At 57.9% G+C, this 57,319-nt stretch carries 53 protein-coding genes (2 of these 53 running past the window's edge); 33 read left to right on the top strand and 20 right to left on the bottom strand.

Annotation, left to right across the window (positions count from 1 at the left end; translation table 11 throughout):
* On the bottom strand, positions 1-473 hold the start of the coding sequence (locus ABWV79_RS03110; RefSeq protein ID WP_353390372.1) for a tyrosine-type recombinase/integrase. Its footprint begins 829 nt before the window's first position; only the first 473 of its 1,302 coding nucleotides appear in the window; the start codon lies at positions 471-473; its stop codon lies beyond the left edge, outside the window.
* A 438-nt stretch (positions 474-911) separates the two neighbouring features.
* Between ABWV79_RS03110 and ABWV79_RS03105 the strand changes: the two genes are divergently transcribed.
* The 4 genes from ABWV79_RS03105 (at position 912) to ABWV79_RS03090 (ending at position 4,074) form a co-directional block, all read left to right on the top strand.
* Positions 912-1,661 carry an alpha/beta fold hydrolase gene (locus ABWV79_RS03105; RefSeq protein WP_353390371.1) on the top strand — a complete coding sequence of 250 codons (750 nt, stop codon included), beginning with the start codon at positions 912-914 and terminating at the stop codon, positions 1,659-1,661.
* Positions 1,658-2,641 carry an alpha/beta hydrolase gene (locus ABWV79_RS03100; protein ID WP_353390369.1) on the top strand — a complete coding sequence of 328 codons (984 nt, stop codon included), beginning with the start codon at positions 1,658-1,660 and terminating at the stop codon, positions 2,639-2,641. The genes ABWV79_RS03105 and ABWV79_RS03100 overlap by 4 nt, the downstream gene beginning before the upstream one ends.
* Positions 2,642-2,661: 20 nt before the next feature.
* Positions 2,662-3,276 carry a hypothetical protein gene (locus tag ABWV79_RS03095; RefSeq protein WP_353390794.1) on the top strand — a complete coding sequence of 205 codons (615 nt, stop codon included), beginning with the start codon at positions 2,662-2,664 and terminating at the stop codon, positions 3,274-3,276.
* Between the two features lie 81 nt (positions 3,277-3,357).
* The gene (locus ABWV79_RS03090; RefSeq protein ID WP_353390368.1) at positions 3,358-4,074 is read left to right on the top strand and encodes an alpha/beta fold hydrolase; all 717 of its coding nucleotides are present in this window, start codon (positions 3,358-3,360) and stop codon (positions 4,072-4,074) included.
* Here ABWV79_RS03090 and ABWV79_RS03085 read toward each other — a convergent pair.
* Both ABWV79_RS03085 and phaZ read right to left on the bottom strand, forming a co-directional pair.
* Positions 4,065-4,649, bottom strand: a complete 585-nt coding sequence (locus ABWV79_RS03085; protein ID WP_353390367.1) for a DUF6151 family protein — start codon at positions 4,647-4,649, stop codon at positions 4,065-4,067. The genes ABWV79_RS03090 and ABWV79_RS03085 overlap by 10 nt on opposite strands.
* A gap of 5 nt (positions 4,650-4,654) precedes the next feature.
* The gene (phaZ, locus tag ABWV79_RS03080; protein ID WP_353390366.1) at positions 4,655-5,926 is read right to left on the bottom strand and encodes a polyhydroxyalkanoate depolymerase; all 1,272 of its coding nucleotides are present in this window, start codon (positions 5,924-5,926) and stop codon (positions 4,655-4,657) included.
* 114 nt (positions 5,927-6,040) lie between these two features.
* On the opposite strand from phaZ, the gene ABWV79_RS03075 reads away from it, so the two are divergent.
* From ABWV79_RS03075 to ABWV79_RS03060, 4 genes are all read left to right on the top strand, one after another.
* Positions 6,041-7,843, top strand: a complete 1,803-nt coding sequence (locus ABWV79_RS03075) for a PHA/PHB synthase family protein (protein ID WP_170354600.1) — start codon at positions 6,041-6,043, stop codon at positions 7,841-7,843.
* A gap of 132 nt (positions 7,844-7,975) precedes the next feature.
* On the top strand, positions 7,976-8,422 hold the full coding sequence (locus ABWV79_RS03070; RefSeq protein WP_353390365.1) for a phasin family protein: 447 nt from the start codon (positions 7,976-7,978) through the stop codon (positions 8,420-8,422).
* A 133-nt stretch (positions 8,423-8,555) separates the two neighbouring features.
* A complete protein-coding gene (phaR, locus tag ABWV79_RS03065; protein ID WP_353390364.1) occupies positions 8,556-9,110 on the top strand; it encodes a polyhydroxyalkanoate synthesis repressor PhaR in 555 nt (184 codons plus the stop codon).
* 11 nt (positions 9,111-9,121) lie between these two features.
* Positions 9,122-9,880 (top strand): trypsin-like serine peptidase, encoded by a 759-nt coding sequence (locus ABWV79_RS03060; protein ID WP_353390363.1) that lies wholly within the window; start codon positions 9,122-9,124, stop codon positions 9,878-9,880.
* A gap of 3 nt (positions 9,881-9,883) precedes the next feature.
* On the opposite strand, the gene ABWV79_RS03055 is transcribed toward ABWV79_RS03060, so the two are convergent.
* Positions 9,884-11,098 carry a DegT/DnrJ/EryC1/StrS family aminotransferase gene (locus ABWV79_RS03055; RefSeq protein ID WP_353390362.1) on the bottom strand — a complete coding sequence of 405 codons (1,215 nt, stop codon included), beginning with the start codon at positions 11,096-11,098 and terminating at the stop codon, positions 9,884-9,886.
* 215 nt (positions 11,099-11,313) lie between these two features.
* On the opposite strand from ABWV79_RS03055, the gene ABWV79_RS03050 reads away from it, so the two are divergent.
* Positions 11,314-12,282, top strand: a complete 969-nt coding sequence (locus ABWV79_RS03050) for a formylglycine-generating enzyme family protein (protein WP_353390361.1) — start codon at positions 11,314-11,316, stop codon at positions 12,280-12,282.
* An 11-nt stretch (positions 12,283-12,293) separates the two neighbouring features.
* Here ABWV79_RS03050 and ABWV79_RS03045 read toward each other — a convergent pair whose 3' ends face one another.
* The 6 genes from ABWV79_RS03045 to ABWV79_RS03020 form a co-directional block, all read right to left on the bottom strand.
* Complete coding sequence (locus tag ABWV79_RS03045) at positions 12,294-13,598, bottom strand: NAD(P)/FAD-dependent oxidoreductase (RefSeq protein WP_353390360.1); 1,305 nt, start codon at positions 13,596-13,598, stop codon at positions 12,294-12,296.
* A 6-nt stretch (positions 13,599-13,604) separates the two neighbouring features.
* The gene (locus ABWV79_RS03040; RefSeq protein ID WP_353390359.1) at positions 13,605-14,963 is read right to left on the bottom strand and encodes a glutamine synthetase family protein; all 1,359 of its coding nucleotides are present in this window, start codon (positions 14,961-14,963) and stop codon (positions 13,605-13,607) included.
* Positions 14,963-15,643 (bottom strand): type 1 glutamine amidotransferase, encoded by a 681-nt coding sequence (locus tag ABWV79_RS03035; protein ID WP_353390358.1) that lies wholly within the window; start codon positions 15,641-15,643, stop codon positions 14,963-14,965. Before ABWV79_RS03035 ends, ABWV79_RS03040 begins: the two co-directional genes overlap by 1 nt.
* 59 nt (positions 15,644-15,702) lie before the next feature.
* Positions 15,703-17,022, bottom strand: coding sequence for a glutamine synthetase family protein (locus tag ABWV79_RS03030; RefSeq protein ID WP_353390792.1), 1,320 nt, complete (start codon positions 17,020-17,022; stop codon positions 15,703-15,705).
* 111 nt (positions 17,023-17,133) lie between these two features.
* Positions 17,134-19,320: a xanthine dehydrogenase family protein molybdopterin-binding subunit gene (locus ABWV79_RS03025; protein ID WP_353390357.1), complete on the bottom strand. Its 2,187-nt coding sequence runs from the start codon at positions 19,318-19,320 to the stop codon at positions 17,134-17,136.
* Between the two features lie 3 nt (positions 19,321-19,323).
* Positions 19,324-19,788, bottom strand: a complete 465-nt coding sequence (locus ABWV79_RS03020; RefSeq protein WP_170752479.1) for a (2Fe-2S)-binding protein — start codon at positions 19,786-19,788, stop codon at positions 19,324-19,326.
* A 142-nt stretch (positions 19,789-19,930) separates the two neighbouring features.
* Between ABWV79_RS03020 and ABWV79_RS03015 the strand changes: the two genes are divergently transcribed.
* From ABWV79_RS03015 to ABWV79_RS02995, 5 genes are all read left to right on the top strand, one after another.
* Entirely contained in the window at positions 19,931-20,533 is a 603-nt protein-coding gene (locus ABWV79_RS03015) for a TetR/AcrR family transcriptional regulator (RefSeq protein WP_170752481.1), read from the top strand.
* Between the two features lie 105 nt (positions 20,534-20,638).
* On the top strand, positions 20,639-21,670 hold the full coding sequence (gene dusA, locus ABWV79_RS03010) for a tRNA dihydrouridine(20/20a) synthase DusA (RefSeq protein ID WP_353390355.1): 1,032 nt from the start codon (positions 20,639-20,641) through the stop codon (positions 21,668-21,670).
* Between the two features lie 31 nt (positions 21,671-21,701).
* Positions 21,702-22,526: a sulfite exporter TauE/SafE family protein gene (locus ABWV79_RS03005; protein ID WP_353390354.1), complete on the top strand. Its 825-nt coding sequence runs from the start codon at positions 21,702-21,704 to the stop codon at positions 22,524-22,526.
* Positions 22,523-23,305 (top strand): hypothetical protein, encoded by a 783-nt coding sequence (locus ABWV79_RS03000; protein ID WP_353390353.1) that lies wholly within the window; start codon positions 22,523-22,525, stop codon positions 23,303-23,305. The genes ABWV79_RS03005 and ABWV79_RS03000 overlap by 4 nt, the downstream gene beginning before the upstream one ends.
* Before the next feature lie 35 nt (positions 23,306-23,340).
* The gene (locus tag ABWV79_RS02995) at positions 23,341-24,069 is read left to right on the top strand and encodes a SpoIIAA family protein (RefSeq protein WP_170752487.1); all 729 of its coding nucleotides are present in this window, start codon (positions 23,341-23,343) and stop codon (positions 24,067-24,069) included.
* A 243-nt stretch (positions 24,070-24,312) separates the two neighbouring features.
* Here the strand turns inward: ABWV79_RS02995 and ABWV79_RS02990 are convergent, their stop codons facing one another.
* The 3 genes from ABWV79_RS02990 to ccmI are packed head-to-tail and all read right to left on the bottom strand — an operon-like array spanning position 24,313 to position 26,244.
* Positions 24,313-24,546 (bottom strand): DUF1289 domain-containing protein, encoded by a 234-nt coding sequence (locus ABWV79_RS02990; RefSeq protein ID WP_170354584.1) that lies wholly within the window; start codon positions 24,544-24,546, stop codon positions 24,313-24,315.
* A 16-nt stretch (positions 24,547-24,562) separates the two neighbouring features.
* Complete coding sequence (ruvX, locus tag ABWV79_RS02985; RefSeq protein WP_353390352.1) at positions 24,563-25,027, bottom strand: Holliday junction resolvase RuvX; 465 nt, start codon at positions 25,025-25,027, stop codon at positions 24,563-24,565.
* Positions 25,024-26,244 carry a c-type cytochrome biogenesis protein CcmI gene (ccmI, locus tag ABWV79_RS02980; protein ID WP_353390351.1) on the bottom strand — a complete coding sequence of 407 codons (1,221 nt, stop codon included), beginning with the start codon at positions 26,242-26,244 and terminating at the stop codon, positions 25,024-25,026. The genes ruvX and ccmI overlap by 4 nt, the downstream gene beginning before the upstream one ends.
* 196 nt (positions 26,245-26,440) lie before the next feature.
* On the opposite strand from ccmI, the gene ABWV79_RS02975 reads away from it, so the two are divergent.
* From ABWV79_RS02975 to ABWV79_RS02950, 6 genes are all read left to right on the top strand, one after another.
* Positions 26,441-27,685, top strand: coding sequence for a sarcosine oxidase subunit beta family protein (locus tag ABWV79_RS02975; protein ID WP_353390350.1), 1,245 nt, complete (start codon positions 26,441-26,443; stop codon positions 27,683-27,685).
* A 76-nt stretch (positions 27,686-27,761) separates the two neighbouring features.
* Positions 27,762-28,091: a sarcosine oxidase subunit delta gene (locus ABWV79_RS02970; protein WP_353390790.1), complete on the top strand. Its 330-nt coding sequence runs from the start codon at positions 27,762-27,764 to the stop codon at positions 28,089-28,091.
* Between the two features lie 43 nt (positions 28,092-28,134).
* Positions 28,135-31,164 (top strand): sarcosine oxidase subunit alpha family protein, encoded by a 3,030-nt coding sequence (locus tag ABWV79_RS02965; RefSeq protein ID WP_353390349.1) that lies wholly within the window; start codon positions 28,135-28,137, stop codon positions 31,162-31,164.
* The gene (locus tag ABWV79_RS02960) at positions 31,157-31,723 is read left to right on the top strand and encodes a sarcosine oxidase subunit gamma (RefSeq protein WP_353390348.1); all 567 of its coding nucleotides are present in this window, start codon (positions 31,157-31,159) and stop codon (positions 31,721-31,723) included. Before ABWV79_RS02965 ends, ABWV79_RS02960 begins: the two co-directional genes overlap by 8 nt.
* A 219-nt stretch (positions 31,724-31,942) precedes the next feature.
* Positions 31,943-32,422, top strand: coding sequence for a hypothetical protein (locus ABWV79_RS02955; RefSeq protein ID WP_353390347.1), 480 nt, complete (start codon positions 31,943-31,945; stop codon positions 32,420-32,422).
* Between the two features lie 17 nt (positions 32,423-32,439).
* Positions 32,440-32,883, top strand: coding sequence for a hypothetical protein (locus ABWV79_RS02950; RefSeq protein ID WP_353390346.1), 444 nt, complete (start codon positions 32,440-32,442; stop codon positions 32,881-32,883).
* A gap of 24 nt (positions 32,884-32,907) precedes the next feature.
* Here ABWV79_RS02950 and ABWV79_RS02945 read toward each other — a convergent pair whose 3' ends face one another.
* On the bottom strand, positions 32,908-33,669 hold the full coding sequence (locus ABWV79_RS02945) for an FkbM family methyltransferase (RefSeq protein WP_353390345.1): 762 nt from the start codon (positions 33,667-33,669) through the stop codon (positions 32,908-32,910).
* A gap of 100 nt (positions 33,670-33,769) precedes the next feature.
* Between ABWV79_RS02945 and ABWV79_RS02940 the strand changes: the two genes are divergently transcribed.
* On the top strand, positions 33,770-34,369 hold the full coding sequence (locus ABWV79_RS02940; protein WP_170354575.1) for a superoxide dismutase: 600 nt from the start codon (positions 33,770-33,772) through the stop codon (positions 34,367-34,369).
* 199 nt (positions 34,370-34,568) lie between these two features.
* On the opposite strand, the gene ABWV79_RS02935 is transcribed toward ABWV79_RS02940, so the two are convergent.
* Positions 34,569-35,315 carry a calcium-binding protein gene (locus ABWV79_RS02935; protein ID WP_353390344.1) on the bottom strand — a complete coding sequence of 249 codons (747 nt, stop codon included), beginning with the start codon at positions 35,313-35,315 and terminating at the stop codon, positions 34,569-34,571.
* A gap of 571 nt (positions 35,316-35,886) precedes the next feature.
* On the opposite strand from ABWV79_RS02935, the gene ABWV79_RS02930 reads away from it, so the two are divergent.
* Positions 35,887-36,339: a host attachment family protein gene (locus ABWV79_RS02930; protein ID WP_170354573.1), complete on the top strand. Its 453-nt coding sequence runs from the start codon at positions 35,887-35,889 to the stop codon at positions 36,337-36,339.
* 35 nt (positions 36,340-36,374) lie between these two features.
* On the opposite strand, the gene ABWV79_RS02925 is transcribed toward ABWV79_RS02930, so the two are convergent.
* Entirely contained in the window at positions 36,375-36,938 is a 564-nt protein-coding gene (locus tag ABWV79_RS02925) for an LOG family protein (protein WP_170724415.1), read from the bottom strand.
* A 126-nt stretch (positions 36,939-37,064) separates the two neighbouring features.
* Between ABWV79_RS02925 and ABWV79_RS02920 the strand changes: the two genes are divergently transcribed.
* From ABWV79_RS02920 to ABWV79_RS02910, 3 genes are all read left to right on the top strand, one after another.
* A complete protein-coding gene (locus ABWV79_RS02920; RefSeq protein WP_353390343.1) occupies positions 37,065-38,477 on the top strand; it encodes a LysM peptidoglycan-binding domain-containing protein in 1,413 nt (470 codons plus the stop codon).
* Positions 38,478-38,555: 78 nt separating this feature from the next.
* On the top strand, positions 38,556-40,361 hold the full coding sequence (locus tag ABWV79_RS02915) for an ABCB family ABC transporter ATP-binding protein/permease (protein ID WP_353390342.1): 1,806 nt from the start codon (positions 38,556-38,558) through the stop codon (positions 40,359-40,361).
* Between the two features lie 40 nt (positions 40,362-40,401).
* Positions 40,402-40,800: a DUF2147 domain-containing protein gene (locus tag ABWV79_RS02910; protein WP_170354569.1), complete on the top strand. Its 399-nt coding sequence runs from the start codon at positions 40,402-40,404 to the stop codon at positions 40,798-40,800.
* Positions 40,801-40,833: 33 nt separating this feature from the next.
* On the opposite strand, the gene ABWV79_RS02905 is transcribed toward ABWV79_RS02910, so the two are convergent.
* Positions 40,834-44,595, bottom strand: coding sequence for an efflux RND transporter permease subunit (locus tag ABWV79_RS02905; protein WP_353390341.1), 3,762 nt, complete (start codon positions 44,593-44,595; stop codon positions 40,834-40,836).
* Positions 44,592-45,824, bottom strand: coding sequence for an efflux RND transporter periplasmic adaptor subunit (locus ABWV79_RS02900; protein WP_170752513.1), 1,233 nt, complete (start codon positions 45,822-45,824; stop codon positions 44,592-44,594). The genes ABWV79_RS02905 and ABWV79_RS02900 overlap by 4 nt, the downstream gene beginning before the upstream one ends.
* A 225-nt stretch (positions 45,825-46,049) precedes the next feature.
* Here ABWV79_RS02900 and ABWV79_RS02895 point away from each other — a divergent pair, with 225 nt between their 5' ends.
* The 5 genes from ABWV79_RS02895 (at position 46,050) to ABWV79_RS02875 (ending at position 51,402) form a co-directional block, all read left to right on the top strand.
* The gene (locus ABWV79_RS02895; protein WP_353390339.1) at positions 46,050-46,721 is read left to right on the top strand and encodes a tetratricopeptide repeat protein; all 672 of its coding nucleotides are present in this window, start codon (positions 46,050-46,052) and stop codon (positions 46,719-46,721) included.
* Between the two features lie 41 nt (positions 46,722-46,762).
* Positions 46,763-48,085, top strand: coding sequence for a PQQ-like beta-propeller repeat protein (locus ABWV79_RS02890; RefSeq protein ID WP_353390338.1), 1,323 nt, complete (start codon positions 46,763-46,765; stop codon positions 48,083-48,085).
* A gap of 48 nt (positions 48,086-48,133) precedes the next feature.
* Positions 48,134-49,597, top strand: coding sequence for a ribosome biogenesis GTPase Der (gene der, locus ABWV79_RS02885; RefSeq protein WP_170354564.1), 1,464 nt, complete (start codon positions 48,134-48,136; stop codon positions 49,595-49,597).
* Positions 49,598-49,762: 165 nt separating this feature from the next.
* Positions 49,763-50,749, top strand: a complete 987-nt coding sequence (locus tag ABWV79_RS02880; protein ID WP_353390337.1) for a fatty acid desaturase — start codon at positions 49,763-49,765, stop codon at positions 50,747-50,749.
* A gap of 77 nt (positions 50,750-50,826) precedes the next feature.
* Positions 50,827-51,402 (top strand): helix-hairpin-helix domain-containing protein, encoded by a 576-nt coding sequence (locus tag ABWV79_RS02875; protein ID WP_353390336.1) that lies wholly within the window; start codon positions 50,827-50,829, stop codon positions 51,400-51,402.
* A 55-nt stretch (positions 51,403-51,457) separates the two neighbouring features.
* On the opposite strand, the gene serS is transcribed toward ABWV79_RS02875, so the two are convergent.
* Positions 51,458-52,750 (bottom strand): serine--tRNA ligase, encoded by a 1,293-nt coding sequence (gene serS, locus ABWV79_RS02870; RefSeq protein WP_353390335.1) that lies wholly within the window; start codon positions 52,748-52,750, stop codon positions 51,458-51,460.
* A gap of 72 nt (positions 52,751-52,822) precedes the next feature.
* The gene (locus ABWV79_RS02865; protein WP_353390334.1) at positions 52,823-54,484 is read right to left on the bottom strand and encodes a mechanosensitive ion channel family protein; all 1,662 of its coding nucleotides are present in this window, start codon (positions 54,482-54,484) and stop codon (positions 52,823-52,825) included.
* A gap of 202 nt (positions 54,485-54,686) precedes the next feature.
* Here ABWV79_RS02865 and yajC point away from each other — a divergent pair, with 202 nt between their 5' ends.
* The 3 genes in view from yajC to secF are tightly spaced (at most 33 nt apart) and all read left to right on the top strand, a layout consistent with a single transcriptional unit that may run on beyond the window.
* On the top strand, positions 54,687-54,974 hold the full coding sequence (yajC, locus tag ABWV79_RS02860) for a preprotein translocase subunit YajC (protein WP_170325331.1): 288 nt from the start codon (positions 54,687-54,689) through the stop codon (positions 54,972-54,974).
* A 33-nt stretch (positions 54,975-55,007) separates the two neighbouring features.
* Complete coding sequence (gene secD, locus ABWV79_RS02855) at positions 55,008-56,669, top strand: protein translocase subunit SecD (RefSeq protein WP_353390333.1); 1,662 nt, start codon at positions 55,008-55,010, stop codon at positions 56,667-56,669.
* A 2-nt stretch (positions 56,670-56,671) separates the two neighbouring features.
* A protein-coding gene (gene secF / locus ABWV79_RS02850) for a protein translocase subunit SecF (RefSeq protein ID WP_353390332.1) crosses the window boundary here: on the top strand, positions 56,672-57,319 show its 5' portion. The gene runs 321 nt beyond the window's last position; only the first 648 of its 969 coding nucleotides appear in the window; its start codon is at positions 56,672-56,674; the stop codon falls past the right edge of the window.

Below are 57,319 nucleotides of genomic sequence, written 5' to 3'. Positions count from 1 at the left end.
TTTGTGCCGCGCATCTTCATGGCCACTATGTAGGCTTCGGTCAGTTCGTCCAGTGTCGTTTCAGACCGCTTGTCGGCGACCTTGGTGATGGGTTGGGCCCACACCTCTCGTGCCTCGGCAAGGCTCATGGCGGGATAATGCCCGAGGGTCACCTGACGCTGCCGCTTGCCTTTCTGGCTGCGGTATATCCAACGCTTTCCCCGTGTGGTGGCGACAAGCGTCAGGCCCGCGTATTGCGGGTCCGAGAGACGCCGACCGGGTTTCAGACGGCGGCAGGCCAGATCAGTCAATTCCTTGGGTGCGGTGCCGCTCGCCTGTTCTAGGGCAAACGCAACACTGGCGCGCAGTTCCTTGCGGATGCCCGTGTCGAGTGCAGCCTGCATCAGGTCCGCAACAACCTCGCGCGGGTCGCGATCGTCCTGATCGACGAGACTTGCAACAGATGTCAGAAAGTCAGATGTATTCTTCGGCATGGCCGTGTCCTTAAGTAGTTCGGTCGTGTTAGTCGGGTGGGCGTTGGAGCGCCCCCCGACTTCCTATACCTATCAGCGCCGCCGCATGCCCGCCAGCCCATCGTCACTGATACGTCACTGGCATAGCGTGATATTAACAGGGGTCGAGTGGGTCGGGCAGGGGCAGTGAAGCGGCTTGCTGATGCAAGCAAGAACCTGTTATTAAAGAGGTTTTATCTATATTTGTGGGGGTTTCGCTGGCGCGAGGTCTGAGAACGCCCGGTTGCGGGTTATTTGCGTCTGGCTGCTTTGGCAGGTGGTGGGGATTGTGTCAAGTGCGGGAGCGAGGGACGCTGCCCCTCGCGCACCCCGGGATATTTTTAGCCAGATGAAGGTCGGATCGGGGAATTGCGGTTGGGGTTGGGACGTGCATGATGTTGACAAAGCAAAGAGGGTTTTATGGCAGAGGCTGAATTTCTGGAGACCGCGAAGGGGCGGCGATTGGCGTATAACAAAAGTGAGGGGTCGGGGCCCACGGTCGTTTTTCTTGGCGGGCTGAAGTCGGATATGGAAGGCACTAAGGCGGTGCATCTTGAAGCATGGGCGAAGGCGCGCGGACAGGCATTTTTGCGGTTCGATTACTCCGGGCACGGGGAAAGTTCCAGCACGTTCGAAGAGGGCTGCATTGGAGACTGGCATGAGGATACGGTCGCGGCGGTTGAGGCGCTGACCGAGGGGCCACTGATCGTTGTGGGATCCTCCATGGGCGGCTGGCAGGCGCTGCTGCTGGCAAAGGCGCTGCCCGAGCGGATGGCCGGGATGGTCACCATCGCAGCCGCGCCCGATTTCACCGAGGATGGGTATTGGGCCTCGTTCAGTGACGCGCAGAAAGCAGCGCTGGAGACGGTGGGGCATGTGGAGTTGCCCTCGGACTACATGGAGCCTTACGTCATTACCAAGCGGATGATTGAGGACGGACGGCAAAGGCTGGTCTTGCGCGCACCGCTGAATTTGCCCTTCCCAGTTCGGTTTTTGCAAGGCACTGCGGATACCGCCGTGTCCACTGAAACTGCCGTTCGTCTGTTGGAGCACGCCGACGGGCCGGATATGAGGCTATTGCTGGTCAAAGACGCCGACCATCGGTTTTCGGATGGCCCTTGTCTTGAACTGATCGAACAGGCGGTACTTGACGTGATGCCATCACAATGAAGCGCGCATTGGTTTGGACTGGTCTGCTATTAGTCGCAGTAGGTGTCGGGACCTATTGGTTTGGTCCACGCGAACCGGTGGAACTCAACCCCACATTCGAGTCGCGCAAATTCGGGGAAGGTGTTCAGGTCTATTTCGAAAGCACAGAATCGGCATATGACGATATCGTACCCGGTGTCGAAAAGCGCGTGATCTGGCAGGACGGTTTCAAAGAGCAGCGCACACCTGTTTCCATTTTGTATCTCCATGGGTTTTCAGCTTCATCCGAGGAAATCCGCCCGGTCCCTGATATGGTGGCCGATGCGCTTGGGGCCAATCTGGTTTACACGCGGCTTCAAGGTCATGGCCGCAGTGGCGAAGCAATGGCTGAGGGCACGGCCTCGGGTTGGATGCAGGATGTCGCCGAAGGATTGGCCGCAGCCCGCGCCGTTGGAGAAAAGGTTGTAGTGATCTCAACCTCAACTGGCGGGACACTTGCAGCAGCAGCAGCCTTAAACCCTGAGTTAAGCCAGGATGTAGCGGGGATGGTATTCGTGTCACCGAATTTCGGTGTGAATGCGCCCGGGGCTTGGGTTCCTGGTCTGCCATGGGCTCGAAGCTGGTTGCCTCTGTTGATGGGTGAAACCCGAGATGTCTCGGGGCCAGACGAAGAAAAGAACACCTATTGGTCCGCGTCCTATCCTTGGGAAGCAGTGGTTCCCATGACTGTATTGGTGGATGTGGTCTATGCGCTTGATTTTTCGGATGCGCAGGTGCCGGCATTATTCTGGTTCTCGGATGACGATCAGGTGGTGCGCCCTGATCTAACCCACAAAGTTGCGCAAGCCTGGGGCGGACCCGCTGTGGTCGAACTGGTGACTATGGGCCCCGAGGATGATCCCGCATCGCATGTCATAGCCGGACGCCTGATGTCGCCGGGGCAAACCGATGCGACCGTATCGGGTATTCTGGCATGGCTTAAAACTCTGGGGGTCGAATAACCATGCGCAAACCGGGCAGCATGTGGAGCCTTGAGACGCTGGGCCGCGTGCGACTGTCCAAACATTTCTACATGCGCGATTTCCTGTATTCCGAGATCGGGAATTTCCATGAAAAACAAAACCTTCCAGATAACCCCAATCTTGCCATAGAAACAGGTCAGGCCCTGTGCAAAACCTTACTGGATCCTTTAGAGGAAACCTTTGGGCGTGTCGCCGTACGCTCGGGCTATCGGTCGCCGTCGCTGAACCGGTTCGGCAATGAAAACCGGCTGAATTGCGCGCGCAACGACAATCCATTGGAGTGCCACATCTGGGACCGGGGCGAAGGGGACGCGCGCATAGCGGGGGCTTCGATCGTGATTCCTTGGTTTGCTGATCAGTATGACGCAGGCCGGGACTGGCGGGATCTGGCGTGGTGGATGCACGATCATCTGGACTATTCCGAGATATGGTTTTTTCCCAAACTCTGCGCGTTTAACTTGGTCTGGAGGCCGATCCCCCACAAGCGGATCGACAGTTATATTGCGCCGCGCGGATGCCTGTTGCGACCCGGCGCCGAGCCTGCAGAAAATCAGCATCGACGGCGCACACGCTATGCAGATTTTCCGCCGTTCAAGGGGATCGCTTATCCCTGAACTTTTGCTTGCCCAGTTCAACAAAACTACGCATCTTACGGAAAACGTAACACAAAGTGGTCGATTTCAAGGAGGCCCTGTGTGATTGAACCGTTGGTATTTCTGCCCGGGTTTATGTGTGATGCAAGGTTGTTCGGCGCCCAGATTTTGCAGATTTCTGGTGCTCGTGCTGTGACGGTTGCCCCAGTATCGGGCGGCGAACGGATCGAGGAAATAGTCTCGGGGTTGTTGGACCAGTTGCCACATCGCTTTGCGCTCTGCGGGTTTAACATGGGCGGGGTCGTTGCTTTGGAACTTGTCCGTAGGGCTCCTGACCGGGTGACGCGTTTGTGTCTGATGTCTACCGACGCACAGGCCGATACACCCCAGATTGCTGCTGACCGAGAGGAGTTGATCGTAGGGGCCAAATCAGGCCGGTTCGAAGAGGTCATGCAGCGCTTGATTGGAACGGAGACGCTTGCTCCGGGGCCGGGGCGCGTGCCGATTTTGAACGAGGTTATGGCTATGGCAAAGGATCAGGGGCCAGAGCTGTTTGAACGGCAGATGCGGGCGCTGCAGAGGCGCACGGATCAGCAACCTGCGCTTAGGCACATAAACGTGCCGACACTGATCATTTGCGGGGCACATGATCAGCTTACGCCAGTTAAGCGGCACCGGTTCATGGCCGAGATGATCCCTAACGCCGAACTGAAGATTATGGAAGACGCAGGGCACTTGCCCCCTCTAGAGACGTCCGCAGAAGTCACGCAAGCGCTGGAAGAATGGCTGAATATTAGAGTCGGGTTGCCTTACTTATAAAGTGCTGAACGTTCAGCCTTGGTCAGGATAACAGGGGTTCTGATCGGATCACCCGTGCCGATGTCAAAAAACGGAGTGTGCTTCCAGCTTCCTGTCAAAAGAGACTTGAGTACCCGTGAGACAAGCCCGAAAGCCGCGTATCCCAGCTTTTCATGCTCTTGCTTGCCGCCGGGTTTTGGAACAAAGCCACGTGTTGTGATAGGGCCGAGGGCGGATGTATCCAACATGCGCGCGACAATGAATCCTGCGAATGGGAATTTTGCTGTGCGCGACGTGGTGGCCAATGGGGCATCGCAACAACTGGCGTACCAGCGCAGCATTCCTTTTGGGCTGAGTTGCATCAATGCCAAATGTTCGGCACCGGTTTCGATACGAACTTCTTCGGGCAACATCTGCAGAACTTCGACCGGCCCGGGCGCGGGATCGGGTTGGTTGAAATACAGCTGGGCCGCGCGGCAGTCGTTGCAATAGCAAACGACATGTGTCGAACACCTTATACCTGCCGCGGTAATATGACCGCGCAGACAACCACACGAACAGGCAAAGGCTGTATCCACTGCCTTTGCCTTACGCATCTTGGTCAGGCGACCTTGTTTTTATTTGCCGGGCGACGTTGAGGCTTGCGCGTGTTGGCGTTCATGAAATCGATAACCAACGGACGAATATTGTCGCGCCAGCTTCGCCCTGCGAAGATGCCGTAGTGGCCAGCGCCGGGCTCGACGTGGCTGGCTTTTTTCGAAGCGGGCAGGCCGGTGCAAAGTTCAAGCGCTGCGATACACTGGCCAGGCGCAGAGATATCGTCATTCGCGCCTTCAACCGTTTTAACTGCTACGTCAGTGATCTTGCCGATATCTACTTTGTGTCCCGCTACAATGAATTCGTTCTTCGCAATTTCACCGTTCTTAAAGATGCGCTCCACGGTGGACAGGTAGAACTCGGCCGTCATGTCCATCACTGCAAGGTACTCATCGTAAAAGCGGTTATGTGCGTCATGGTCCGACGCCTCACCGCGCATGACGCGCTGAATTTGGTCCGAGAACGCCTTGGAGTGGCGATCCCCATTCATCGACATGAATGAGGCAAGCTGCAGCAGGCCGGGATAGACCATACGCCCGACGCCTTTGTACTTGAAGCCCACGCGTTGAATCATCGTTTCTTCCAACTGCCCCATGGTCACGCGGCGGCCAAAATCGGTGACGTCAGTTGGCGTTGCATCCGGGTCCACTGGTCCGCCGATCAGCGTCAGGGTGCAGGGTTGTGCCTTTGGCTCGACTTCGGCCAAATAGGCTGTCGCGGCCAAGGTTAAAGGAGCAGGTTGGCAGACGGCAACTACATGCGTTTCAGGGCCGAGCTCCTTCATGAAATCAACAAGATATAGCGTATAGTCCTCGACATCGAACTTGCCCTCAGACACAGGGATGTCGCGTGCATTATGCCAATCGGTGACATACACTTCGCAATTTACCAGCAAGCTTTTGACTGTGGACCGCAACAGGGTGGCGTAGTGCCCGGACATGGGCGCAACCAACAGAACCTTGCGAGATTGTTCTTTTCGTCCGTTGACGCGGATGTGGATCAGGTCACCGAAAGGACGCTCCAACACAGGCACGATGTCTACCAAATGGTCCTTACCATCTTCGCAGGTGAAGGTGCGAATGCCCCAGTCGGGTTTGACAATCATTCGCTGAAATGTCCGTTCGGTCACTTCGCCCCAGGCAGCCATCATGCTGAACGCGGGATTGGGTACCATTGCAAACAGCGGGTACGAAGCCATCGCACTTGCTGTCGCGCCCATCCATTGGTTGGTATTGCGCATGGTTTCCATCAGATCGTAGGTCATCATGTAGCGCATGGATTGGGCCCCCTATGAGTGTCAGCCTGTACGTAAGGACTTTTCGTCGCTTTGCCTTATAGTTTCCGCGACGTTATTCTGCATAGCAGAAAATAGTAGGGGGGAATTGTTAAAATGACAACAACCGAAGACCGATCGCCAGAGCTGACCGAGGAACACCTTGAGCGGCTTAAAGAAAATATGAACAAAGTCGAAGCTTTGTCGAAGCGGCTGGTTGAAGTCATGGCTGGAAAAACTGCGCATTCCCCCGCGTTAGATGGCCCGAATCAAGATCTTTTTGCAAAAGCAGCAACGGCCTATATGACCGAGGCATGGCAAAATCCTGCCAAGCTGTTGGAGCATCAGATCGAGTTTTGGGGAAAGTCAGTTCTGAACTTTGCCGAAGCGCAGCAGGCTCTTGCGTCCGGAAACCCCGATGCTGCGGAACCCGGCCCGAAGGACAAGCGGTTTTCCAACCCGATGTGGGACACAAACCCCTATTTCCGCTTTGTACGTCAGCAATACCAGACAAACGCCCAAGCGATCGCTCAGGCGGTCGCATCAGTTGACGATATGCCCGAAAAAGACAAGCAACGGCTTCAGTTTTTCTCGCAGCAGATCATCGATATGATGTCCCCTACGAATTTTCTGGCCACAAATCCCGATGCCTTGGAAAAGGCGGTTGAGACCGAAGGTCAATCCTTGATTAAAGGTCTGGAGAATCTCGTCTCAGATCTCGAAGCCAACAATGGCGAGATGGTCGTACGTCTGGCCGATGACAGCGCGTTCGAGATTGGAGGCAATATTGCCACTACACCGGGTGAGGTGGTCTACCGCAATGATTTGATGGAGCTGATCCAGTACAAACCCGCGACCGAGACCGTTTTCGAAACACCGATTATTCTCTTTCCGCCTTGGATCAACAAGTTCTACATTCTGGACCTCAAGGCGCAGAACAGCCTGATCAAGTGGGTGACTGAACAAGGCTATACGCTATTCGTTGTCAGTTGGGCGAACGCGAACGCCTCCCACGCGGATATCGGGATGGGCGACTATATCGAGCAAGGCTATCTGACCGCGATTGAGCAGGTGAAACAGATCTGCAAGGTCAAGCAGGTCAACGCTGTAGGCTATTGTATTGCGGGAACGACGCTTAGCCTGACCTTGTCGTTGCTCAAACAGCGCGGGGACAAGTCGATCAAGTCGGCCACATTCTTCACCACCTTGACCGACTTCGGAGATCAGGGCGAGTTTACCCCGTTCCTCCAGAATGACTTTGTCGACGGGATCGAGGATCAGGTCGGCAAAGACGGTGTTCTCAAAGCCTGGGTGGTTGGGCGGACGATGTCTTTCCTTCGGTCCAATGACCTGATCTATGGTCCTGCAATCCGTAGTTATATGATGGGCGAAACCCCCCCGGCCTTTGATCTGTTGTTCTGGAACGGGGATGGAGCAAACCTGCCCGGTCGAATGGCAATCGAATACCTTCGGGGTCTTTGCCAAAGCAATGATTTCGTCAATGATGGGTTCGAGCTATTGGGGCATAAGCTGCATATCCGCGATGTGGATGTGCCATTGATGGCCATAACATGCGAAACGGATCACATCGCGGCATGGAAAGCCTGCTACCGTGGCGTGCAGCAGATGGGCTCGCGGTCAAAAACGTTTGTTGTCTCGCAATCCGGCCATATCGCGGGGATTGTCAATCCGCCCAGCAAGAAGAAATACGGACACTATACCAATCCCGATCTAAAGGCAGATGCCGATGATTGGATGAAAGAGGCAGATTTCCATGAGGGATCGTGGTGGCCTCTTTGGGAAGCTTGGTTGAAAAAGCGTTCTGGCAAGCAAATCCCAGCGCGTGAACCGGGCGATTCGGACCATCCGTCTTTGTGTCCGGCACCCGGAAGTTATGTTTTGGTCAAGGCAACCGATTGATTTATCAGGGAACCCGAAGTTTTTTCTGCATCGCAGCAAGAAAATTCTTGTAATGCTGCGATGCAGCAATCATATTGTCCTCAAGCTGATGAAAACCGGGGCAGGCCCGGTTCGGCAAAAAGGATTTGGACAATGGCTAAGACACAAGACTTCACCGCTGCTCTGAAAGACATCATGGGCGCGTTTCCCGTTGACACCACCGCACTGGAAGGTGCGTTCAAGTCGACCGCAACCCTGAACGAAAAACTGTCGGGCGTTGCTCTGGAAGCTGCAGAGAAATCGGCAGAAATCTCGAACAAATGGACCAAAGACACTCTGGCCAAACTGACCGAGATGTCGAAAGCAAAAGCAGAGCCTGCTGACTACGCAAAAGCCGCAACCGACTTCGCAAGCGCGTCGGCCGAAGTTGCCGCTGAAAACCTGGCTGCCTTCGCCGAAATCGCGAAAAAAGTTCAGAGCGAAACTGTCGAGCTGCTGATGGCTGCCGGTAAAGACGCTGCAGAAGACGCAACTGCTGCTGTCAAGAAAGCCACCAACGAGGTGACTGCTGCTGCCAAGAAAGCAACAGCTGCCAAGTAAGTAAGGCCGCGAGGCGCACCCATCCTCCCATCTGGTGCAATCGCGTCGGGCAGGTCGAAAGACCTGCCCTTTCTTTTTGTTCTGCAGTCGCATAATCTCTGCTGCAACGCATCATCCTTGGGGAGGGTAAACGGTGTCAGAACAAGAAAAACCGTTGTTGATCAAACGCTATGCCAGCCGTCGGCTGTATAACACCGAGACCAGCGACTACGTCACGCTAGAGGATATCGCCGTGTTCATCCGCGATGGACGCGAAGTGCAGATTATCGACCTGAAGACAGGTGATGACCTGACACGCCAATATCTGTTGCAAATCATTGCGGAACACGAAAGCCGGGGCGAAAACGTTCTGCCGGTGAACGTGCTAAACGATCTGGTCCGCAGCTACATGCTGCCGGGCGGGGGTATGATGCCTCAGTTCCTGCAAAGCTCGTTCGAGATGCTGCGCGAAAGCCAGTCGAAGATGATGGAAAACATGAGCGCCATGAACCCGATGTCGCAGATGCCGGGGTTCGAAGCGATGCAGGCGCAGCAACAGGCGTTTTTGAAGGCGATGACCGGTGGACTTTCGGGCAACTGGTCCGGCCCGGACAAAGAAGAACAGCCTGCGACGGAACCCAAAGAGGATCTGGACGAAATCAAGAAACAACTGGCTGAGCTGCAGCAAAAGCTATCCAAGCTGAATTGACGCGACCGGTAATGCTCTGGCTTGTTTTGGGTGTCGCATTGGCATGGTCAAGCCCTGCGCTGTCTCAAGGTGTTTATTCGGATGATTGGTCCGAGGTTTGCCGGTTGGGCAGCGCGGCCTCACTCGGTTGCGACGCCGTGCGTGAACGACAGATCCAGGACGCGACGCAAGTGCCCTGGCGCGCAGTCGGGCGGGTCAATTTTGCAGGTCGGGACCAACGATCACATTGCACTGGCACTCTGGTGGCAGAGCGTTTGGTTCTGACTGCGGCGCATTGCCTTTTCAACACGGCACGCAACCGTTGGATCCCACCCGCCAGCATACGGTTCGCAGCTGGTTATCAGCGAGGAGAAGCGGTCGCGGTCTCGAACGTTTCGAGATATAGGCTGCCGCCCGGGCAGGGACCAACAACATTCAACCGGCGCGCGGATCTGGACTGGGCGCTGCTGGAACTGACCGAGCCTCTTGGACAACAGATCACACCGGTGCCTTTAGCGAAAACCGCTGCGCCCTCATCCTATCTGGTGGGCTATCCCGGGGTGCGGCCTCATGTCCTGAGCCGCACCCCGTCATGCCCGCCAACCCGCGCAGAGCAAGGAATTTTAGTGGCTATTTGCCCCGTGATGATGGGGGATTCGGGTGCGCCGCTTTTGGTGGATGGCCCTCAGGGGCCAAAGGTGGCGGCTGTTCTGTCGCGTGTGGCCGCGACCGCGCAAGGAGTCACGGCGCTGTTTGTCTCGTCGGACCTTGTTGGTCCTCAAGGGAACTAGCAGTTAGGTGCCATAGACCGGAACTGGCCCGGTTACTTCACCAACCGAAGCCAGTAGGATGTCGGCGATCACGTCCAGTTCCTCACGTGTCAGGCGCACGGGCAGGCGCACGTCACATGCCTTCATCAGCATGTCACGAGTCTGCGGCAGTTCAAACTGTTCCGGCAGGAACTGCCAATTCCAAAAGGCGCGAGCGTTATCCTCGCTTTGACCAAAGACCTGAACCTTGACCCCACGCGACTCGGAGGCTTCGGCAAAGGCGCGGATCTCGTCATCGCTGAGACCAACCAGATTGAACTGGATCGAATCCGGCGCGCGGCGTTCGGGTGACAGGGGCGCAGGGACGTCGATGAAATCAGAGCTACTCAGACGCTCGGCCACATAGTCATGATTGGTCAAGCCATCCTTGACGCGCCGCGCCAGTTCGGGGATCTGGGGACGGATCACGGCGGCGCTGAGGTTGCTCATCCGCAGGTTATACAGCGGCAGCTTGTTCTGCCAGCGGGCAAAGGCCTGCTCCAACTCGGGCGAGTTGTCGCCGTGCGGGGTTTTGTGCTTCTTCCAGTTATGCTCATACGCGCCTGACATGATCACGGCCTGCGCCACCAGATCGGCGTCGTCGGTGATCAGAATGCCACCTTCGCCCGCGTTGATCATCTTGTAGGACTGGAACGAAAAACAACCGACCTTGCCAATCGTGCCGATATTCTTGCCGTGCCATGTGGTGCCCAGCGAATGCGCCGCGTCCTCGACAACCGGAATGTCACGCGCGTTGCACAGCGCCATGATCGCGTCCATGTCGGATGTATGGCCACGCATATGGCTGATGATGACGGCCTGAACACTGTTCAGCTTGGCCTCGAAATCGGCCATGTCGATGCGATAGTTCTCGCCCACTTCGCACAGAACCGGAATGCAATCCGCATGCACGACCGAAGACGGTACGGCCGCAAAGGTAAATCCGGGGATCAGCACCCGCGCATCCCGGGGCAGGCCCAATGCCTTGAGCGACAGAAACAAAGCGGCCGAGCAGGACGATACGGCCAGCGCGTATTTCGTGCCCAAAAGGGCCGCGAATTCGCTTTCCAGAAGCGCGACAGGCGCATCCTGCGGCGCGGTATAGCGAAACAGGTCGCCCGATTGCATCAGGGCGTCGATGGCCTCACGCGCGGCGGCAGGGATGGGTTCGGCGTCATGAACGTTAGGAGGAAGCGTCATATTTGATTTTCCCAAATTCTATCTTTGGAAAAGATAAAGCTAAAAGAACTTCAATCCAAGCCCCTACGTGCCCATGCAGCAAAATTTCACCCAACTGTCGCAATCCAGAGGGTAACTTCGTCCCGACCCCGGATTGCGCCTTGCGTCCATCGGGGAATCCGGGTGGCAATGGGGCAATCTAAACACTGCATTTCACGGTCCGGATTTTTGCCATCATGCTTGCTAGACTTGCTTTTTCACTGTCCATTCTCGCTCTGCCAGCTCAGGCGCAATACGTCCTGTCCGACGGAACCGAGGTCGCACCGCTTGAGATGTTTCAGGAATGCGACGTCTGCCCCGAGATGATCGTGTTGCCCGTGGGCGAGTTCCTGATGGGCGCCCCACCTGGAGAATCCAAGCGCAACTTCCATTGGGACAAAAAGGGGTTTCGTCTCGCGACACCGGAAGAGCCCTATATTGCCCATCACGAGGGACCGGTTCATCCGGTAACGATCGATATGCCCATCGCAATGGGCCGCAACGAGGTGACCCATGACCAGTGGATGGCCTGTGTAAACGACGGAGGTTGCAGGGGGTATATCCCGGGTGCTTGCACACCGCGCATTGATGGGCCGTGCATAGACATTCGTGGTAATTACCCGGTCGTCGATGTGTCATATCTGGACGGGCTTGCATATACAAAATGGCTCAACCAGAAAGTGGGGGCCGAAGTTTATCGCCTGCCCACTGAGGCGGAATGGGAATACGCGGCCCGCGCTGGGACGCAGACCCCTTTTGCTCAGGGTGAGGAAGTAACCACCGATCAAGTCAACTTCCACGGCAAGCCAACGGAAGAGATGCTGGGTGTCAAGCGCCCCGATCTGGCGCGGCGAGGCCATCCGGTTCGAGTGGATGAACTAGACGCCGAAAATGCGTGGGGATTGCGGCATATGTCCGGAAATGTGTCAGAAGTCACGTTGTCTTGTTGGGGTCAAAAACATGAGCCATGGAATTTATCTAGTATCTATTTGCAACAAGCCATTGAGACAGATTGTGAGTGGCAAGTTGGGCGTGGGGGCGCTTTCTGGATTGCGATGGATTTCTCGCGTGTGGCAACACGAGGCAGAAATTACCCGGACGGACGAAGAATGTCTGCCGGATTTCGGGTGCTACGCGATTTCGGTAGCTTACTAAAACTCAATTAATCGATCCGCAATCACACCCCCAGCCGATCCCGCAAAGCAAACCACGTCATCGCCAGCACCAGAAGAGGGCTGCGCAGGGCGGGGCCTCCAGGGAAGGGCAGGGCAGGGACGCGCGCCATGGTGTCGAACCCTTCGGCCTGTCCCTGAATGGCCAGTGCCATCAACTGCCCCGCATGGGTTGCGGTGCCGACCCCGTGGCCGGAATAGCCCGAGGCGGACAGGATATTGGGCGCAACCCGCGTCAGATAGGGCATCCGCCGCATGGTGATCGCCAGCGTGCCGCCCCAGGCGTAGTCGATTTTGACGTCGCGCAGGTGTGGAAAAATCTCGACCATTGGTTTGCGGACCTTGGCGGCAATGTCTGCCGGGAAGCGATAGCCATAGCTTTCGCCGCCGCCAAATAGCAGCCGGTTGTCAGCGCTAAGGCGGAAATAGTTCACCACGAATTTCGTATCGGCCACCGCCACGTCTCGGGTCAAAACACGGGCGGCATCGGTGCCTAGCGGTTCCGTGGCAGCAATGAAATTGTTGATCGGCATGACCCGCGCGGCGACCTTGCTGTTCAGGCCCCCCAGATATCCGTTACAGGCCAGAATGACGTGATCCGCCGTAACCTTGCCCTGTGCGGTGTGGACGATGGCGGGTGAGATTTCCTCGATGCCAGTCACCTCGGTGCCTTCATATATCCGCACGCCTGCCTTGGCCGCCGCCTGCGCCAGACCCAGCGCATAGTTCAGCGGATGCAGGTGGGCGGCCCCCATGTCCAGATAGCCGCCGCGATAGGCGGGCGAGGGGCACAGACCATGGCCCGCGCCTTCGTCCAGCAGTTCCATCTGGTCATAGCCATAGCGGTCGGACAGATGCGCCGCGTGATCGTGCAATTCCTGCTGTTCGCCAGCGGAAAGGCCCAGAACGGCTACGCCCGGTTTCAGGTCGCAGTCGATATGATGCTTGGCGATCAGGGATTTGACCAGCGCCTTCGCGTCCTCGGCCAGATCCCACAGCTTGGCGGCGTCGTCATCGCCAACCAGCCGCTCAAGATCTTCCTGATCCATCCGTTGGGCGCTGCCCAATTGCCCGCCATTGCGGCCTGATGCGCCAAAGCCCACACGATGCGCCTCAAGCAGCACAACGCTGAACCCTGCCTTGGCCAGATGCAGCGCGGCGGACAGGCCGGTATAACCGCCGCCCACCACGCAGACGTCGGCTTTTTCACCGCCTGCAAGAACAGGAAAGCGGTCAATCGAATTGGCCGTAGCCGCGTACCAGCTGGCCGGGTATTCAGCCTTGCGGTCGTTGGAATAAAGCAGGTTCATCGCGGATCAGACGTTCAGCAGCAGATGCTCACGCTCCCACGGAGAGATGACCTGCAGGAACTCTTCATACTCGGCGCGTTTGACGATGCCGTAGACGCGGGCAAATTCGGGGCCCAGAACCTCATGCAAGGCGGTCGCTTCATCGAACAGGTCCAGAGCATTGCCCATAACCTGAGGGATATCGCCTTCGCCTTCGTAAGCGTCGCCATAGAACTGACGGCGCGGGCGTTCCTGTTGGACCAGGCCCAGATAGCCGCAGGCCAGAGACAGGGCGATGCCCAGATAGGGGTTGCAGTCCATCCCGGCGATGCGGTTTTCGACCCGGCGCGCCTCGGGCCCCGACAGAGGCACGCGGATGCCGGTGGTGCGGTTGTCGCGTGCCCATTCCAGATTGATCGGGGCGGCGTGATCTTTCACGTAGCGGCGATACGAGTTCACATAGGGCGCCATCACCGCCAGCCCCGAGGGCAGGTGGTTCTGCAACCCGGCGATGAAGTGATAGAATGCGTCCGTTTCGCCCCCTTGCGGTCCCGAGAAAATGTTCTGCCCTGTTTCCATGTCGATGATCGAATGGTGGATATGCATGGCCGAGCCCGGCTCATCCACGATCGGTTTCGCCATAAAGGTGGCAAAACAATTGTGGCGCAGCGCGGCCTCGCGGATCAGGCGTTTGAAATAGAACACCTCATCGGCCAGCTTGACCGGGTTGCCGTGGCGCAGGTTGATTTCCAACTGGCCTGCGCCGCCTTCCTGCGTGATGCCGTCAATCTCGAAACCCTGATGTTCTGCGAAATCATAGATGTCATCGATCACCGGACCAAACTCGTCCACGGCCGTCATCGAGTAGGCCTGCCGCGCCGCCGCCGGACGACCCGAGCGGCCCATCATCGGCTTGATACTTTGCGCAGGGTCCACATTGGGGGCGACCAGAAAGAACTCCATCTCGGGCGCGACGACGGGTTTCCAGCCTTTGTCGTGATACATCTGGACCACGCGTTTCAGCACGTTCCGCGGGCTGAACGGGATCGGGTTGTCATCACGGTCATAAGCGTCGTGGATCACTTGCAAAGTCCAGTCGCCCGTCCACGGCGCGGCGGAGGCGGTCGTGAAGTCGGGCTTCAGGATCATGTCCCGTTCGATGAACCCATCCTCACCCGCGGCCTCGCCCCAGTCGCCCGTGATGGTCTGGTAAAAGATGCTGTCTGGCAGGTGGAAGTAGGATTGCTTGGCAAATTTCGAGGCAGGTACCGCCTTGCCGCGCGCGATGCCGGGCAGGTCCGAGATGATGCACTCAACCTCGTCCAGTCGGTGGCCGTCGAAATAGCTGCGGGCTGCCTGCGGCAGTTGGTCTGTCCAGTCGGCCATCAGGCCCTCTCTTTCTTCAAAAACTCCGCCATGAATTGCCCGATTTTGGGGTTGTCGTCATTGGCGGGCAGGCGGTCAGTGGCCGCTTGCATCAATTCATCGGGGACCACGCCCTTGCCGCGTGTCTCGATCAGGCCCTGGATAAAGCTGTCACCATATTCGGGGTGGGCCTGTACGGTCCAGATCGTGTCGCCATAAGCCACCATGGCGTTGCGACAGAAATCGTTGGTACCGGTGACGCGCGCGCTGTCGGGTAGGGCGACTACCTGATCCTGATGCCACGCATTCAGCGTAACTGTCTGGCCATCAAGGTCATAGTCGGTGCGCCCAACGGCCCAGCCTCCGGTGAACTTTTCAACCTTTCCGCCCAGCGCCTGTGCTATGATCTGGTGGCCAAAGCAGACGCCAATAAGCGGCTGGCCTTTGTCGCGGATCGCGCGGATCAGATTTTCCAGCGGGGGGATCCACGCGTGATCCTCATACGCCCCATGGCGCGAGCCGGTGATGACCCAGCCGTCGGCGGAGTCTGTGCCGTCAGGGAACTGGCCGTCCACCACGTTGTAGGTCTGAAACGTAAAGCCGTTGCCGCCCAGCAAGGTACGGAACATGCCGTCATATGTGCCGAAGTCTGAACGCAGCTCATCCGGAGGGTGGCCGGTTACAAGGATGCCGATTTTCATAGGTCACCAAATTTGATCAAATTCATTCTAGCGAACCAAAAGGGGCCGGGCAAGGGGGGTCAGACAGCCTCGACGTAGCTTAGCCAGTGCTCTTCTGGGGGGCGCTCGGCGAAGCGGCGGATTTCCTGCCGTTTGGTCATCGCCAGAAAGCGGATCATATCAGCGGGGAAGATACGCGCCACGTGGGGATCGGATTCGAAGGCAGTGATCGCGGCCTCCCAATCACCCGCCAGTTGGGGTAGGCCGTCGATATCATAGGCGTTGCCGGTGATTGGGGCGGGCGGGTCGGTTGCGTCCTTGATCCCGTTCATCGCAGCACCCAGAACGGCGGCCAGCATGAGGTAAGGGTTGATGTCGCCTCCGGCCACACGATGTTCAATCCGGCGGGCAGCAGGGGCACCGCCGGGAATACGCAGGGCGGCAGTGCGGTTCTCATAGGCCCAGCTAGCGCCGGTGGGCGCGTGGGCGCCGGGAACCAGCCGGGTGTAGGAATTGCCATGCGGCGCAAAGATCAGTGTGCTGCCGGGCATCGCCGCCAGACAGCCTGCAATGGCGTAGCGCAGCGTGTCCGTCCCCTCGGGGCCTCCATTGTCAAACACATTGCGGCCCTGATCGTCCACAACCGAGAAATGCACATGCATTCCGTTGCCTGCGTCATCGGCATAAGGTTTGGACATGAACGTCGCGGTGAACCCGTGTTTGCGGGCAAGGCCGCGCGTCAACACCTTGAAAAGCCATGTATCATCGGCGCAGCGCATGGCTTCCTGATGGTTCAGGTTGATCTCGAACTGACCAATGCCGCTTTCGGAAATGGCGGTCTGGGCGGGAATACCCATTGCGGCGCAGCCATCGTAAAGCTCGGTGAAAAAGGCATCGAACGCGTCCATCTCGGCCATGGACAGCACGGCCTCATCCACCAACCTGCGCCCGGTTAAGGGGTTTATCGGGGGGCGAGGCTGCGTGCCGGATGAATCCAGCAGTGTGAATTCCAGCTCGGTCGCTGCGATCACGGACCAACCGCGCTGGGCATAGCGGTTCAGTACAGCGCTCAGCGCGTGGTGGGGGTCTCCGGCGAAGGGGGTGCCGTGGTCGTCGTACAGACACATCGGCACCAGTGCGGTGTCCACCTCAAGCCAAGGCATAGGGACCGCACCGCGATCGGTGGGTAGCAGCACACCATCGGCATCACCGGATTCAAACACCAGCGGACTGCCGTCAATATCCGCGCCCCACAGGTCAACATTCAGCGCCGAGAACGGCATCCGCACGGAGCCTTTGTCCAGCTTGTCGGAATACGAGGGCGGCACGCGTTTGCCCCGCAACTGACCGTTCAGGTCACAGGCTGCAACGCGAAAACTGTGCAAGGCGCTCAGGTCCATCGGGGGCTCCATCATTGTGGTTCTCCCGAGGTTTAATCGACACGACGCGCCTTGTCACGAAATTTGATCAAATTAACCCCGCGCCGGGTTCAGGCGGCGCGGGGCAGGGGGTCAGGCGAAGCTGACACCGTTTTCGGCCATCGGATGCTCGGCCACCAGAATGCCCGACATCGCGTGGATCGCATTTGCCAGCGCCGGTGCGGACGGGGGCGTTCCGGGTTCGCCCACGCCAGTCGGCGCTTCGGCGGACGGCACGATATGCACGTCGATGGCTGCTATATCACTGATGCGCAGCGGCTCGTAATCCGGGAAGTTGGACTGATCGACCGCGCCGCTGGTCAGGGTGATCTGGTCGCGCATCACATGGCCGATGCCATAGCCTATGCCGCCTTCCATCTGCGCCTTGACCACATCGGGGTTCACCGCGATGCCGCAATCCACGGCACAGGTGACCTTTTCGATCTTGATGCCATCTTCCGGATCGCCCGAGATTTCAACGACTTCAGCCGCGTAAGACCCAAAGGATTTATGCACCGCGATTCCTTGCGAACGGCCAGGAGGCGCATTGCCCCAGCCCGCTTTTTCAGCCGCAAGTTTCAGAACGGCAGCCTTGCGTTGCTGATCTGGATTGGCGCTGTCGGAGAGGTGGGCCAGACGGAATTCAACCGGGTCACGACCTGCGGCTTCGGCCACCAAGTCCATCATGGTTTCCATCGCATAGGCCGTATGGGTATGACCCACCGAGCGCCACCACAAAACCGTGGTCGCCTTGGGCGTGTCGGTCAGGCCAACGGCCATGCTGGGGATGGCATAGGGGCTGTCAGCCACACCTTCGACCGAGCTGTGATCGACGCCGTCATGGACCAGAACGGCCTCGAACGCGGTGCCTTTTATCACCGATTGCCCGGCGATCTGATGTTGCCAGCCCACGATATTGCCATCCGCATCCAGACCCACGCGGACTTTATGGCCAAAGGCAGGGCGATAGTAACCGCTGCGAATGTCATCCTCGCGCGTCCAGACCAGTTTCACCGGGCGCGAGCGGTCTGTGACCACAAAGGCCAGCGCCGCTTCGACCTGATAATCCGCATCGGGCGTGGCGCGGCGACCGAACGAGCCTCCGGCCAGCATGGTCTTGATGTGGATCTTCTCGGGCGGCAGCTGGAAGATCTGCTGATAGGCCATATGCGGGCCCGTCGGCATCTGCGCGCCATCATGCAGAACGATGTCACCCTCAGCAGTTTGTTCGATGGTGCAGTTCAGCGGCTCCATCGGCGCGTGGGCCAGCAGTGGGAAGTAAAAGGTCTTTTCAACCACCTTATCCGCGCCGTCGATGGCTGCTGAAACCGCTGCAACATCCGCCTTGTTCACGTTGTAGGTGGGCTCTGCATCCAGCGCGGCCATGATCTCGGACTTGATCTGATCTGAATCGCGGGTCTCAGCGCCCGACTTGTCCCATTCGACCTCAAGCGCGTCGCGGGCCTGGATCGCGGCCCAGGTGTTTTCTGCATAGACCGCAACACCTGCCTGATTGGGCAGAACAGCGGCACTGATATAGCCTTTGACCTCTTTTGATGCGCTGTCATCAAAGCCAAGTGCAATTCCGCCCTTGGATTCCGGGCGCTTGATCATCGCGACCAACTGGTTCGGCAGATGCACATCCATCGCATACATCGCTTGACCGTTGCCCTTGATAGCCGAGTCCTTGCGGCGCACGGCTGCGTTGCCGATCAGGCGGAACTCGGACGGGTCTTTGAGGCGCGGCTCGGCCGGCGCTTCTAGCTGCGCAGCGGCCGCCACGAACTCCGCAATCGGAGCGGATTTGTCACCGGCCTTGACCATGCCTTCCTCGATGGTGATGCCCGACGCATCCACGCCCCAGCTTTGGGCGGCGGCGTTGATCAGCATCTCGCGGGCGGCGGCACCGGCCTGACGGTATTGCAGCCAGGAATTCGCCATCGCGGTCGATCCGCCCGTGCCCTGGAACGGGCCGAACAGCAGGTTGTTATAGACATTCGGGTCCGACGGCGCGAATTCATATTCGATCTGATCCATGGTCAGGCCGATTTCCTCGGCGATCAGCGTCGGCAGGCCGGTGGCCGGGCCCTGACCCTTTTCAAAATGCTTTACGATGGCCGTCACGGTGCCATCCGCGTCGATTTTCACGAATGGGTTGAATTGAGTGGTCTCGGACGAAGCCGCCGCCAATACGCCATCGGGGCGGGCACCGACCAGCAGCACGGCACCGGCAGCAGCGGCACCTTTCAGAAATCCACGGCGAGAGGTGTTGATGGTCATGGATCAGGCCTCCAGAATCTCGGACGCGCGCTGGACGCCGGCGCGGATGCGTTGATAGGTGGCACAGCGACAGGCGTTGCCATACATGTACTCGTCGATTTCCTCGGCCGAGGGCTTGGGGTTTTCGGACAACAGCCCGACAGCCGACATAACTTGACCCGACTGGCAATAGCCGCACTGAACCACGTCCAGTTCGACCCAGGCTTGCTGGACTGCGGCGCCGATTTTGTCGTCGCCCACGGCCTCGATCGTGGTGATCTCGGCATCTTCGACGTCTTCGATGTAGGTTTGGCACGAACGCACGGGCTCGCCGTTCAGATGCACGGTGCAGGCCCCGCAGGACGCAACGCCGCAGCCGAATTTGGTTCCGGTCAGCTTAAGCTCATCCCGGATCACCCAAAGCAGGGGGGTGCCGGGTTCGGCGTCGACCGTGTGGGTCTGGCCGTTCAGTTTCAAGGTCAGTGACATGAGGGGGGATACTCCATGTTGGGCTGGCTACCTGAATCGGTAAACTTGCGGGTTTACCATAAGTGACGTTTTCAATCGTGTAAACCCGTGGGTTTACCTAGTGTTTGACCTTGTCATGTCAATGGGACTATAGCTTTCAGACATGAACGAATGCAGCGCGCCGAATGCGGCCAAACACGCTCAGATCATCGAGGCTGCGGTGGCCGAGTTCCAGGAAAAGGGGTTCGCCGCCGCCAGCATGGACCGTGTTTCCGCCCGCGCCGAAGTGTCCAAGCGGACGCTGTATAAGTATTTCGAAAGCAAGGAAAACCTGTTTCGCTCTATTGTGGTCGAGCTATCAAACCGCTTTGCCGGTGTACTGGATATCCGCTATGAAAAAGGCCGTGATATCCGGGAGCAACTGATCGAACTGGCATGGGCCGAAGGGCGCATCCTGATGTTGCCCGAGGTGATGGCGATGTCCCGAATGGTTATCAGCGAAACTTTGCGCAACCCCGATCTGGCGGCAGCGGCGCAGGGCAAACTGGATAAGACTGCGATATTTGTGTCGATGCTGAAGGACGCGGCAGAAGACGGGCAGTTGCGGATAGACGACCCTCAAAGTGCGGGGCAGGAGTTCATCGGGTTGATCAAGGCCAAGGCATTCTGGCCGATGGTCTTCACTGGCAGCGTCCTGAGTGAGGCCGAAATGACGGCCACGATTGACAGCAGTGTTGAGATGATACTTAGCCGTTATGGCATTTGACCCGCCTTTGCTGTCCGCTTGGATGGCTTTGCCTGTGGCGTTTATGGTCTAAACAGTGCTAGACGCCCCCCTCGTAAGATGTGTTTCGAGGTAAAAGCCAGGAAAATGCCAGAGGTTCAGATAGCACATTCAAACCACGCCACAACTCGGCGGGCGGCGCGGCTCTCGGTTGCGCCGATGATGGATTGGACGGACCGTCATTGCCGGTTTCTGCATCGACTGCTGAGCGGTCAGACTTTGCTCTATACGGAAATGGTAACGGCCCCGGCGTTGGTTCGGGGTGGGGCGATGCATCTGCTGGACTACAGCCCGCAGGAACACCCTGTGGCGTTGCAACTGGGCGGCTCGGACCCGCAAGAGCTGGCGCAAGCCGCGCGGTTGGGGTCCGAGGTAGGTTATGATGAGATCAACCTGAATTGCGGCTGCCCGTCCGACCGGGTGCAATCTGGCACGTTTGGTGCGGTGCTGATGAAAGATCCCGCGCGTGTAGCCGAATGTGTTGCGGCGATGCGCGAGGCTGTAGGCGTCGAGGTCACCGTGAAGTGCCGGATCGGAGTAGATGATCAGGATCCTGACCTCGTGCTGCCAGCGTTTCTGGATGCGATCCACGCTGCGGGTTGCCAGAGGGTTACAATCCACGCACGTAAAGCGTGGCTTCAAGGGCTGAGTCCAAAGGAAAACCGCGATATCCCTCCGCTGGACTATCACTTGGTGCACCGCATGAAGGCGTTGTTTCCCGACATGCATATCTCGATCAACGGTGGAATAAACTCTTTGCAGGAGGCGCGCACGCATTTGGATGCCGGCCTTGATGGGGTTATGATCGGACGCGCTGCCTATCACCAGCCTGCAGACATCCTGGCAGGGGCAGATCCGTCGATCTTTGAGGCTGGGCAACCTGCGGACCCGTTCGAGGTGGTTCATGAGATGGTGCCTTACATCGAACAACACCTTGCCAGCGGCGGGCGTTTGCATCAGATCACCCGTCATATGCTTGGGCTGTTTGCAGGGCGGCCAGGGGCGCGTGCATGGCGGCGTGTCTTGTCCGAAGGTGCCGTTCACGAGGGGGCAGGCCCAGAGGTTCTGCTGCAGGCGCTGGATCGGGTCGCGCCCGACGCGCAGGTCGAAGTGAGTTAAAAAGCGGCCAACCGGCCGATATGGGGGGGGAATGCCCGAAACGTTTTTGCTGGCCCAGATGCTGGGCCTATTGCTGGTGATCGGCGCATTGGCCGGAGTTCTGGCGGGCTTGCTAGGGGTTGGCGGCGGCATCGTATTGGTGCCTGCATTTTTCTATGCGTTTCAAACCCTTGGCTACGGCGGCCCGCAATTGATGCAATTGTGTCTGGCGACGTCTCTGGCGACCATCATCGTGACCTCGGTCCGGTCCGTGATGGCCCACAACAAAAAAGGGGCCGTAGACTGGGAAATTTTGCGCGGCTGGGGGCCGGGTATCGCAATCGGGGCAGTGATCGGAGTTACCGTGGCTTCGGCCCTACACACCGAGGCACTGCAGGCGCTGTTCGGCATTCTGGGGATGGTGATTGGTGCTTATCTGGGTTTCGGAAAATCTGAATGGCGGCTTGGGGACGCGATGCCCAAGGGGCTCCGCCGGGCCGCTTTGTCACCGGGTGTAGGGTTTCTGTCGGTATTGATGGGGATCGGAGGCGGCAGCTTTGGTGTGCCCTTGATGAGCCTGTTCAACACGCCCATTCACCGGGCCGTTGCGACGGCAGCTGGCTTTGGGGTGATCATCGCGGTTCCGTCCGTCATCGGGTTTCTGTTTTTGAATATCGCACCTGAACACCGCCCGCCAATGACCATTGGCGCGGTGAATTTGGTGGCATTTGCGATTGTTGTGGCGATGACAATGATCACCGCCCCTTGGGGGGTTAAGCTGGCCCACGCGATGGACCCCAAACCTCTCAAACGTGTTTTTGCCGTTTTCCTGACGCTGGTGGCCCTTAACATGCTGCGCAAAGCGATGGGCCTTTGACGACGTTTTGGCATAAAGGCTGGGTAAAGTTCCCCTATGACCCCGCCGTCGCTGAATGGGTAGCACACGCTCTGCCAGCTGCTCGGGCTGCAGTCGTTGATCCGGCCCATGCCGAATGGATGGACTGCGAAGGCACATGGTTCATCGGTGTTGATGCGCTGGACAATGATGCAGAGGGCAGGGTGGGGCGATCAGGGCCGCTGCAGGGCCAGGCGCTGGAATTCGTGACCGAGTATTATGGAACTCTGCCGCTGCACAAGGGGCAGGTATCTGTGATGTATCCCGGCTACCCCAAGCTACGCCGCGGCGAAAGCGAGGCAGCCGGGCGTTACCGACGCAACCGTGATGCAGCGCATGTGGATGGGTTGCGCCCTATGGGTCCTGACCGTCGCCGCAGAGTGGACGAACCGCACGCCTGGATACTTGGCCTTCCGCTGACCGAAGTGAGCGCTGATGCTTCGCCGATGGTTTTATGGGAAGGCAGCCACAAGGTCTTGCGGGCAGCTTTCGAAAAGGCTCTGCATAGTAGACCGCGTGATACGTTGCACGAGGTGGATGTTACAGACATCTATCAGTCTGCCCGACGCGAGGTGTTCGAGACCTGCACTCGCCTGGAATTGCCCGCCAGTCCTGGTGAGACGTATCTTTTGCATCGTCACTGCCTGCATGGGGTGGCCCCTTGGTCGGACAGTGCTTCGGCTGGGCCAGATGGTCGGATGATCGCCTATTTCCGCCCGGAATTCCAAGGCGGTGTGGCCGAGTGGATCGAATCCCCGTAACCTACAGCCATGTATTGGTTAGGAGGTATGGGGTCATGATTACGGTCCACACACTCGCCGACGGAGCACAGATCGAGGTCGAGCTGTCCGGCGAAGTCACCAGCGCGGATTACAGCGATACTTTAATTCCCGCCATCGAGGCCGCGCTGATCGAACATGAAACCGTTCGATTGATGGCAATCGTTCAGCCAGAATTCAAAGGGTACGACCTGGGTGCTGCTTGGGCGGACACCAAGTTGGGCCTAAGCCATTGGCGCGGGTTCGACCGGATTGCCGTGGTGGCCGATCAGAGTTGGGTTCAGACCAGTGTGCGATTGGCGGCTCCGATTTTGCCTTGTCCGGTCCAGGTTTTTGAACTGTCCGAGGTCGAAACAGCGCGCCGTTGGATCCGCGAATCCCTCGGGTCGATCCATGTGACCGATCTTGGTGGGCCATGCGTTCAGATCAGCCTGTTGGGTAAGGTTGACCCCGAAGAGTATCAAAAGGCCGAGGCGCATCTGGACCAGATGCTTGCAGGAAAAACCGGTTTTCGCCTGCTGATCGACCTGCGGGAGTTTGACGGATGGCAGGGATTGTCTGCTCTGGCTGCGCATTTCCGACTGGCACGCGGTCATATCGGGTTGCTGGATCGTGCGGCGATTGTTGGCGACAAGGCTTGGCAGCATATGGCGCAACGCGTGGCCGGTCATGTGCTGGGCACCCGAACCCAATATTTCCCGTCGGAAGATATTGAGCACGCGAAAACTTGGCTGGCTGCAGGATAACCGGCACCATCAAGTTTGATCGCCCTTAGGTTGACACAAGGTAAGAATGCTCGCCTCTTATTATTTCTTGATCAGTCAGTCAAAAAAGAAATAGGGTTCAAGGGTTTTCCGGTCTTACCACGTCTGGAAAACACCAATGCTGAAGCGCGCCGTTGTGGGTTGCCACTCACTCACCACTTGTCTTCGAACTTGACCCCCTCGGAGTTCAGACCAACCTGCAACGGCGCAGGCTCAGCCTGTGGCTCAGGATTTGTTCAGGCGGGCCGAACGACCGCCACGCCGTTTCGCAAGCTGCGGCTTTCGTGCGGGCAGGGCTTCCATGATCTCGGCGCGTTCGGAACTGTCCATCTTGGACCAACGTGTGATCTCGTCGATGGTCCGATAGCAACCAGTGCAGATCCGCTCGGTCGGGTGAACGACACAAATCTGGACGCAGGGGCTTTCGACCTCGTTCCGTTTCCAGACCATGTTTGTCATTGGTGTCATCCGATCCTTAGAGAAAGCGCAATCTGTCCAGCGCTCCTTGCAGAATATAGCCTGCTGCAACGTGGTCGATAACCTGTCCGCGACGTTTTCGTGTCGTATCCGCCTCGAGCAGTGCCTTTTCTGCCGCAACCGTGCTGAGACGCTCGTCCCAGAACCCGATGGGAATTTCGGTCAAACGCATCATGTTGCGGGCAAACGCGCGCGTGGATTGGCACCTCGGACCTTCTGATCCGTCCATGTTTTTCGGCAGGCCAAGAATGACCCCTCCGATCTCGCGCTCGGCGATCAATTCCAGCAGGCGCGAAGAGTCCAGAGTGAACTTTTTGCGCCGAACGGTTTCCAAAGGGCTGGCCACACCGCGCATCCGGTCCGAGACGGCCACACCGATGGTTTTTTCGCCCAGATCCAATCCCATCAATGCGGTCATCGGTGTGAGCGAAGCGGCGAAATCCTCGAACGCGTCATGGATCATTGCGCGATCCCGGCCTGCAATGCGGCGGCGTCAATGATCTCCAGCGCTTCGGCATCCCCGGCAAAGACCGCGTTTGCCTCTTGCATGATGTCGATCGCGCGCTGACCTTCACCCAACACGCCCAGCGCACTGATCAGCCGCGCCCAGTCCTCGGGCGGTCCGCCCTCGGTCGCCAGTCGATCCGAAAGCTGGTTGACCATGCCCATGATCATCTGTTGGCGTTCTTCCGGTGTCAGGTTTGCGGCGGCTTCCACGTCTTCCTGAGACGGTCCGGACGGGGCCGGGATGTTTGGTGGGTTGAAGACACCGGCGCGGAACGCCAACTCCTCCAACTGGGCGCGCATGGCCTGTGCCCAGGGCGAGTCTGCGGGCGATGTGCGCAGCGCCTCGACCCAGATGCGATATCCGATGTCAGGACGGCCAACCTGTGTCATCATCCGTCCAAGATAGTATTGCGCGGGGCCGTTTCGGGGATCGCGTTGCAAAGACTGCCGAAGTGCGTCTTCGGCTTCGGGTGATATATATCCGTCAGCGGCCAGGATCATCATTTCGGCCAGATGTGCGTAAGCATCTGCAGGGACCGCTCCACCCGAGAGTTCAATCACCCGCTGCTGCGCTTTGTATGCGGCTGCAAAATTGCCAGCATTCGCCTCGTGCTGGGCAAGCAGTACGTGCCCTTGCAAATCGTCGGGACGTTCGGCAACCGTATTTCGCAGCTGTTGCAACAGGTTGGCGTATCCTTCGTCCAGCTGCTGGGGCAAGTCAGGTAGAACTTCGGCTTCGGCTTCGGCCTGGCTGGGGCGTTCGGCCCGCATTGTTTCGGCCAACTCCTTACGTAGCGACAAGGGCTGGTCCGGCAATCCGGCGGCGCCCATCTGGCGGTACATCCAAAAACCGCCGCCGATCAGGACAGCGGCAACCACGACAATAGCCACCGTATTGGCCCAGGCCGGAGGGCCAACCTGTGTCCCCTGCGCTTGCATCTGCGCGTCAGCAGACAGAATCCGGCGCGAGATTTCGGTCCGCACCCGTTCCGCATCGGCCTCACTGATCACACCACGTGCAAGATCACGGTCCACACCAGCCAACTGCTCGCGATAAACGCGAAGGTCAAATGCGGCTGCGGGTTCGCGGTCTTTGCGTCCCTTCAGCATAGAATATCCAAGGAACACTGCGATCAGCAGTGCGGTCAGGATCAAGAGGGCCCAGAAAGTCATGTTAGCTCCTAAATGGCTGCCTTGACTTAGACCCGCGAGCAGTCGGAAAAAAGGGGCAAATGGCCGCGAGACGACTTCATGTCGCAATATTGAGGGCTATGTCGCAATAGTGCGCTATTACGGCGTTGGATGGCAGGGGTATACTGTCGTTACACGGCATATCTGCGCACAATCACCGAACCGGATGGATTCGCTTATGAAACACTATTCAGCCTTTGCTGTGGCGCGCGAAGCGCTGCGCTATCACACAGGATGGGAGCGCGCTTGGCGCTCGCCCGAGCCAAAGAAGAAATATGACGTGATCATCGTCGGTGCTGGCGGCCATGGACTGGCCACGGCGTATTACCTTGGAAAGAACTACGGTATCCAGAATGTCGCGGTGATCGAAAAGGGTTGGCTGGGCGGTGGCAATACCGGCCGGAACACGACCATCATCCGGTCGAACTATTTGCAGGATCCGTCGGCGGCATTGTATGAAAAGGCGCGCAGCCTGTACGAAGATCTGAGCCAGGACCTGAACTATAACGTGATGTTCAGTCCGCGTGGGGTGATCATGCTGGCGCAAACCCAGCACGAGATCCGTGGCTATCAGCGCACGGCCCATGCCAACGCGTTGCAAGGCGTGAAGACCGAATGGATCACGCCCGAGCGCGTCAAAGAGCTGGTGCCGATCATCAATCTGGACGGGCCGCGCTATCCGGTATTGGGCGGTCTTTGGCAGGAACGCGGTGGCACCGCGCGTCACGATGCGGTGGCCTGGGGTTATGCCCGTGCGTGTTCGGCTATGGGGATGGACATCATCCAGCAATGCGAAGTCACTGGCGTACGTCAGGACAATGGCCGCGTTGTCGGCGTCGACACCACCAAAGGTGCGATTGACTGTGAAAAACTAGGCATCGTGGTCGCGGGCCATTCCGGTCAACTGGCTGAGATGGCGGGCTTCCGTCTGCCGCTTGAGGCCGTAGCGCTGCAAGCGCTGGTGTCCGAGCCTATCAAACCCTGCATGGACGTGGTCGTAATGGCCAACACCGTGCACGGCTATATGTCGCAATCCGACAAGGGCGAGATGGTCATCGGTGGCGGTACTGACGCCTATAACAACTTCACCCAGCGTGGCAGTTTCCACCATATCGAGGAAACCGTGCGCGCATTGGTCGAGACCTTCCCGATGATCTCGCGCCTGAAGATGTTGCGCCAGTGGGGCGGTATTGTGGACATGACCGGCGACCGCTCGCCCATCCTGTCGAAATCGCCTTTGGGTGGATGCTTTATCAACGCGGGTTGGGGCACCGGGGGCTTCAAGGCCATTCCGGGTTCGGGCTGGGGTATGGCGCAACTGATGGCCACGGGCCATTCGCCATTGACCGAAGCCTTTACGCTGGACCGTTTTAAGGAAGGCCGTTTCATCGACGAAAGCGTCGCCGCCGGGGTGGCACACTAAGGCCTCTGCCCGAAGTGACCACAACACAGAATTCTGGTCGGCCCGAGTGTCGACCGACCGAGAAGAGGATGACCATATGCTGATCCTGAATTGCCCCTATTGCGGCGTCGATGCCGAAGAAACTGAACTGGCCGCTGGCGGCGAGGCGCATCTGAAGCGCTTTGGCCCCGGCTCGTCTGATGACGAGTTCCACGACTATCTGTTCATGCGTGAAAACCCCAAAGGTGTTCACTTTGAACGCTGGCGTCACGTGAATGGCTGCGGCAAGTGGTTCCACGCCGCGCGTGCGACGGACACGCTAGAGGTATTTGGCACCTATTCGGCCCAGACCTCCGAGCCGCCCAAAAAAATCCGCGAAGCGATAACCGCCAAGCGCGCCGGCTGGACCTGGAGAGAGTTCGAATGATCCGCCCAGCCACCCGTAATTCCGCCTGCGAAAGGTCCGCAACATGAGCACCCGTCTCGCAAATCAAGGCCGGCTGATCGACCGGTCGAAACAGGTCACATTCACCTTTAACGGCACCTCGATGCAGGGCTACGACGGCGACACGCTTGCCTCGGCGCTGCTGGCCAATGATCAGATGATGATGGGCCGGTCGTTCAAATATCACCGTCCGCGCGGCGTTGTCGCCAGCGGCGCGGAAGAGCCGAACGCTCTGGTCGGTCTGGGGCAGGGCAACCGGTTCGAGCCGAACCAGCGCGCCACCACGACCGAGCTGTTCAATGGCTTGACCTCGATCTCGCAGAACCACTGGCCGAATCTCGAGTTCGACATTGGTGCCGTGAACACGGCGCTGGCGCGGTTCCTGCCGGCTGGCTTCTACTACAAGATGTTCATCCATCCGAAACCGTTCTGGAAACACGTCTACGAGCCGTTCATCCGTCAGTCCGCCGGTCTGGGCAAAGCGCCCGACAAAGACAACCGCGATGCGGACACCTATGAGCACTTCTATCACTTCACCGATGTTCTGGTGATCGGCGGCGGTGTGGCGGGTCTGCAGGCTGCGAAGGTGGCAGCCGCGTCCGGTGCCAAAGTCATGCTGATCGAGCAGACAGCCCATTGGGGAGGGCGTGCTCCGGTTGATGGCGGCACGATCAATGACGAGCCTGTGGATAAGTTCGTGGAACAATTGGTTTCCGAACTCGAAACAATGGACAACGTCACGATGCGCAATCGTTGCATGGGGGCCGGGGTTTATGACCACGGTTACGTGCTGGGATATGAGCGCCTGACCGATCACAAACCGGGCACCCAAGGCCCACGTCACCGGCTGTGGCGCATCCGCGCGAAACAAGTGGTAACCGCCACCGGCGCGATCGAGCGTCCGTTGTCCTTTGCGGGCAACGATGTGCCGGGCGTGATGCTGGCCTCGGCCATGCGCGACTATGTGGTGAACTGGGGCGTGACCCCCGGTGAACGTGTGATTGTGGCCACCAATAACGACGACGCCTATCGCACCGCGATCACCCTCAAGAAAGCCGGTGTGGATGTGCTGCGCGTGGTCGATGCACGCGACACGGCTGGTCCGCTGGCGAATGAGGCGCGCGAACTCGGCATCCGCGTTGACCCCGGCAAAGCGATTGCCAAGGTCAAGGGCGGCAAACGCGTCAAAAAGGTCGAACTGTGCAATCAGGAAGGCATCGGTGGCGCGCGTGAAGAGGTCGAATGCGACGCGGTCGCCATGTCGGGCGGCTGGTCTCCGGTCGTTCACATGTGGTCGCATTGCGGCGGTAAGCTGATCTGGGACGAGGCGCAGGCGCATTTCCGTCCTGACCCGTCGCGACCTCCGCTTGGTGCTGATGGCGAAGGGTTCGTGCTGGCCGCGGGCTCGTCGAATGGTCCGCTGGCGCTGGGCGATGTTCTGACCGACGCTGATGCGGCGGGTAAAGCAGCGGCCAAGGCGGCCGGGTTCACAGCGAAGCGCACCAAGGCCCCGGTCGGTGAGACCACGGCTGAGGCTCCGATGGCGGCGGTCTGGCTGATGCCGGCGAATGCCGAGATCGGGCTGCGGATGAAATCCTGGCTGGATTTCCAGAACGACGTCAAAGTATCCGACGTTCAGCTGGCGGCGCGCGAAGGTTACGAAAGCGTCGAACACACCAAGCGTTACACCACGCTGGGCATGGCGACCGACCAAGGTAAGTTGAGCAACATCAATGGCTTGGCGATCCTTGCTGATGCCCTGGATTCAGAGATTCCGAAGGTCGGCACCACCACCTTCCGCCCGCCTTATACGCCCATCTCGCTGGCGTCGATCGGCGGTGAGGCACGCGGTGAGGTGTTCCAGCCGATCCGTCAAACCCCGATGCACAACTGGCACGACAAGAACGGCGCTGATTGGGAGCCGGTCGGCCATTGGCGTCGGACCTATGCCTATGTCCGTCCCGGTGAATCCGTGCATGACGCGGTCAATCGCGAGGTGAAGAACACCCGTGAAAACCTCGGCCTGCTGGACGCCTCGACCCTGGGTAAGCTGATCGTCAAGGGCCCCGACGCGGGCAAGTTCCTGGACATGCTGTACACCAACATGATGTCCACGCTGAAGATCGGCAAATGCCGTTATGGCCTGATGTGTTCAGAGAACGGCTTCCTGATCGACGACGGTGTTGTCGCGCGGATCGACGAAGATACATGGCTGTGCCACACCACCACCGGCGGTGCCGAGCGTATCCATGGTCACATGGAAGAATGGCTGCAGACCGAGTGGTGGGACTGGAAAGTCTATGTCGCGAACGTCACCGAGCAATACGCGCAGGTTGCTGTTGTTGGCCCCAACGCCCGCAAGGTGCTGGAGAAGTTGAACGCCCAAGCAGGCGGCGGCATGGATGTCTCGAAAGAAGCGCTGCCTTTCATGGAATGGCGTGACGGCAAGATCGGCGCGTTCGATGCGCGGGCCTACCGCATCTCGTTCTCGGGTGAACTGTCCTATGAAATCGCGGTTCCCGCGTCTCAGGGTCAGGCGTTCTGGGATGCTCTGGTCGACGCGGGCAAAGAGTTCGGCGTGATGCCTTACGGCACCGAATGTCTGCACATCCTGCGGGCCGAAAAGGGCTTTATCATGATCGGGGACGAGACAGACGGCACCGTGATCCCGCAAGATCTGGGGCTACACTGGGCGCTGTCGAAAAAGAAAGAGGACTATCTGGGCAAGCGCGCCCACACGCGCAGCCATATGGCCGATCCGGACCGTTGGAAACTGGTCGGACTTGAGACTGTGGATGGTTCTGTCCTTCCCGATGGTGCCTATGCGGTGGGCGAGGGCGTCAATGCCAACGGGCAGCGCAACATGATCGGGCGCGTCACCTCGACCTATTACTCGGCCAATCTGGGCAAGGGCATCGCCATGGGCCTGATCAAGCACGGTCCTGACCGGATGGGCGAGATTGTCGAGTTCCCGGGCACCGACGGCAAAACCTACAAAGCCAAGATCGTCGATCAGATCTTCTACGACAAGGACGGGGAGAAGCAGAATGTCTGAACCCATCAGCGCACTGAACCACGCCAGTTATGACGGCATCGCCAAGGTAACGGAATGCGGCTTGCAGGGAATGATCACCCTGCGCGGCGATCTGTCGGACAAGGTACTGGCCAAGGCCGTCAAGGACGCTACCGGGCAGAAAGTGCCCGGTCAGCGCGAGGCAAGCGTCAATGGGGATACCGGCGTGTGCTGGATGTCTCCGGACGAATTGCTGGTGCTGGTGCCCTATGCAGCGGTGAACGCCAAACTGGCGCAGATGACTGAAACGCTTAGCGGCACACATGCGCTGGCCGTGAACGTCTCGGATGCCAGGGCGGTGTTCTGCGTTTCGGGATCTTCTGCGCGTGAGGTAATGGGCAAGCTGGCTCCGGTTGATTTGTCGGCAGATACCTTCCAGCCCGGCCAGATCCGCCGCTCGCGTTTGGCGCAGGTTGCGGGTGCGTTCTGGATGGACGACGCCGAGACCTTCCGCGTGGTTTGCTTCCGATCAGTTGCAGACTACGCGTTCAAACTGCTTAAGGTTGCGGCGCAACCGGGCAGTGAGGTTGGTGTTTACTAAGCATTTTTAAATGCTTGATTTTTGGGCTGCCGGGGAACCTGGCGGCCCTTTTTGTTGCTGCGACAGCACAGTTGTGATTGATTGGATAGGCTTAGTTCGTGACGTAAGAATGGATTTCCTTCAAGCGACACGCATTGTTGGAGTGTTGGCTGATATTTTCACGTATGACGTGTGGAGTGCCGATAGTGTTCAACAGTGCTGCTAGGGTAAACGGAATTAATGATTTCACTAAGAATGACTGCGGTTTGTGCCGCATTCATCGTCTCGCCAGCAGTGGTTTTGGCTGAGACATATAAAGAAACTTTGGAGTGCACATTCGGCAAAGGCCTGGCGAATCGTCCGACACCTGAGAAAGTGGTGTTTTCAGTGGACGAATTCGGGCGTTCTGCTCTGCCGCATGAGCTCGAGATTCCGGGCATCGTAACTGACACAGGGTCGGGCCGAATCCGACTAGATTCTCCGATCAAATTGTCGATCGCGTCGGTCGGTCAGACCTATTTGTATGCGGCCACGGGAAGAACGTATGCAGGTAATGAATCGCGTATTGATGCAATCGATCTGAGGGATCAGGAGTTCTCGATTGCTTTGGATTGCAGAACGATGAAAGCGATTACAAAGTCTTCCACTGTATCCGCATATGCGGCGCGCGACGGTTTTGCAAAAGGACGTTGCAAAGCTATTGGAACCCCCAAATCCTGATTTAGGAGACTAGGATTTTGAAACAGTTTTTGTATTCGATCGCGGCTGTCATGTGTACGGTGTCTGCTCAGGCGGGCATCGTGAATTATGAGTGCGAGTTACACAGCTTGGAAGCGCAAGGATGGATTCCTCCGGTTGTTTTGCTGAGTGTCGATGCTGACAATAAACGCGCGCGGGCGTTCGATGGCGCAATCCGCTCTGCCAATGAGCTTGCGCGGGTTGATGAAAACACACCAGCAAATGCCAAGTTCAAACTCACGCGAAAAGGCGAATACCGATTGTCATGGCGCCTTACACTGTCCTCAAACTCTACGCGCCAATACCGTGTGTCGTATACTGCGACAGTCGACCCCGAGACGAACAAGTTAAAGATGTCGGCAAGTTTCCCGCAGGCCAATTTGGGAAACCGACCCAGTGGAATTGGGCGCTGCCAACCGATATCCGCGCCTACCTTGTTTTAGATCTACAAGCGGCTGGGAAAAAGCTTAAGCGCTGAAGACAAACGACTGAAAACCGTTCAACGACGTTGGCGCAGTCAGGGCTTGCTCCCCGACCTCTTCGCCGTTGGCATTGCGGCAAGATGGGTAAAACGACAACAAATCCGCCAGTTTGGCCATTCGATCCTGACGTTGCGCCTCGGGCAAAAGCGGCGCGTGGGTAGAAAGATAAAGCGCGGGGCGGGTCACTTTTAGAAACGGAATAAGGCTGGGCAGAACCATGTATTCTGCCCCCTCGATATCCATTTTAACGAGCGACACACTGGACAGATCGGTCGCAGCTTCGAACTGATCCCAGGCAATGGTCAGCGCATCACTGCCATGAGCCGCGTCATGCAAAAGGGAACTGGTGGAATCACCGGGCTCTCCCCTTACCGAGGCCATACGTGCAACGCCGAACCGATCCGACAGGGCTACGCCAAAGGCCGAGACGTTGCGGACGTTGTTCAAATCCATGTTCCAGGCCAGGTACCGGTAAGCTGTGGGGTCAGGCTCAAAGCACCATACATGTCGCGCGCGCCGCGCGCCGTAAAGAACGGTGGGGCCGATCCATGCACCTATATCCAAATAATCGCTTTCGGGTTTCAGATGAGCATCCAACACGGCAAAAGTCTCGGGCTCCCACAAGCCAGCAGTGGCCTTGCGCCAGAATTTCGAATGGTAGGGGTCCAGCCGAAACCGTTCTCCATTCAGACTGCCTGCATAGTATCCGCGGGCGCGGTAAAACATCTTGCGCGCCTGTGTCAGCATCGCGGACCTCCGGGTTTTCTTGTCTCTGCCCTTGACCTATGGCCGTTGCCAAAGCATTTAACCTTTGGAACCGCAACAATCATTTCAACAGGGGGCCGAGATGGCTTTTGAACTTCCTGATCTTCCTTATGCACATGACGCGCTGGCAGCCAAGGGCATGTCCGCGGAAACATTGGAATATCACCACGACCTGCACCACAAGGCCTATGTCGACAACGGCAACAAGCTGATCGCCGGAACCGAATGGGACGGCAAGTCGATGGAAGAGATCATCGTGGGCACCTATGACGCAAATGCTGTCGCCCAGAATGGTATCTTCAACAACATCAGCCAGTTGTGGAACCACAACCAGTTCTGGGAGATGATGGGCCCCGGCGATAACGCCATGCCCGGTGAGTTGGAGAAGGCTCTGGTCGAAAGCTTTGGTTCGGTTGACGAATTCAAGTCGCAGTTCAGCGCTGCAGGTGCTGGCCAGTTCGGCTCGGGCTGGGCGTGGTTGGTCAAGAACGCAGACGGCTCGCTGGCTGTCACCAAGACCGAAAACGGCGTGAACCCGTTGTGCTTTGGTCAGACCGCGTTGCTGGGTTGCGATGTGTGGGAGCATTCCTACTACATCGACTTCCGCAACAAGCGTCCGGCCTACCTGACCAACTTCCTAGACAATCTGGTCAACTGGGAAAACGTCGCCTCGCGGATGTGATCGGCTGACGGGTAGTACGTTTTTGAGGGCCTGCTTGCGTAAGTGAGCAGGCCTTTTTCTTTTGAAATTAACGGTTGCTGCAGGAGGTTGAGGAATCGGCAGCATTCTTCATTTCTATGACCACTTTGAGCCCAAAGGAGACGTTTGGATCAAGCGCAGCGAATGACTGCATCAATGGTGGTTCACGCGACTTTCCACACTAGGCAAAGACGAAATCATCAGCACTTACACCGACGACTCCTAGAAGTGTAATTTCGTTCAAGTCCAAAGCGGTGCCATCGAGGTCGATGATGGTATTACCGTTTATCTCTTGAATATCCAACGACAAGAACTCTGTCTCGGCAATACCATACCCGGAAATATCCAGCTTATCTTTTCCCACCTCAAAGTCATGGATGGTATCTAGCCCACTGTCCGGTTCAAAAACGAAACTGTCGGCTCCTCCTTGGGCCTCTTCAAAGAGAGAACCATCTCCCCAGAGGTCGTCGTTTCCAGTTCCTCCGACAATGATATCGTTACCTCCGACAGTGTCGCCGTATAGGTTCGGAGCGTCGCCTACGATCAGGTCGTCGTCTGCTCCGCCGTTCAAAACATCGTCGGAGTTCTGGCCGAAGCCAACTGCCCAATCCGTATCTCCGAACAAGTAGTCGTCACCGTCATCGCCCGAGATCGTATCATTCCCATACAGTCCGACGACCACATCGTTACCGTCACCCATTTCGGCGACATCGTCCAAGTCAGTGAGAATAACATCCTCACTGACATCGCTGCCAACAACATGAACCGGAGCCTGTTTTCCTTTGGCGGAATAAAAATCGAAGTGAGGAACATTCTCCTCGTCAGTATAAAGGTGATCTATAAATCTATCGAAGTTCTTTTTGGACGCAAGCACGTCTAAGTAAATTACAGAGCTTTCGCTATCGTTTTTCGGTGGTTTTCGCGGCATTATCTCCCCCCCCGGAAATAGTAAGGACTTGCTTCTGCCTGTTCTGCCGTCGGCTCACGGTACAGCATCGGTTTGACTACGTCTACCGCCATTGATTTCGGTCGACCCGAGCTTGAGGGTTTCGTGTCCCCGTCAAAGTTCAGATTTAGCAAGTGGAATTTTGAGAGCGTGGGCTAAAGGCTTTCCTCGAATGGCACCAATGTCCGCCAACCGGACAATCATTCGGGTAAGGCGTGCTGCGGTGCGGCCAACGGCAGCTTTGTCTCGCAGGGCAGAAATTGAATTGGTTGTACTTTGCGGCACACTTTGATTGCCGGTTCGCATATTAGCATCTTCATCCGCTTCTGGTTCGGTAGCGTACCCATCGGTAGTTTCCCGCCGATAAATTCGAATTAATCTGAATGAGTATTGTACGGGCCTCGGTCGTCCCTAGCTATATTAGGCGGAGGGAGAGAGCCGCCAATCTACTAAAAAAGCTCAAGCAGCGCGCTGAAAAACCGTTGGCGCGCAAAGGGATACCTATGTCCGTTGAACAAGGGATGGTCACATAAAACCACAACAGGAGATCACGATGGTCGCACTTTCACAGGGAACTTGGATTGTCATTGCTGACGGCGAAAAAGCACTGTTCATGGAGAACATTACGGACGCGGAAGACCCGAATTTGATGATTGTTTCCGTCGAAGAGACCGACGGGCCGGCAGGCCGACCATCGGATCGGGCAGGGCGGCGCGCTGATGCTGGTCCGAACCAGAAATCCGCGGTTGAAGAACCCAAGTGGAAAGCGCAGGCAAAGTCTCTGTTCGTGCAAGACGTTGCTAACCTGTTGAACCGAAAGGGGTTGAAGGGAGCGTATAAACGGCTTGTCCTGGTCGCCAGCCCTCATGTCCTGGGCCTTTTGCGTCGGCGTCTGCACAGCGAAGTGCTGGGCAAGGTCGTGGCCGAAGTTGACAAGACTTTGACCAACCACCCACTCCATAAGGTCGAGCAGGTTTTGATTAACCGTTTGAAGCCTGCAACTTAGACTAAATTCCGAAAGCAGGCGACACGCTCGCCTGCTTATCCCCTGGAGGCGGCCAACAGTGTCCGCAGATTTGCCATGGCCGTTTCCGGCCCGTCGACCCACGTAATGAAATCGCCCAGCGAAGCGTCGGCAAAGCCCTGACCAATGACCTGCTGCACTAGATCGTGCAGGGCGTCCCAATACCCGTCCACGTTCATCACCAGAATGGGTTTGTCGTGCAGGCCCAACTGGCGCCATGTCAACGCTTCGAACAGCTCGTCCAGCGATCCGGGGCCGCCGGGAAGGACGACAACCGCATCCGCGTTCATGATCATGACCTTCTTACGCTCGTGCATCGTTTCGGTGATCACAAAACGGGTCAGGTCGGTCTTGCCAACCTCGCGCTGCAACAGGTGAACTGGGATGACGCCGAACGTGTCGCCTCCTGCGTCTTGTGTGGCGCGGGCGACCTCTCCCATCAGCCCCACATCTCCGGCGCCGTAGACCAGACGCCAGCCTTCTTTGGCAAGGTGCTGCCCGAATGTGCGCGCAGCCTGTGCATAGGCCGAATTAACACCATTGCGTGACCCGCAATACACACAGACGGATTTCTGGGTCATTATATAGGCTCTCCGGGGTTGTAACTGCGGTTTTGACCCCTGATAGCGGGATTGATAGATTGGCTCAACCGTCACGCAGAATGTGTGGAAGTCAAAGCATTTGCGCTGCGGAGTGAAAGGAAAAAAATGGACGCCAAGTCGGGAAGCGAAAGCACCGGTCCTGTCACCTGGGGGGTGATCATCGGGATACTGGTTCTGGTCGGGGCCACGGGGGCCTATATGTCCGGGGTGTTTGACCAAGAGCCCGAAGGGTCGGGCGCTCAAACGGATGTAGTCGATCAGCCGGTTCAAGACACCGCAACAGAGCAAAGCGCGGCCGTGTCCGAGGGTGAAGGCAGCAAACCAAGCCCTTCGGAAAACACAGAAGCGGAAGAGACCGAGACTCCCGCAGAGCCGAAAGCCGAAACGGCCCAAGCAGAAACTGAAGCGGCGCCCGAATTGTCACCGCCGACTCTTGATCAGATTTTCGTTGAACCGGACGGGAACGCGGTTCTGTCCGGCTCGGCTGAGCCAGGTGCTTTGGTGCGCGTCCTGCTGGATGGGGAAACTCTGCACAGCTTTACGGTCGACGGCAGCGGCCAGTTTGCCGTATTCGTCACGATCCCGTTCGCCAACACCGCGCGGGGGCTTGTGTTGGAGACAGACAGAGGCGATCAGCCGGTCCGGTCGGATGACTACTTGATCGCCGCCTTGCCCGAGCCCAAGGTCGAAATTGCGGCGGCTGAACCCGCTGAAGACGCGCCAGCAACGCCCGAATCGCAGGAATCCTCTTCGGCAGGTGCTGAAACCGCGCAGACCGAGACGTCAGCGCCCGAGGATGATCAGGTCGCGAGCGCCAGTCAGCAGTCCGACGATGAACAGAACGAGACGAGCGCCCCGACACAGGGCGGCGAACAGCTTGACACCGCGCAAGCGGAAACCGCTCCGACCGCGGATGCTGTGCCTGACGCTCCGGAAGAGCCTGTGCAGGAAGAAACCCAAAATCAACAGGTTGCGATACTGCGTTCGGGTGAAGACGGGGTTGAGCTGGTGCAACCTGCGTCTCCGCAGGACAACGCATCGGATCAGGTTGCACTGGACACTATCGGGTATTCTGACGCCGGTGATGTCGAGTTGACGGGCCGCGTACCTGACGGTTCGGTGGTGCGCCTTTACTTGAACAACCGATTGGTTGCGGATTTGCCGCCAACCGATGACGGTAAGTGGCGCAGCGAGCTTGAGGGGGTCGACCCCGGTGTTTACACCCTGCGGGTGGATGAGGTCGGTACGGACGGAACCGTCGTCAGCCGTCTTGAGACGCCCTTCAAACGCGAACCGCTAGAGGTTCTGCGTGCTGCTGATACCGCCAATGGGTCTGCCGCACCCGATGCGCCGGTCATCCGTTCGGTCACTGTTCAAGAGGGCGACACGTTGTGGGCAATCTCGCGTGATCGCTATGGGGATGGGCTTTTGTTTGTGCGTGTGTTCGAAGCCAACCGCAATGCGATCCGTGATCCTGATCTGATCTATCCAGGGCAGGTCTTCACCATTCCCGAGTAATCCTGTACCTCTGACCCTCTTGGGTCAGGGGCCAATCTCTGACCGCAGTTTTGGTACGTGATGAGACGAGCAGCCCATATGCATTCTGAAGACATGCCCAAGGTCGACGAACGCCGTTCCGGCTGGCGAACGATCCGCAAGGTCGCGCCCTATCTATGGCCCGAGGATGAGCCATGGGTGAAACGACGTGTCGTTATCGCCATGAGTATGTTGGTTATCGCCAAGCTGATCGCTGTCTACACGCCCATCCTTTACAAGGGCGCGGTTGACAGCCTTGCCGCCGAGGGGGTGCCTCCGCTTGCACTCGGAGCCGTTGGGCTGACGGTCGCTTACGGTGTTGCGCGGATGATGACGGTGGGGTTCCAGCAGTTGCGAGATGCGGCGTTTGCACCTGTCGGTCAGCGGGCATTGCGGGCCTTGGCGCTTGAGACCTTTCAGCACATACACCAATTGTCGATGCGCTATCACGTGACCCGCCGTACCGGTGGCCTTAGCCGGATCATCGAGCGTGGCGTCAAGGGGGTCGATTTTCTGCTGCGATTCCTGTTGTTCTCTATCGGGCCTTTGATCCTTGAGCTGCTATTGGTTGCGATCATCCTGATGTGGTTGTTCGACGTGTGGTATCTGGTTGTGGTCGCGGTCACCATCGCGCTTTACATCTGGTTCACTTTTGCGGTGACTGAATGGCGCGTAAAATTGCGCCGTGAGATGAACGATCAGGACACCGAAGCCAACCAACGCGCCATCGATAGTCTGCTGAATTTTGAAACCGTCAAGTATTTCAATGCGGAAGAACGCGAAGCTGAACGCTATGACGTGTCGATGAAGGCTTACGCTGGGGCCGCGCTCAAAACGGCGTACTCATTGGCTTTCCTGAATTTCGGGCAGTCCTTCCTGATTACCTGTGGGTTGATCGGGGTCATGGTGCTGGCCGCGCTAGGCGTGCAAGCGGGTACATTAACCGTGGGCGATTTCGTGATGGTGAATGCCTACATGATCCAGATTACAGTGCCTTTGAACTTTCTGGGAACGGTCTATCGTGAGATCCGGCAGGCTCTGGTTGATATGGGGCAGATGTTCGATCTGTTAGAGCAGCCGGCCGAGGTAACGGATAAGCCCAATGCGCCCGCGCTGGATGTGACTGGCGGCGAGGTGACGCTGCAGGATGTCCGGTTCGGGTATGATCCTGACCGTGAAATCCTGAAGGGCGTGTCGTTGACCGTTCCTGCGGGGCAGACTGTGGCAATCGTGGGGGCAACAGGGTCGGGTAAATCCACAATAGGGCGTCTGCTGTTTCGGTTCTATGATGTGACCGGCGGGGCATTGAAAATCGACGGGCAGGACGTACGGGACGTGTCTCAAACCAGCCTGCATTCGGCCATTGGAGTTGTCCCGCAGGATACCGTATTGTTCAACGATACGATCCGCTACAACATCGCGTACGGCCGCAATGGTGCCACACAAGAGGATGTCGAAGCCGCCGCAAGAGCGGCGCAAATCCACGACTTTATCGTTACTTTGCCCGAAGGGTATGACACTAAGGTTGGGGAACGTGGGCTGAAACTGTCAGGCGGGGAAAAGCAGCGGGTTGGGATCGCGCGCACGTTGCTCAAGAACCCTCCGATCCTCTTGCTGGACGAAGCGACCTCGGCGCTGGATACCGACACTGAGCAAGAGATCAAGGACGCGTTGGCCCAAGCTGGCAAAGGACGCACGGTGCTAACCATTGCCCATCGTCTTAGCACAATCGCCGAGGCCGATCGTATTGTTGTGTTAGAACGTGGCGAGATCATCGAACAAGGCACTCATGACGAATTGCTGCAGCGTGAAGGGCGGTACGCGCAATTGTGGAACCGGCAGCAATCGGATGCGCAAGCAGCGTAATCTTGTGCTAGACTTCGGGATATTCTCCGGAGGTGTTGGAATGCGTCAGTTTTCGTGGATATCCTTTGTTTGCGTGGCGACGCTGACATGCAGTGCAGCTTGGGCCGGAGATGACCCGATCATAGGCGTCTGGAAGACCGAGCCGGATCGCAAGAACCTGACGTCGCACATCAAGATCACCGCGTGTGGCGATGCGTTTTGCGGGCAAATCCTGTCGGCGTATGACGCGTCGGGCAAAGAGGTTCAGACGCCCAACATCGGTAAGAAACTGTTTTGGGATGTGACCAGCGAAGGCAATGGCAAATACGGAGGGGGCGAATTCTGGGTTCCCCTGATTGACGTGGATGCCGTGCCGCAGATGACGCTTGAGGGCGATACTTTGCGGGTGAAGGGCTGCGAGCATCATATCTGCGCTCATCAATCCTGGACGCGCCTGTAAAGAAGCGGGGCCGGCACTGCCGACCCCGATGTATTACTCAGCGGCCCTAAGAGGTGACCCTGGTGGAGTGTCCTTGCGCGGGTCTTCGGGTTTGTCGTCCCAGATCACTTCGGCCGATTGTGCTTCAAGTGCAGCCTTATCGGTCTCCATGTCTTTGGCGACCTGGCTGGACTGACCGCTGGACGCACGGACCACAAGTTTCGCAAGCAACACTGCATAGGTCGAAACCCAGACGCGCAGGGCAAGGAATGATGGCGTGACGATCAGGGTCAGGATGGTGGCAATTCCCAAACCAAAGACCACGGCTGTTGCAAGTTGCTTCCACCACAGCGCAGTCGGGCTGTCGATGGAATAACCACCGTTGATAAAGTCCAGCGACAGGCCGAACATCATCGGGGTCAGACCTGCCATAGTGGTCAGGGTGGTTAGCAGAACCGGACGAATACGGGCCTCGGCGGTGCGGATGATCGCCTCGATCCGAGGCATGTAGCGGCTGTATTCCTGATAGGTGTCGATCAGAACAATGTTGTTGTTCACCACGATCCCGGCCAAAGCTACGATCCCTGTCCCCGTCATGATGATCGAGAAGGGTTGCTGCATTACCATCATGCCCAGCAACACACCGGTGGTCGACAGCACCACCGCCAACAGCACCAGAACCGAGTTGTAGAAGCTGTTGAATTGCGCCAACAGGATCACAAACATCAACCCCAGCGCACCCAAGAATGCATTGGCAAGGAAAGCCCCGGATTCGGCCTGTTCCTCTTGGTCGCCGGTCCATTCCCAAGAGATCGCCGGACCAAAGGGGTTCGTGTCCAGCCACTCTGTCAGCACTGCAATGCGTTCGTTGGGGTTCACCGGCGAGATCGACGCAGACCCTTCGTCGATCAACGCCTGAAGGGCGCCCACGTTTTCAGACCCGGTCAGCAACACAACATCGTACTCGACGCCGTTGGTGCCAGTCAGGCTTAGATCGGTTGCAGTCGTGTCTGCAGCGACCTGTCGCAGCACGGCCAACCTTGTGGAGGTGCCGTCAGCGGCCTGAGTTGTAACCTTGCTGAGGCCCGGTTCCACATCCGCCTTCACATCGAAGTATCGCTGCTGGTCGACACGGTTGATCTCGGCCAGTTTTGCAACCGGCTGGCGGGTGACAAAGTTGGAAAGCGGGACCAGTCCGTCGGCTGTCCGGACTTTCAGAGTATCCAGCGTCGACAAGACGCGATCTTCATCGGGCAGGCGGACACGGATCTCGATCTCTTCATCGACCGTTTCGGGGCGCATTTCCCCCAGCAAAAGGCCGCGCGTGACCAGTTGCACCATCGCCCCTACGGTCGCTACATCTGCGCCAAACCGGCCCGCTTTTGCGACGTCGACGTCAATCTGCCAGTCGATACCCGGCAGCGGGAGGGTGTCCTCGATCTTGATCAGGCCGGGAGTTCTATCGAACACCGCCCGTGCGGCAGTCGTGGCGGCTGTCAGCTGCTCTCGGTTGTCGCCCTTGAGGCGCAGGTGCACCGGTTTGGCTGAAGCCGGGCCTTGTTCCAAGGGCAGGATCTCAACCACGATTCCTGGCAACGTCGCCAGTTCCGCGTTCAACTGATCCAGAACGAAGTCACCGTCATACTCCGGAGCGATCGTCTGGCGGTCCAAAAGGCCAAAGAGGATCGGCTCGGACAGGGTAGGGCGGTCCTCCCACGGGATGATCTCGAACTGTACGCGACCGATCGTGTCGGCCGGTGCCTGTGCGCCACCGTTGTTCTGGTTCAGCCCCCCTTCACCCGCAAACGAAAACACATTGATGACCGCAGGATGGGCACCAATGATTTGCTCGGCAGCCAGCACCATCTCGTCTTTTTCCGCCAACGAGATATTGCCCCGCGCGCGGACATAGGCCGTGGCCTGTTCCGGCTCGCTTTCGACAAAGAACTCGACCCCGCGGTTGTTATTGCCGTAGGCGAACATGACCGCCATTACCAGAATTGCAACGACGACAATGGAAACGACCGGCATGATCGGGTTGCCAACCAGGAATTTGATGACATGCCCGAACGGAGTGTGTTCGCGCGCAGTATGCACATGCGGATCCGGAGCGCGCTCGATCTTGATCGCGCTCAGAGTGATCGACCCAGCAAAAGCTCCGAGGATGAACAGAACCGCGCCCAGCAAAAGGCCACCCGCAGGGATCAGGAAGGCTGGGTTCAACATTTGCATCGCGCCCAGGAACATCAGCAGAAGGGCGGGCGGCACCATCAGGGCGCGCATGTTCCATGAGAACCGCGCACGTAGCCAGTGCGAGGCGCGGTCAAACATACGGCTCAGACGGCCCGAAACACCGCCCATGACCGGCAGGTAGATTAGGGCAACGATCAACGAGGCTGACAGAACAAAGATCAGGGTGACCGGAAGCATGCCCATGAACTCACCCGGTACACCGGGCCAGAACAGCATGGGCAGAAACGCGCACAGCGTTGTCGCGGTCGAGGACACGATGGGCCAGAACATCCGCTGGGCGGCTTCGACATAGGCGTGCATTGGCCCGACGCCGTCCTTGATGCGTTTGTCAGCATATTCCACGACAACGATCGCGCCGTCGACCAGCATGCCCACCGCAAGGATCAGACCAAACATAACGATGTTTGAGATGCTGACACCCATGACTGCAAGAAAGGCGAAACACAAAAGGAACGAGGTCGGAATGGCGAACCCGACCAGCAGGGCTGCACGTGTACCCAATGCGGCCAACACCACAATCATAACCAGTGCAATCGCCGTCAGGACCGAGCCTTCGAGCTGGCTAACCATTGATCCGACGATGCGACTTTGGTCGTTCGATGTGCCAAGCTGGATCGCGGCCTGCATTTCGGGCGGCCATTTGGTGCGAGCCTCGGCAATGGTCTTTTTGACGTCTTCAACCGTGTCGATCAGGTTGAAGCCCTTGCGCTTGACCACCTGCAAGGCGACGGTGGATTCGCTGTTGAACCGGGCAGTGCCTTCGCGATCCTCGAACGTATAATTGATCTGCGCCAGCTCTCCCATCGTGACGACGCGGTCACCGTTCACCTTGACCGGCAGGTCATACACGTCCTGAGCCGTTTTGAACGATGAAGGAATCTTGACCGAGAAGGTACCTTGTTCGGTTTCGACCTCACCGGCTGCAATCAGTTGGTTGTTGTTCTGGACGACGTTGATCAATTCAGCGGCCGTGACGTCATAAGCTTCAAGCCGCAACGGGTCGATGATGACCTCAAGCAGTTCGTCCCGGTTGCCCGCAATGCCGGCTTCCAGAACCGAGTCCATGGCCTCAAGATCGTCCTGCAAATCTTTGGCAACGCGCGCCATCGTGCGTTCGGGGACTGCTCCGGTCAGGTTGACGATCACGATCGGGAATTCGGAAAAGTTGATCTCGGTTAGGGAGTACTGTTCGGCCCCGTCCGGAAACTCGGCCTGAGCGCTGTTCATCGCGTCGCGCACATCGGCCATGATGGCTGTCTTGTCCCAGCCAAAGTCGAACTCGAGCGCGACCCCGGCATAGCTTTCTGCCGCCGTCGAGGTCATCTCTTTCAAGCCGTCCAGGTCGGCCAGTTCGGTCTCCATCGGTTTGACCAGAAGGTTCTCAGAGTCTTCGGCCGAGATCCCTGGAAACTGAACCGAAACGAACAGGGCAGGGATTTCGATGTCCGGCTCGCCTTCCTTGGGCAGGCCAACATACGCAAAACCACCGATCACCAGCGAAATCGCGATAAAGGCGAGGACCATGCGGGCCCGGCCAGCGGCCCAACTGACGATACCGGTCATTCGGAGGGTTCCTTGTATGTAGGCTCAACCGTCACACCGCTGGTTACGAATTCCTGACCAACAACAATCACGTCAACGGTTTCGGGTAGCCCACCCAACCATACGCCCTCTGACGAGTCGCGCAGCAGACTGACAGGCTTGAAGTCGACCACGTTGCCACTGCCGATCGTTCGTATGCCCACTTTTCCTTCGTGGTTCAGGGTCAGGGCCGATTGCGGCAGCAGATGGGCTTTGGCGCCTTCCGCGGCAATGCGGATATCCGCAGTCTGACCGTCGCGGATCGAAAGATCGGGGTTGGGAACGGTAACTTCAACTTCGAAGGTTCGCGTGGTTTCGTCGGCCGATCGGCTCAGAAATGTGACGCGACCGGCGACCTGCAGCCCGGTCACCAATGTTGCCGAGGCCTCGGACCCGACAATCACACGGTTGACCTCGGCTTCGGGGACAAAGCCAACCAGCTTGATCGGGTCCAGCTGGATCACGGTCGCACACAAAGACCCCGGTTGCATGAGACTACCCAGTTCAGCCGTATCGCTTTCCAGCAGACCGTCAAAAGGTGCCTCAATGGTCTGACGATCAATTTCGCGCCGCGCGGCTTCGACTTCGGCGATGGCGGCTTCAATGCCTGCGCGTGTCGCCTCAAGCCCAGCCTCGGCGGTCTTGATCCCTGCCTCGGCTGTGCGCATGGCCGCCTGGCTTGAAATTTTGCGTGTTTCCGAGCCGAACCCGGTTTCAGACAGGCGCTCGGCGGCGGTCAGATTGATCTCGGCCTCTGCGACCAGGGCGTGCGCCTCTTCCAGACGGGCTTCGGCTTCGGGGATACGGCTTTCGGCCTCTAGCTTGCCCGCCATGGCCTCGGCCAGGCTGGCTGGACGCGTGCCCGGATCAAGTTCACACAGCAAGTCGCCGGCTTTCACAAAGCTGCCTTTGCGTTTGGGATCTGAGATCACGGTCGAGGTTGTTTCGGCCAGAACTTCGACCTGCCGGTTGGCTTTCGTCTGCCCACGCAGCAGAACAGCACTGTCGATTTCGCGTGCGGATGACCTAACGGCAACAACACCGACGACGGCCTGAGAAGCCCCCGAAACAGCCTCACCTTGTGCGTCAGAAGCGACATTTTCGTCGGCTTCCGCACGGCCAGCCAAAGCGAAAAGGGCGTCGCGTTCGAAGACTAGCAGAAACAGCGCGACGACAACGAGCAAGGCATTTACCAGTGAAATCAAACGCATGTAGAATTTCTCCCAGAATTCTTCGCCAAGATTTCTTCGGCGCTCAGGCATAAATGTGGGCCTGATTATGTATCTTTTCTACGCTGAACTGAATAGTTTGGTTCACATTTTTGCGCAACCCTGACGGGATAGGGTGAAAATGTGCGAATTCCGGCCCTTGGCTTGGCAAGGGTGCCGGGGTATGACATGGCGCCATACACCACTGACACAGCCCGGAGGGCAGGGATGAGCGACGTCGACAGTTTTATTGATGAGGTGACCGAAGAGGTGCGCCGAGACCGCCTTTACCTGCTGTTGCGCCGGTGGGGGTGGATTGGTGTCCTGCTTGTGGTTCTTATCGTCGGCGGTGCCGCGTTCAACGAAATCCGCAAATCGCGGGCAACTTCGCAGGCTCAGGAATTAGGCGACGCGATTCTTGCGGCGCTGGCCAAGAACGACTCGGGTGAACGCGCGACTGATCTTGCAGCAGTCGAGAGTGCCTCGCCGGGTGGTGACGCTGTTCTAAACATGCTGCTGTCCGCATCACAGGTTGAAGCCGGATCCGAGCAGGATGCAGTGGATAGCCTGAACACGATTGCGGTTCAGGGGGACCTGCCAGAAATCTACCGTGCGATTGCCGCTTTCAAAGCGCTGCTGTTGCAAAGCGATACGATGCCCGCAGCAGACCGCCGCCAACAATTCGAAGCGCTGGCTGCGCCCGGTGCACCGCTGCGGTTGCTGGCTGAAGAACAACTGGCGCTGATAGACGTCGCTGAGGGTAACACCGATGCGGCTATCGAACGGTTGCAGACATTGCGTCAGGATGCCGAGATCGGTGCTGACCTGCAGCAGCGCGCTGCGCAACTGATTGTGGCCCTTGGGGGCGTACCGGAACCCTTGGTAGCCCGTCAGGGCTGAACTGCGGCGCAAACAACACTGACAGACGAGTTCGGATCATCATGGTAACAAGTCTCTTTTCTCGGGTTGGAGTGTCGGTCGCATTGGCTTCTGTCACGCTTTTGGCGGCATGTGAGGAACCTCAGGTCATCCTTCCCGGCGTCCGCGAGGATATTCGTCCAGCTTCGGACAATGAAGCAGTCGAGACACGCGGATCGAAACCGATCAACCTGCCGGCACAACAGGCCAACGCCAATTGGTCGCAAAGTCCCGGCACTGTTGCCTATCGTACAACGCACCCGCAACTGCGCGCGACCCCTCAACGGGTTTGGTCGGCGTCGATTGGGAAAGGGGATTCGCGCAAACAACGGATCACAGCAGAACCCGTCGTCGCAGGCGGATTGATCTACACGCTTGATTCCGAGGCTAATGTGACCGCGACCTCGACCCAGGGTCAGAAAGCTTGGAGCACGAACCTTATTCCCGCAAATGATGGTGACGAGGACGCAACCGGCGGCGGAATGGCGTATGCGAAAGGGGTGCTTTACGTGTCGTCCGGGTTTGGCCGTCTGACAGCACTGGATGGCAAGACTGGGGCAATCCGCTGGCAAAAGCGCTTGAACGCGACAGGAAGTGGCGCGCCACTGGTCAACGATGGGCTGCTCTATCTGGTCGCAGGGGACGAAACAGGTTGGGCCGTGGATACCAGCAACGGACGCATTGCCTGGCAGATTCAAGGCACACCGAGCGTGGGCAATGTTCTGGGGGCTCCGGCCCCTGTGATCGCGCAGGATTTTGCGGTGTTTGCATTTGGATCCGGCGATGTGGCGGCCACTTTCCGCAAGGGCGGAATTCGTCGCTGGAATGCTTCGGTCGCTGGAGGGCGTCGTGGACGGGCGGCGGCCCAGATCGTGGATGTGACCGGAGGGCCGATGGTGGCCGGGGACACTATCTATATCGGTAACCATTCGGGCCGGACCGTGGCGTTCGAGATCGGATCGGGCGAGCGGAAATGGACCGCCGATGAAGGTGCAATTGACACTGTTTGGCCAGTTGGCGGAAGCCTGTTTCAGATCAGCGACCGCAGCCAGTTGGTGCGTCTGGACTCGTCCGATGGGTCGATCATCTGGGCGCAGGATCTGCCGGGTTTTGTCAAGGACAAGCCCAATCGCCGAGGACCGATCGTTGCGCATTATGGGCCCATTCTGGCTGGGGGGCGCATTGTTGTTGCCTCGAACGACGGTTTTGTACGGTTCTTCAATCCCGTCGACGGGACACTGTTAAACCGTGTGGAAGTACCTGGCGGGGCGACAACGGCGCCGGTTGTGGCGGGGCAGACGCTGTATGTCGTATCGACCAAAGGTGATCTACACGCTTTCCGTTGACGAAAAGATGCGCTAAAGGGCGCGTCTGAGTCTTGAAAGTTTGGTATCATGTCGCTGACCCTCGCCATCGTGGGACGCCCCAATGTGGGCAAATCCACCCTGTTCAATCGCCTTGTGGGCAAACGCTTGGCCCTGGTCGACGACCAGCCAGGCGTGACGCGAGACCTGCGCGAAGGCGAGGGGCGTCTGGCCGATCTGCGCTTTACCGTGATCGACACCGCTGGGCTTGAGGACGCGACCGATGACAGCTTGCAGGGCCGGATGCGCCGTCTGACCGAGCGTGCGGTGGACATGGCCGATGTCTGCCTTTTCATGATCGACGCACGCGTGGGCGTGACACCGACCGATGAGCTTTTCGCGGATATCCTGCGCAAACGTTCGAAACATGTGATCCTTGCGGCGAACAAGGCCGAAGGCTCGGCCGCCGATGCCGGTGTGCTTGAGGCTTATAATCTGGGTCTCGGTGAACCCGTCCGCCTGTCGGGTGAACACGGCGAGGGGATGACAGACCTTTATACCCAGTTGATGCCTCTGGCCGACGCGGCCGAAGAGCAGGCGCAGGATGAGGCACCGGAAACCGATATCGAACTGGATGAGGATGGTGAGGGCGAAACGCCTCTGATCACTGCGGCCAAGCCGTTGCAGGTGGCCGTAGTAGGTCGCCCGAATGCCGGAAAATCTACGTTGATCAATAAGATCATGGGCGAAGATCGTCTGCTGACTGGCCCCGAGGCCGGGATTACCCGCGACGCGATCAGCCTGCGTATTGACTGGGCTGACCCAGATGGCGATAGCACGCCGATGCGGATTTTCGACACGGCGGGTATGCGCAAAAAGGCAAAAGTGCAGGAAAAGCTGGAAAAGCTATCCGTCTCGGACGGCCTGCGCGCGGTGAAATTCGCCGAGGTCGTAGTGGTCCTGCTGGACGCGGCGATTCCGTTTGAACAGCAAGACCTTCGCATCGCCGATCTGGCAGAGCGTGAAGGCCGCGCGGTCGTGATCGCGGTGAACAAGTGGGATATCGAAGAGGACAAGCAAGAGAAACTGCGCGACCTCAAGGAATCCTTTGAACGTCTGCTGCCGCAGTTGCGCGGCGCGCCTCTGATCACCGTGTCTGCGAAAACAGGCCGGGGGCTGGAGCGCTTGCGCGCTGCCATCCTGCGGGCCCATGATGTGTGGAACCGCCGTGTACCGACTGCGGCGCTGAACCGGTGGCTGACCGCAATGCTGGAGCAGCACCCGCCGCCAGCGCCGCAAGGTCGCCGAATCAAACTGCGCTATATGACACAGGCCAAAACCCGCCCGCCGGGGTTTGTGGTGATGTGTTCGCACCCTGACAAGATGCCCGAAAGCTATAACCGCTATCTGGTCAATGGTCTGCGAGAGGATTTTGACATGCCCGGCACACCCATCCGCCTGACGCTGCGCGGGCAGGGTGACAAGAACCCCTACAAGGGGCGGCGCAAGAAAAACGCCGGTGCTTTAGCCAAGCATCTCAAAGGTCGCGCGTAACTGCGCCAATTTTCAGCATTTTCGGCGGTAGGGCGTGACATGCCGCGAACTGCGCGCTAGCATTCAAGCGCGTGCATCTGTTTTTGCACGCACGGGTTGCATGCGGAGATTCCGCACCTAATTTCAAATTGATATTGAACCGGGCCATCGTGAGGGGCGGGCTGGATGGATCTTAGGGAATACACACGACAATACGCAGTCCAGGACAACCGGCTGGCTGCACTGAGTTACTTTGGAACTTTTGCCGTTTATTTTACGTCGCTGGCGCTGGCGATTGCATATGTGGATCAATGGTTCATCATGATCCCTGCCGGAGTTGTTTTTGCCTTCTCAGCTGTGCGGCTTTACGTCTTGCAGCATGATTGCGGGCATCACTCACTGTTCGAGACGCGCCAGCAAAACGAGTGGGCGGGGCGCGGGCTGTCCCCCTTCACATTTGCCCCTTTTGAAGTGATGAAGCAGAACCACAACCTTCACCACTCGGGCATAGGCAATCTGGAACATCGCGAAACCGGTGAAATCCACACCATGACCCTGCGTGAATGGAGTGAGGCAGACTGGAAAACCCGTTTTTTCTATCGGCTTTATCGCAATCCGTTCATTCTGGTTCCAGTAGGTGCGTTGTTTACCTATTTCATTCGTTATCGCTGGCCCAAAAACACTGTCCGGTTTGGGGTGGCAGGTGTGGCGCTGCACAACCTGTCGATCGTCGTATTTTTGGGTCTGCTTTACTTCATCGTTGGCGGTACCGGCATTTTGGTATGGATTGTGTTCTCATTTCTGGGCGGGATGCTGGGTGTGTTCCTCGTGTACCTCCAGCACAATTTCGAGGACACCTACTGGGACCGCCGTCCCGACCTTGACCCCAAGCTGGCAGCTTTGCACGGTTCCTCTGCGCTGGATTTCGGCTGGTGGTTCGACAATGCTGTCGCTTGCATAACGTTGCACGACATCCATCATTTCAATGCGCGTATCCCATCCTATCGGCTGCGCGAATGCCACTATAACCTTCCTGCCGAGTATACGCCCCGCCGGATCAAGTTCCCCGAGGCCGTCGCGGCACTGAACCTCAAGCTGTGGGACGAGGATGCCAAACGCCTGGTACCTTTCCCAAAGAAGACGCGGACAACAAATCTGGCCCATAGCAGCTAGCCTATAGATCATATCGCTTGCGGAATTGTATATTCTGTGTATATACAATTCATTGGGTGATGAAGAAAGGACAAAGAATGACCGCAGTGACCAATGTCAAAGGTGTAGGCGAAGCGTTGGGAAAAGCGCTTGTAGCTAATGGCTTCAAGACAGCCGAAGCCATTGCCAAGGCAAACCCCGCTGATCTGGTCAAGGTCCCGCGAATTGGGGCGGCGCGCGCTCCTTTGTTGATTGCCGCCGCGAAAGAGGCGGTGTCGTCCAAACCTGCAACCAAACCAACTGCAAAACCTGCAGCACGTCGGACGGCCGTACACAAACCGGCCACACGTAAACCTGCGGCTCGCAAGACCGTGGCCGCTGCCGCCGCTGAAAAACGTGCGCAAGAGGCGGCGCGCAAAGCGACCGAGGAGAAAGCAGCAGCAGAAGCTGCAGAAGCAAAGGCAAAGAAAAAGGCCAAAGCCAAGGCCAAGGCTGAAAAGGCGGCGAAGAAACGGGCCGAGATGGAAGCCGTGTTCTCGAAAGCCAAGGATAAGGTGAAGGCCAAGACGAAGAAGGGCAAAAAGTCCAAAAAGGACGACAAAGCCAAAGACAGTAAGAAAAAAGATGACAAGAAGGGCGGCAAGAAAAAGGATAAGAAAAAGGCGAAGAAGTAAGACCTCCTCGCCCCTTGATTTTGTTGTAACCGGCGGCTGCGGCGCGCCGGTTTTCTTATGCCAGTGTGCCGTCCGTTTGCAGCGTCAGCTTGCCGCCAAGATAGCGAGAGAGCACCTCGGGCAGGGTGACGGTGCCATCGGCGTTCTGCCCGTTTTCCAGCACCGCAATCAGGCAACGCCCGACCGCCAGACCCGAACCGTTCAGCGTGTGAACATATTCCGGCTTGCCGCCGCCCTCGGGACGGAAGCGCGCGTTCATGCGGCGGGCTTGAAAATCCCCGCAAGTCGAGACTGAGCTGATCTCACGGTACGTGTCCTGACCGGGCAGCCACGCTTCGATGTCGTAGGTGCGGCGCGCGCCAAAGCCCATGTCGCCGGTGCACAGGATCACGGTGCGATAGGGCACGCCCAGTTTCTCCAGAATGCCCTCGGCGCAGCGCAGCATGCGTTTTTGTTCGTCGTCCGAGTTGTCCGGATGGGTGACCGAGACCATCTCGACCTTTTCGAATTGGTGCTGGCGCAGCATCCCGCGTGTGTCTTTGCCTGCCGAACCGGCCTCAGACCGGAAGCACAGCGAATGCGCGGTATAGCGGCGGGGCAGGTAGTTTTCCTCGATCATCGTGTCGTTGACGATATTGGTCAGCGAGACCTCGGACGTCGGGATCAGCCACCAGCCTTCGCGGGTCTGATAGCTGTCCTCGCCGAATTTCGGCAACTGCCCTGTACCCTGCATCATCTCGGACAGAACCAGAACCGGGCCGTTGACCTCGGTCAGCTCGTTTTCGTTGATATGCGTGTCCAGCATGAACTGCGCCAGCGCGCGGTGGATGCGGGCAACGCCGCCGGACAGCAGCACGAAGCGCGAGCCAGAGAGTTTGGCAGCGGTTTCGAAATCCATACCGGTCTGAACGGCGTCGATCTCAAAATGCTCTTTCGGGGCAAAATCCAGCGCGCGCGGGGTGCCCCAGCGGTTGACCTCGACATTGTCGTTTTCATCCGCGCCTTCGGGCACGTCCTCGGCGGGCAGGTTGGCGATACGGATCAGTTGATCCGCAAGCAGCGCGTCCAAATCCTTGGCCTCGGTCTGCATCTGGGCGATCTCGGCCTTTTTCTCGGCGACCAGCGCGCGCAGGCGTTCGAACTCGGCCTCATCCCCGCGCGCTTTGGCGGCGCCGACCTCTTTGCTGGCCTTGTTCTGTTCGGCCTGCGCGGTCTCGGCGGCCAGAATTTTGGCGCGTCGGCTTTCGTCCAGCCGCAGCAGGTCCGACGACACCGGCGCGTCCCCACGGCGCGCAAGGGCGACGTCGAAGGCGGCAGGGTTTTCGCGAATGGCGCGGATGTCGTGCATGTCTCAGATCCTTGAATGCGTGAATCACTGAGACCGCTTATGCACCATCTGAAAGGCAGGGTGTAGCACCGGTTACGACTTATCCGCTCCCTCGTGGGATTCATGCGCCAGATGGCCATCCCATTCTTCTACCGGGATCTTGGGTTCGGGTGGATCAGCCATGTAAGATGGGGTCATGATCTGTACTCCGTTTTCATTAAAAACGGCCACGATATTGCGGTGCAGGTCGGATCGGATCTTGGGAATGATGCTGCCCCGCGTGCTATAGCCGTTGATCTGGTAATTGATCGCGTAATCGGCCAAAGCCGTCCACAAAACAAAGGGTTCGGGCTTGGCTTTGATCCCTTTGGTTCGGCGGGCGGCCTCGATCAGCATGGCCTCGACCTTTTCGGGCGGTTCTTCATATCCGATGCCGACGGTGGTGTGCAGCAGCAGCCCGCTGCCATCGGTTTTCTTTGAGAAATTCACCACGTCAGAGTTCATCAGCTGCGCGTTGGGGATCGAGATCAGTTCGTTCTTGATGGATTTCAGATGTGTCTCCATCAGCTTGATCTGAACCACGTCGCCAATGTGGTCGCCAATCTGAATGCGGTCCCCGATTGAGGTCGAGCGGCGGTAAATGACGAACAGCCCGGCCAGCATGTTCGAAACGACCGAGTTCGCACCTAGTGACAGCATCGCGCCTACAAGAATGGTCAAGCCTTGAAAAGCAGCGGAATCTGATCCCGGAATGTAAGGAACGGCAAAGACCAGCGCGATCAGGATGACGACGACGCGTGCGATGTTGAAAGTTGGACTCACCCAGTGTTTTTCAAAATCCCCCAGATCGAATGACCCGGCCTCGACGGCGTCAAAGAACACTCGCATGCCCCGAATGATATAAAGCGTGACCCAGCTGATTAGACCCAGCATGATCAAGTTGGGTATGTAACTAAGGATGCCCTTGAAGATCAGTAGAACAGGCTCAGTCAGGTAAGTCAGCAGAAGCTGCGCAAAGTACCGGGTTTCTGCAAAGGCGAGCAGGACGAAGGACAAATAATAGTAGAAACCCAGAAAGAAGATCACCAGCAGAACGAAATTCAGGCCATATCGCACCAGTGCGGCAATTGCTTCAGCCTGAACGCTTTTTGCGGTTGCGGTTTCTACGTCCTTCAGATGCCGTTGTACGAATTTCAGCGTCTTGCGTCTGATCCTGCGATGCAGCCAAAGGATTATGGCAACAAAGATACCAAAGCCTATTGTCCATGCGGTGGCTTCGATCGCTCCGGAAACTCGCGCTTGATCAGTTCGATTGGACCTGTAGGCCTGGATCGCTTGCTCAATGGCCTCGCCATGGAGAAAACCGAGAACTTCCAGTTCAATCTGCTCCAGTTCCGCGTCGGCGACTGTCACAACCGATACCGAAAGTCCGTCGACCAGTATGCGTGTGCCGAGTTCAGTATCCTCATAAGTGATTGTGACTTCGAGGCTATCCGAAGCTTCGGCCGCTTCTATTATTTTTTCCTGTACTGCTTCGGCGCGTTCCGATGCTGGTAGTGCACTGGAACCACGTAAGAAAAACAGAGTATCACCGTCCACGATAACGGGTGCTTTGAAAGTCTCGGATTGTTCTTCATTTTCGACAGGGACTTCGACCGTTTCCTGACCAGAAGCAGGTACCGCACAAAGGCAAACCCATACTGTCGTGACCAGTATCTGAAGTAGCAATCCCAGTTTCAGATGAATGTGCGCCATTGGACCCCCCGCGGTTCAACTATATCGACGCAAGCGCTTGTTTCTAGGACTTAACTGCAACGCTTGGCCAAATCTTTGCGCATTATCTAAGTTTGGGTGCAAAAACCTGTACCGCCATTCCTTGCAAACAGTCAGTTCAAAGAATAGGTTCTCGCAAAATTTGCGGGCCTTTCCGCAAACACCAAACCAAAAGGAATATCCCATGGAAGGTGGCGCAATCGCCCAGTTTCTCCCGCTGATCCTGATCTTTGCGATCATGTATTTCTTGCTGATCCGTCCGCAGCAGAAAAAGATGAAGGAACATCAGGCCATGGTCGAGGCCGTGCGCCGGGGCGATCAGGTCGTCACCCAAGGTGGTCTGATCGGCAAAGTGTCGAAGGTCAAGGAAGGCGAGAACGAGATTGAGGTCGAGCTGGCTGAAAACGTCAAGGTCCGTGTTGTCAAATCGACCATCGCTCAGGTTCTGAACAAAACCGAGCCTGCGAAGTAATTTCGCGCGATATCTCGTTGAAAAGGCAAGGTAATGCTGCAAATTGACACCTGGAAGCGGGTTCTGATCTGGTCGGTCTGCGTGATCGGCCTGCTTATGGCCTTGCCGAATGCGTTCTACACGCGCGTCGAGCAATCCAACGATGCCAAAGCCGCGATCGAGTTTGGCATCGACACCCCAGATATGCAGGCTGAGGCGGCGCAGTGGCCGAATTGGCTGCCGTCCTCGCTGGTCAATCTGGGGCTGGACCTGCGCGGCGGCGCGCATCTTTTGGCCGAGGTCAAGGTTCAGGACGTCTACGAATCCCGCATGGATGCCATGTGGCCGGAAATCCGCGACGCTTTGCGCGATGAGCGGGCTACGGTTGGCACGATCCGCCGTCAGGACTCGGCCCCTGACGAGATTCGCGTGCGCATCAGCCAGCCCGAGGGGATGGCCCGTGCTCTTGAGGTCGTGCGCGGTTTAGCCCGTCAGGTCCAGACGCTTTCGGGCGTTGGCGCGACGGATATCGAAGCCCGCGCCGAGGGTGACACCATCGTTGTGCAACTGTCGGATGCCGAGAAGCTGGCCTCAGACGATCGCACCGTGCGACAGTCGCTTGAGATCATCCGCCGCCGGATTGACGAGGTCGGCACCCGCGAGCCCACGATTCAACGCCAGGGCGCGGATCGTATCCTGATTCAGGTGCCAGGCATCGGCTCGGCGGGTGAGCTGAAGGACATCATCGGCACGACCGCCCAACTGACCTTCAATCCCGTCGGCGGTCGCACCACCGACGTAGATGCAACGCCGGGTATCGGGCAGGAAGTTGTGCCCTCGATTGACGAAGAGGGCGTGTATTACATCATCGACTCGGCCCCTGTTGTAACGGGTGAGGAGCTGGTCGATGCCCAGCCCGCGTTCGACCAGAACGGCCGCCCGGCGGTCAGCTTCCGGTTCAACACCTCGGGCGCGCGTAAATTCGGCGACTATACGCTGGAAAACATCGGCGCGCCGTTTGCGATTGTGCTGGATGATGAGGTGATCTCGGCCCCTGTGATCCAGAGCCACATTCCGGGCGGGTCGGGCATCATCACCGGTAATTTTACTGTCGAGGAAAGCACTAATCTGGCCGTCCTGCTGCGCGCGGGCGCGCTGCCTGCTGGGTTGGATTTCCTGGAAGAGCGCACCATCGGCCCAGAGCTGGGGCAAGATAGCATCGACGCTGGCAAAGTGGCGACCATCGTGGCCTTTATAGCCGTGCTGGTCTTTATGGCGCTCAGCTATGGTTTGTTCGGTATCTTCGCCAATATCGCGTTGATCCTGAACGTCGGGCTGCTGTTTGGTCTTCTATCACTGATCGGGGCGACGCTGACCTTGCCGGGGATCGCGGGGATCGTGCTGACGGTCGGCATGGCGGTGGATGCCAACGTGCTGATCTTTGAACGTATCCGAGAGGAACTGAAATCCGCCCGAGGTCCGGCCCGTGCAATTGAACTGGGTTATGAAAAGGCACTGTCGGCCATTCTGGACGCAAATGTCACCACATTCATCACGGCAACGATCCTGTTTGCCATGGGCAGTGGACCGGTGCGCGGCTTTGCCATCACGCTGGGTCTGGGTATCCTCACCTCGGTCTTCACCGCGATCTTCGTGACGCGTCTGATGATCGTGATTTGGTTCGAACGCCGCCGCCCGAAAACGATCGAGGTTTGATCATGAGACTGAAACTTGTCCCGCAGGAAACCTCGTTCGATTTCTTCAGCCGCTGGAAGGTCTGGCTGGGCATTTCCGGCCTGATGATGGTCGTGGCCTTCACGTCCTTCATGCTGCAAGGTCTGAACTTCGGCATCGACTTCCGGGGCGGCACCACGATCCGCACCCAATCCGCGCAAGAGATCGACGTGGGTGCCTATCGCGACGCCATCGCTCCGCTTGAACTGGGCGATGTCACAATCACCGAGATTTTCGACCCGACCTTTGGCGAGGACGAAAACGTCGCCATGATCCGCATTCAGGCGCAAGCCGATGCCGAGGCGGTCTCGGCCGCGACGGTAACGGCTGTGGAAGAGGCATTGAAGGCGGCAGCCCCCGATATTCAATTCGTGTCGGTCGAATCCGTCGGCCCCAAAGTTTCGGGTGAGTTGATCCAGACCGCCGTGATCGCCGTTGTCCTCGCGATCGGGGCCGTGCTGGTCTATATCTGGTTACGGTTCGAATGGCAGTTTGCCCTGGGGGCGGTTGCGGCCCTTGTGCATGATGTGATCCTGACCATCGGCATCTTTTCGGAACTGCAAATCCGCTTCGATCTGGCGATCATCGCCGCTCTGCTGACCATCGTGGGCTATTCGCTGAACGACACGGTG

It is taken from the genome of Ruegeria sp. HU-ET01832 (assembly GCF_040371315.1).
GTDB lineage: Bacteria > Pseudomonadota > Alphaproteobacteria > Rhodobacterales > Rhodobacteraceae > Ruegeria > Ruegeria lacuscaerulensis_A.
This window is presented reverse-complemented; position numbering and strand designations above follow the sequence as displayed.

Coding starts and splice junctions, on each gene's coding strand:
- ABWV79_RS03105 (WP_353390371.1), top strand. CDS start 912: ATGGCAGAGGCTGAATTTCTGGAGACCGCGAAGGGGCGGCGATTGGCG.
- ABWV79_RS03100 (WP_353390369.1), top strand. CDS start 1,658: ATGAAGCGCGCATTGGTTTGGACTGGTCTGCTATTAGTCGCAGTAGGT.
- ABWV79_RS03095 (WP_353390794.1), top strand. CDS start 2,662: ATGTGGAGCCTTGAGACGCTGGGCCGCGTGCGACTGTCCAAACATTTC.
- ABWV79_RS03085 (WP_353390367.1), bottom strand. CDS start 4,649: ATGCGTAAGGCAAAGGCAGTGGATACAGCCTTTGCCTGTTCGTGTGGT.
- phaZ (WP_353390366.1), bottom strand. CDS start 5,926: ATGCGCTACATGATGACCTACGATCTGATGGAAACCATGCGCAATACC.
- ABWV79_RS03075 (WP_170354600.1), top strand. CDS start 6,041: ATGACAACAACCGAAGACCGATCGCCAGAGCTGACCGAGGAACACCTT.
- ABWV79_RS03070 (WP_353390365.1), top strand. CDS start 7,976: ATGGCTAAGACACAAGACTTCACCGCTGCTCTGAAAGACATCATGGGC.
- ABWV79_RS03060 (WP_353390363.1), top strand. CDS start 9,122: ATGCTCTGGCTTGTTTTGGGTGTCGCATTGGCATGGTCAAGCCCTGCG.
- ABWV79_RS03055 (WP_353390362.1), bottom strand. CDS start 11,098: ATGACGCTTCCTCCTAACGTTCATGACGCCGAACCCATCCCTGCCGCC.
- ABWV79_RS03050 (WP_353390361.1), top strand. CDS start 11,314: ATGCTTGCTAGACTTGCTTTTTCACTGTCCATTCTCGCTCTGCCAGCT.
- ABWV79_RS03045 (WP_353390360.1), bottom strand. CDS start 13,598: ATGAACCTGCTTTATTCCAACGACCGCAAGGCTGAATACCCGGCCAGC.
- ABWV79_RS03040 (WP_353390359.1), bottom strand. CDS start 14,963: ATGGCCGACTGGACAGACCAACTGCCGCAGGCAGCCCGCAGCTATTTC.
- ABWV79_RS03035 (WP_353390358.1), bottom strand. CDS start 15,643: ATGAAAATCGGCATCCTTGTAACCGGCCACCCTCCGGATGAGCTGCGT.
- ABWV79_RS03030 (WP_353390792.1), bottom strand. CDS start 17,022: ATGGACCTGAGCGCCTTGCACAGTTTTCGCGTTGCAGCCTGTGACCTG.
- ABWV79_RS03025 (WP_353390357.1), bottom strand. CDS start 19,320: ATGACCATCAACACCTCTCGCCGTGGATTTCTGAAAGGTGCCGCTGCT.
- ABWV79_RS03020 (WP_170752479.1), bottom strand. CDS start 19,788: ATGTCACTGACCTTGAAACTGAACGGCCAGACCCACACGGTCGACGCC.
- ABWV79_RS03015 (WP_170752481.1), top strand. CDS start 19,931: ATGAACGAATGCAGCGCGCCGAATGCGGCCAAACACGCTCAGATCATC.
- dusA (WP_353390355.1), top strand. CDS start 20,639: ATGCCAGAGGTTCAGATAGCACATTCAAACCACGCCACAACTCGGCGG.
- ABWV79_RS03005 (WP_353390354.1), top strand. CDS start 21,702: ATGCCCGAAACGTTTTTGCTGGCCCAGATGCTGGGCCTATTGCTGGTG.
- ABWV79_RS02995 (WP_170752487.1), top strand. CDS start 23,341: ATGATTACGGTCCACACACTCGCCGACGGAGCACAGATCGAGGTCGAG.
- ABWV79_RS02990 (WP_170354584.1), bottom strand. CDS start 24,546: ATGACAAACATGGTCTGGAAACGGAACGAGGTCGAAAGCCCCTGCGTC.
- ruvX (WP_353390352.1), bottom strand. CDS start 25,027: ATGATCCATGACGCGTTCGAGGATTTCGCCGCTTCGCTCACACCGATG.
- ccmI (WP_353390351.1), bottom strand. CDS start 26,244: ATGACTTTCTGGGCCCTCTTGATCCTGACCGCACTGCTGATCGCAGTG.
- ABWV79_RS02975 (WP_353390350.1), top strand. CDS start 26,441: ATGAAACACTATTCAGCCTTTGCTGTGGCGCGCGAAGCGCTGCGCTAT.
- ABWV79_RS02970 (WP_353390790.1), top strand. CDS start 27,762: ATGCTGATCCTGAATTGCCCCTATTGCGGCGTCGATGCCGAAGAAACT.
- ABWV79_RS02965 (WP_353390349.1), top strand. CDS start 28,135: ATGAGCACCCGTCTCGCAAATCAAGGCCGGCTGATCGACCGGTCGAAA.
- ABWV79_RS02960 (WP_353390348.1), top strand. CDS start 31,157: ATGTCTGAACCCATCAGCGCACTGAACCACGCCAGTTATGACGGCATC.
- ABWV79_RS02955 (WP_353390347.1), top strand. CDS start 31,943: ATGATTTCACTAAGAATGACTGCGGTTTGTGCCGCATTCATCGTCTCG.
- ABWV79_RS02945 (WP_353390345.1), bottom strand. CDS start 33,669: ATGCTGACACAGGCGCGCAAGATGTTTTACCGCGCCCGCGGATACTAT.
- ABWV79_RS02940 (WP_170354575.1), top strand. CDS start 33,770: ATGGCTTTTGAACTTCCTGATCTTCCTTATGCACATGACGCGCTGGCA.
- ABWV79_RS02935 (WP_353390344.1), bottom strand. CDS start 35,315: ATGCCGCGAAAACCACCGAAAAACGATAGCGAAAGCTCTGTAATTTAC.
- ABWV79_RS02930 (WP_170354573.1), top strand. CDS start 35,887: ATGGTCGCACTTTCACAGGGAACTTGGATTGTCATTGCTGACGGCGAA.
- ABWV79_RS02925 (WP_170724415.1), bottom strand. CDS start 36,938: ATGACCCAGAAATCCGTCTGTGTGTATTGCGGGTCACGCAATGGTGTT.
- ABWV79_RS02920 (WP_353390343.1), top strand. CDS start 37,065: ATGGACGCCAAGTCGGGAAGCGAAAGCACCGGTCCTGTCACCTGGGGG.
- ABWV79_RS02915 (WP_353390342.1), top strand. CDS start 38,556: ATGCATTCTGAAGACATGCCCAAGGTCGACGAACGCCGTTCCGGCTGG.
- ABWV79_RS02910 (WP_170354569.1), top strand. CDS start 40,402: ATGCGTCAGTTTTCGTGGATATCCTTTGTTTGCGTGGCGACGCTGACA.
- ABWV79_RS02905 (WP_353390341.1), bottom strand. CDS start 44,595: ATGACCGGTATCGTCAGTTGGGCCGCTGGCCGGGCCCGCATGGTCCTC.
- ABWV79_RS02900 (WP_170752513.1), bottom strand. CDS start 45,824: ATGCGTTTGATTTCACTGGTAAATGCCTTGCTCGTTGTCGTCGCGCTG.
- ABWV79_RS02895 (WP_353390339.1), top strand. CDS start 46,050: ATGAGCGACGTCGACAGTTTTATTGATGAGGTGACCGAAGAGGTGCGC.
- ABWV79_RS02890 (WP_353390338.1), top strand. CDS start 46,763: ATGGTAACAAGTCTCTTTTCTCGGGTTGGAGTGTCGGTCGCATTGGCT.
- der (WP_170354564.1), top strand. CDS start 48,134: ATGTCGCTGACCCTCGCCATCGTGGGACGCCCCAATGTGGGCAAATCC.
- ABWV79_RS02880 (WP_353390337.1), top strand. CDS start 49,763: ATGGATCTTAGGGAATACACACGACAATACGCAGTCCAGGACAACCGG.
- ABWV79_RS02875 (WP_353390336.1), top strand. CDS start 50,827: ATGACCGCAGTGACCAATGTCAAAGGTGTAGGCGAAGCGTTGGGAAAA.
- serS (WP_353390335.1), bottom strand. CDS start 52,750: ATGCACGACATCCGCGCCATTCGCGAAAACCCTGCCGCCTTCGACGTC.
- ABWV79_RS02865 (WP_353390334.1), bottom strand. CDS start 54,484: ATGGCGCACATTCATCTGAAACTGGGATTGCTACTTCAGATACTGGTC.
- yajC (WP_170325331.1), top strand. CDS start 54,687: ATGGAAGGTGGCGCAATCGCCCAGTTTCTCCCGCTGATCCTGATCTTT.
- secD (WP_353390333.1), top strand. CDS start 55,008: ATGCTGCAAATTGACACCTGGAAGCGGGTTCTGATCTGGTCGGTCTGC.